Annotated in this window: 50 protein-coding genes (1 of these 50 running past the window's edge); 34 read left to right on the top strand and 16 right to left on the bottom strand. The window is 71.3% G+C overall.

The window, feature by feature from the left end; all coding sequences use genetic code 11:
• Positions 1-42 precede the first annotated feature (42 nt).
• Positions 43-819, bottom strand: coding sequence for an MIP/aquaporin family protein (locus ACGF3I_RS16770; protein ID WP_393132573.1), 777 nt, complete (start codon positions 817-819; stop codon positions 43-45).
• Between the two features lie 315 nt (positions 820-1,134).
• On the bottom strand, positions 1,135-1,899 hold the full coding sequence (locus tag ACGF3I_RS16775) for an IclR family transcriptional regulator (RefSeq protein ID WP_393132575.1): 765 nt from the start codon (positions 1,897-1,899) through the stop codon (positions 1,135-1,137).
• Between the two features lie 286 nt (positions 1,900-2,185).
• Between ACGF3I_RS16775 and metH the strand changes: the two genes are divergently transcribed.
• The 4 genes from metH (at position 2,186) to ACGF3I_RS16795 (ending at position 10,281) form a co-directional block, all read left to right on the top strand.
• A complete protein-coding gene (metH, locus tag ACGF3I_RS16780; RefSeq protein ID WP_393132577.1) occupies positions 2,186-5,695 on the top strand; it encodes a methionine synthase in 3,510 nt (1,169 codons plus the stop codon).
• A gap of 129 nt (positions 5,696-5,824) precedes the next feature.
• Positions 5,825-6,526, top strand: coding sequence for an HAD family hydrolase (locus ACGF3I_RS16785; RefSeq protein ID WP_393132579.1), 702 nt, complete (start codon positions 5,825-5,827; stop codon positions 6,524-6,526).
• A 488-nt stretch (positions 6,527-7,014) separates the two neighbouring features.
• Positions 7,015-8,616, top strand: coding sequence for an ABC transporter substrate-binding protein (locus ACGF3I_RS16790; protein ID WP_393132581.1), 1,602 nt, complete (start codon positions 7,015-7,017; stop codon positions 8,614-8,616).
• A gap of 72 nt (positions 8,617-8,688) precedes the next feature.
• Positions 8,689-10,281 carry an ABC transporter substrate-binding protein gene (locus tag ACGF3I_RS16795; RefSeq protein WP_393132583.1) on the top strand — a complete coding sequence of 531 codons (1,593 nt, stop codon included), beginning with the start codon at positions 8,689-8,691 and terminating at the stop codon, positions 10,279-10,281.
• A 51-nt stretch (positions 10,282-10,332) separates the two neighbouring features.
• Here ACGF3I_RS16795 and ACGF3I_RS16800 read toward each other — a convergent pair whose 3' ends face one another.
• Positions 10,333-11,004 carry a response regulator gene (locus tag ACGF3I_RS16800; protein ID WP_393132585.1) on the bottom strand — a complete coding sequence of 224 codons (672 nt, stop codon included), beginning with the start codon at positions 11,002-11,004 and terminating at the stop codon, positions 10,333-10,335.
• A gap of 129 nt (positions 11,005-11,133) precedes the next feature.
• Positions 11,134-11,991, bottom strand: a complete 858-nt coding sequence (locus tag ACGF3I_RS16805) for a RecB family exonuclease (protein WP_393132587.1) — start codon at positions 11,989-11,991, stop codon at positions 11,134-11,136.
• Positions 11,992-12,164: 173 nt separating this feature from the next.
• Between ACGF3I_RS16805 and ACGF3I_RS16810 the strand changes: the two genes are divergently transcribed.
• From ACGF3I_RS16810 to ACGF3I_RS16820, 3 genes are all read left to right on the top strand, one after another.
• Positions 12,165-13,454, top strand: a complete 1,290-nt coding sequence (locus ACGF3I_RS16810) for a site-2 protease family protein (RefSeq protein WP_393132589.1) — start codon at positions 12,165-12,167, stop codon at positions 13,452-13,454.
• A 68-nt stretch (positions 13,455-13,522) separates the two neighbouring features.
• Positions 13,523-14,410 (top strand): tRNA (adenine-N1)-methyltransferase, encoded by an 888-nt coding sequence (locus ACGF3I_RS16815; protein ID WP_393132591.1) that lies wholly within the window; start codon positions 13,523-13,525, stop codon positions 14,408-14,410.
• A 187-nt stretch (positions 14,411-14,597) separates the two neighbouring features.
• Positions 14,598-15,176, top strand: coding sequence for a hypothetical protein (locus tag ACGF3I_RS16820; protein WP_393132593.1), 579 nt, complete (start codon positions 14,598-14,600; stop codon positions 15,174-15,176).
• Between the two features lie 84 nt (positions 15,177-15,260).
• On the opposite strand, the gene ACGF3I_RS16825 is transcribed toward ACGF3I_RS16820, so the two are convergent.
• Positions 15,261-15,539 carry a ferredoxin gene (locus ACGF3I_RS16825; protein ID WP_393132595.1) on the bottom strand — a complete coding sequence of 93 codons (279 nt, stop codon included), beginning with the start codon at positions 15,537-15,539 and terminating at the stop codon, positions 15,261-15,263.
• 239 nt (positions 15,540-15,778) lie between these two features.
• On the opposite strand from ACGF3I_RS16825, the gene arc reads away from it, so the two are divergent.
• The 6 genes from arc to prcA all read left to right on the top strand — a co-directional run bounded on the left by arc (position 15,779) and on the right by prcA (position 21,864).
• The gene (gene arc / locus ACGF3I_RS16830; protein ID WP_393132597.1) at positions 15,779-17,545 is read left to right on the top strand and encodes a proteasome ATPase; all 1,767 of its coding nucleotides are present in this window, start codon (positions 15,779-15,781) and stop codon (positions 17,543-17,545) included.
• 234 nt (positions 17,546-17,779) lie between these two features.
• Entirely contained in the window at positions 17,780-19,291 is a 1,512-nt protein-coding gene (gene dop / locus ACGF3I_RS16835) for a depupylase/deamidase Dop (protein ID WP_393132599.1), read from the top strand.
• A 132-nt stretch (positions 19,292-19,423) separates the two neighbouring features.
• A complete protein-coding gene (locus ACGF3I_RS16840) occupies positions 19,424-19,642 on the top strand; it encodes a ubiquitin-like protein Pup (protein ID WP_127911314.1) in 219 nt (72 codons plus the stop codon).
• Between the two features lie 5 nt (positions 19,643-19,647).
• Positions 19,648-20,253: an endonuclease VII domain-containing protein gene (locus tag ACGF3I_RS16845; RefSeq protein WP_393132601.1), complete on the top strand. Its 606-nt coding sequence runs from the start codon at positions 19,648-19,650 to the stop codon at positions 20,251-20,253.
• On the top strand, positions 20,205-21,050 hold the full coding sequence (gene prcB, locus ACGF3I_RS16850; protein ID WP_393132603.1) for a proteasome subunit beta: 846 nt from the start codon (positions 20,205-20,207) through the stop codon (positions 21,048-21,050). The genes ACGF3I_RS16845 and prcB overlap by 49 nt, the downstream gene beginning before the upstream one ends.
• A gap of 55 nt (positions 21,051-21,105) precedes the next feature.
• Positions 21,106-21,864: a proteasome subunit alpha gene (gene prcA / locus ACGF3I_RS16855; RefSeq protein WP_393132605.1), complete on the top strand. Its 759-nt coding sequence runs from the start codon at positions 21,106-21,108 to the stop codon at positions 21,862-21,864.
• A 35-nt stretch (positions 21,865-21,899) separates the two neighbouring features.
• Here prcA and ACGF3I_RS16860 read toward each other — a convergent pair whose 3' ends face one another.
• Entirely contained in the window at positions 21,900-22,982 is a 1,083-nt protein-coding gene (locus tag ACGF3I_RS16860) for a LacI family DNA-binding transcriptional regulator (protein WP_393132607.1), read from the bottom strand.
• A gap of 103 nt (positions 22,983-23,085) precedes the next feature.
• Between ACGF3I_RS16860 and ACGF3I_RS16865 the strand changes: the two genes are divergently transcribed.
• From ACGF3I_RS16865 to ACGF3I_RS16925, 13 genes are all read left to right on the top strand, one after another.
• Complete coding sequence (locus tag ACGF3I_RS16865) at positions 23,086-24,345, top strand: MFS transporter (protein ID WP_393132609.1); 1,260 nt, start codon at positions 23,086-23,088, stop codon at positions 24,343-24,345.
• Between the two features lie 9 nt (positions 24,346-24,354).
• A complete protein-coding gene (gene pafA / locus ACGF3I_RS16870; RefSeq protein ID WP_188271644.1) occupies positions 24,355-25,716 on the top strand; it encodes a Pup--protein ligase in 1,362 nt (453 codons plus the stop codon).
• A gap of 222 nt (positions 25,717-25,938) precedes the next feature.
• Positions 25,939-26,952, top strand: coding sequence for an FKBP-type peptidyl-prolyl cis-trans isomerase (locus ACGF3I_RS16875; RefSeq protein WP_393132611.1), 1,014 nt, complete (start codon positions 25,939-25,941; stop codon positions 26,950-26,952).
• A gap of 40 nt (positions 26,953-26,992) precedes the next feature.
• Positions 26,993-27,364, top strand: a complete 372-nt coding sequence (locus ACGF3I_RS16880) for an FKBP-type peptidyl-prolyl cis-trans isomerase (RefSeq protein WP_393132613.1) — start codon at positions 26,993-26,995, stop codon at positions 27,362-27,364.
• A 147-nt stretch (positions 27,365-27,511) separates the two neighbouring features.
• The gene (locus ACGF3I_RS16885) at positions 27,512-28,462 is read left to right on the top strand and encodes a helix-turn-helix transcriptional regulator (protein ID WP_393132615.1); all 951 of its coding nucleotides are present in this window, start codon (positions 27,512-27,514) and stop codon (positions 28,460-28,462) included.
• Between the two features lie 16 nt (positions 28,463-28,478).
• Positions 28,479-29,453 (top strand): helix-turn-helix transcriptional regulator, encoded by a 975-nt coding sequence (locus ACGF3I_RS16890; protein WP_393132617.1) that lies wholly within the window; start codon positions 28,479-28,481, stop codon positions 29,451-29,453.
• A 15-nt stretch (positions 29,454-29,468) separates the two neighbouring features.
• The gene (locus ACGF3I_RS16895; RefSeq protein ID WP_393132619.1) at positions 29,469-29,723 is read left to right on the top strand and encodes a hypothetical protein; all 255 of its coding nucleotides are present in this window, start codon (positions 29,469-29,471) and stop codon (positions 29,721-29,723) included.
• 11 nt (positions 29,724-29,734) lie between these two features.
• A complete protein-coding gene (locus ACGF3I_RS16900; RefSeq protein WP_393132621.1) occupies positions 29,735-29,932 on the top strand; it encodes a hypothetical protein in 198 nt (65 codons plus the stop codon).
• A gap of 212 nt (positions 29,933-30,144) precedes the next feature.
• Positions 30,145-30,429, top strand: a complete 285-nt coding sequence (gene tatA / locus ACGF3I_RS16905; protein ID WP_393132623.1) for a Sec-independent protein translocase subunit TatA — start codon at positions 30,145-30,147, stop codon at positions 30,427-30,429.
• Between the two features lie 71 nt (positions 30,430-30,500).
• Positions 30,501-31,454 carry a twin-arginine translocase subunit TatC gene (gene tatC / locus ACGF3I_RS16910; protein ID WP_393132625.1) on the top strand — a complete coding sequence of 318 codons (954 nt, stop codon included), beginning with the start codon at positions 30,501-30,503 and terminating at the stop codon, positions 31,452-31,454.
• A 37-nt stretch (positions 31,455-31,491) separates the two neighbouring features.
• On the top strand, positions 31,492-32,421 hold the full coding sequence (locus tag ACGF3I_RS16915) for a diacylglycerol kinase (RefSeq protein ID WP_393132627.1): 930 nt from the start codon (positions 31,492-31,494) through the stop codon (positions 32,419-32,421).
• 45 nt (positions 32,422-32,466) lie between these two features.
• Complete coding sequence (locus ACGF3I_RS16920; RefSeq protein WP_393132629.1) at positions 32,467-35,295, top strand: DEAD/DEAH box helicase; 2,829 nt, start codon at positions 32,467-32,469, stop codon at positions 35,293-35,295.
• A 270-nt stretch (positions 35,296-35,565) separates the two neighbouring features.
• Positions 35,566-36,936 carry a cytochrome P450 gene (locus tag ACGF3I_RS16925; protein WP_393132631.1) on the top strand — a complete coding sequence of 457 codons (1,371 nt, stop codon included), beginning with the start codon at positions 35,566-35,568 and terminating at the stop codon, positions 36,934-36,936.
• Positions 36,937-37,036: 100 nt separating this feature from the next.
• On the opposite strand, the gene ACGF3I_RS16930 is transcribed toward ACGF3I_RS16925, so the two are convergent.
• Both ACGF3I_RS16930 and ACGF3I_RS16935 read right to left on the bottom strand, forming a co-directional pair.
• Complete coding sequence (locus tag ACGF3I_RS16930) at positions 37,037-37,747, bottom strand: response regulator (protein WP_393132633.1); 711 nt, start codon at positions 37,745-37,747, stop codon at positions 37,037-37,039.
• Positions 37,744-39,054 carry a sensor histidine kinase gene (locus ACGF3I_RS16935; protein WP_393132635.1) on the bottom strand — a complete coding sequence of 437 codons (1,311 nt, stop codon included), beginning with the start codon at positions 39,052-39,054 and terminating at the stop codon, positions 37,744-37,746. The genes ACGF3I_RS16930 and ACGF3I_RS16935 overlap by 4 nt, the downstream gene beginning before the upstream one ends.
• Before the next feature lie 190 nt (positions 39,055-39,244).
• On the opposite strand from ACGF3I_RS16935, the gene ACGF3I_RS16940 reads away from it, so the two are divergent.
• A complete protein-coding gene (locus tag ACGF3I_RS16940; RefSeq protein ID WP_393132637.1) occupies positions 39,245-41,527 on the top strand; it encodes an MMPL family transporter in 2,283 nt (760 codons plus the stop codon).
• A gap of 76 nt (positions 41,528-41,603) precedes the next feature.
• On the opposite strand, the gene ACGF3I_RS16945 is transcribed toward ACGF3I_RS16940, so the two are convergent.
• The 3 genes from ACGF3I_RS16945 to ACGF3I_RS16955 all read right to left on the bottom strand — a co-directional run bounded on the left by ACGF3I_RS16945 (position 41,604) and on the right by ACGF3I_RS16955 (position 44,694).
• Positions 41,604-42,578 carry a hypothetical protein gene (locus ACGF3I_RS16945; protein ID WP_393132639.1) on the bottom strand — a complete coding sequence of 325 codons (975 nt, stop codon included), beginning with the start codon at positions 42,576-42,578 and terminating at the stop codon, positions 41,604-41,606.
• 294 nt (positions 42,579-42,872) lie between these two features.
• On the bottom strand, positions 42,873-43,718 hold the full coding sequence (locus ACGF3I_RS16950; protein WP_393132641.1) for a siderophore-interacting protein: 846 nt from the start codon (positions 43,716-43,718) through the stop codon (positions 42,873-42,875).
• 67 nt (positions 43,719-43,785) lie between these two features.
• Positions 43,786-44,694, bottom strand: a complete 909-nt coding sequence (locus tag ACGF3I_RS16955; RefSeq protein ID WP_393132774.1) for a 5'-3' exonuclease H3TH domain-containing protein — start codon at positions 44,692-44,694, stop codon at positions 43,786-43,788.
• A 290-nt stretch (positions 44,695-44,984) separates the two neighbouring features.
• Here ACGF3I_RS16955 and ACGF3I_RS16960 point away from each other — a divergent pair, with 290 nt between their 5' ends.
• From ACGF3I_RS16960 to ACGF3I_RS16975, 4 genes are all read left to right on the top strand, one after another.
• Positions 44,985-46,088, top strand: a complete 1,104-nt coding sequence (locus ACGF3I_RS16960; RefSeq protein WP_393132776.1) for a glycine betaine/L-proline ABC transporter ATP-binding protein — start codon at positions 44,985-44,987, stop codon at positions 46,086-46,088.
• Entirely contained in the window at positions 46,081-47,883 is a 1,803-nt protein-coding gene (locus ACGF3I_RS16965) for an ABC transporter permease/substrate binding protein (RefSeq protein WP_393132643.1), read from the top strand. Before ACGF3I_RS16960 ends, ACGF3I_RS16965 begins: the two co-directional genes overlap by 8 nt.
• 223 nt (positions 47,884-48,106) lie before the next feature.
• Positions 48,107-48,661 (top strand): helix-turn-helix domain-containing protein, encoded by a 555-nt coding sequence (locus ACGF3I_RS16970; protein WP_393132645.1) that lies wholly within the window; start codon positions 48,107-48,109, stop codon positions 48,659-48,661.
• On the top strand, positions 48,661-49,458 hold the full coding sequence (locus tag ACGF3I_RS16975; RefSeq protein ID WP_393132647.1) for a helical backbone metal receptor: 798 nt from the start codon (positions 48,661-48,663) through the stop codon (positions 49,456-49,458). Before ACGF3I_RS16970 ends, ACGF3I_RS16975 begins: the two co-directional genes overlap by 1 nt.
• A 50-nt stretch (positions 49,459-49,508) precedes the next feature.
• On the opposite strand, the gene ACGF3I_RS16980 is transcribed toward ACGF3I_RS16975, so the two are convergent.
• A complete protein-coding gene (locus ACGF3I_RS16980) occupies positions 49,509-50,624 on the bottom strand; it encodes a TDT family transporter (RefSeq protein WP_393132649.1) in 1,116 nt (371 codons plus the stop codon).
• 70 nt (positions 50,625-50,694) lie between these two features.
• Here ACGF3I_RS16980 and ACGF3I_RS16985 point away from each other — a divergent pair, with 70 nt between their 5' ends.
• A complete protein-coding gene (locus tag ACGF3I_RS16985) occupies positions 50,695-51,624 on the top strand; it encodes a LysR family transcriptional regulator (protein WP_393132651.1) in 930 nt (309 codons plus the stop codon).
• A gap of 7 nt (positions 51,625-51,631) precedes the next feature.
• Here ACGF3I_RS16985 and ACGF3I_RS16990 read toward each other — a convergent pair whose 3' ends face one another.
• The 4 genes from ACGF3I_RS16990 to ACGF3I_RS17005 all read right to left on the bottom strand — a co-directional run bounded on the left by ACGF3I_RS16990 (position 51,632) and on the right by ACGF3I_RS17005 (position 55,710).
• On the bottom strand, positions 51,632-52,312 hold the full coding sequence (locus ACGF3I_RS16990; RefSeq protein ID WP_393132653.1) for a GNAT family N-acetyltransferase: 681 nt from the start codon (positions 52,310-52,312) through the stop codon (positions 51,632-51,634).
• A 309-nt stretch (positions 52,313-52,621) separates the two neighbouring features.
• Entirely contained in the window at positions 52,622-53,308 is a 687-nt protein-coding gene (locus ACGF3I_RS16995) for a gamma-glutamyl-gamma-aminobutyrate hydrolase family protein (protein ID WP_393132655.1), read from the bottom strand.
• Positions 53,309-53,335: 27 nt separating this feature from the next.
• Complete coding sequence (gene eat / locus ACGF3I_RS17000) at positions 53,336-54,787, bottom strand: ethanolamine permease (protein WP_393132657.1); 1,452 nt, start codon at positions 54,785-54,787, stop codon at positions 53,336-53,338.
• A gap of 170 nt (positions 54,788-54,957) precedes the next feature.
• Positions 54,958-55,710 carry a FadR/GntR family transcriptional regulator gene (locus ACGF3I_RS17005; protein WP_393132659.1) on the bottom strand — a complete coding sequence of 251 codons (753 nt, stop codon included), beginning with the start codon at positions 55,708-55,710 and terminating at the stop codon, positions 54,958-54,960.
• 77 nt (positions 55,711-55,787) lie between these two features.
• Here ACGF3I_RS17005 and ACGF3I_RS17010 point away from each other — a divergent pair, with 77 nt between their 5' ends.
• Both ACGF3I_RS17010 and ACGF3I_RS17015 read left to right on the top strand, forming a co-directional pair.
• Positions 55,788-57,152, top strand: a complete 1,365-nt coding sequence (locus ACGF3I_RS17010; protein ID WP_393132661.1) for a glutamine synthetase family protein — start codon at positions 55,788-55,790, stop codon at positions 57,150-57,152.
• Positions 57,153-57,160: 8 nt separating this feature from the next.
• Positions 57,161-57,671, top strand: the 5' end (the start) of a protein-coding gene (locus ACGF3I_RS17015; RefSeq protein WP_393132663.1) for an aldehyde dehydrogenase family protein. The gene runs 860 nt beyond the window's last position; the window shows 511 of its 1,371 coding nt (coding positions 1-511); the start codon lies at positions 57,161-57,163; the stop codon falls past the right edge of the window.

A 57,671-nucleotide genomic window follows, 5' to 3' on the forward strand; every position in this document is an offset into this window, starting at 1 on the left:
GGTGCTCCTGGGAAGTCCGAAGGGGTTTCTCGACGTGTCTCGTCAGGCGAAGGCGATGTTGTAGATGCCACCGGCGATCGCGCCGCCGACCAGCGGTCCGACGACCGGGATCCACGCGTAGCTCCAGTCCGAGCCGCCCTTGTTGGGCAGCGGGATCAGGGAGTGCACGATGCGCGGGCCGAGGTCGCGGACCGGGTTGATGGCGTAGCCCGTCGGACCACCGATCGAGAGGCCGATGCCGACCACGACGAGCGAGGTGATCAGGACACCGATGACGCCGAGTCCCTTGCCGTCGCCGTTCAGGCCCTGGGTCAGGATGGCCAGCACCAGCACGATGGTGGCGATGACCTCGGTGACCACGTTCTGGACCACGTTGCGGATCTCGGGACCGGTGGAGAACACGCCGAGCACGGGCCCGGCCTCGCTCTCGCGGGCCTCGACCGCCTTGCCGTCACCGATGATCTCGGGGTCGGTCAGATGGGCGTGGAACTGGCCGTAGTAGGCCAGCCACACGAGCACCGCGCCGAGCATGGCGCCGAGGATCTGTCCGCCGAGGTACACGGGGACATCGCTCCACTTGGTGCCGCCCTCTATCGCGAGACCCAGGGTCACCGCGGGGTTGAGGTGGGCACCGGAGAGCGGTGCGGAGATGTACGCGCCGGTCAGGACCGCGAAACCCCACCCGAAGGTGATCGCGAGCCAGCCCGCGTTACGGGCCTTCGAACGCTTCAGCGTGACGGCGGCGCAGACGCCGCCGCCGAGCAGGATGAGTACGGCGGTACCGATGATCTCGCCGATGAAGATGTCGTGGCTGGACACCCGCGACTCCTTTGTCCTTCGTCCAGGGGGAAACCCCAACAGGCAGAACACCGGGTCTCCCCGGTGATCCGCGCCCTCAAGGTTGAGAGCTGCCGGCCCTTGGCGTTGTCACACTCTAACTCGTATTGCCGGTAGGTGTTCGACAATGCCGACCGCTGCACGGCAGTTTTGTCCCCGGGTCACGGCACGTCAAGACTTCTGTGACCGGAATCCCTGATCGTTACCAGGTGGTACGAACCGCCAAACCCGGACCCGGCCGCACGGGCAAGATCATGCACTGGTATGGGCCTACGGGGCCGGGCGCCAGGGGTGGCCTCAGAAGCGGCCGGCGCCCAGGTCGCGCGAGACGGCGCGGGCGCAGTCGCGCACCGCGGCCACGAGCTCGGGCCGCACCTCGCCGTCGGCGCAGACGCGCTCCACGGCGCCGGTGACGCCCACCGCGCCGACCGGCATCCGGCGGCGGTCGTGGATCGGGGCGGCCACCGAGGCCACCCCGTCCCAGGTCTCCTCGACGTCCGAGCCCCAGCCGCGCGCGCGGGTCAGGTCGAGCAGCTCCTCGAAGCCCTCGGGCGCGGTGACCGTGCGCGGCGTGAACGCCTCGTGCACGTTCTCCACGGCTTCGGTGTGCGCGACCGGGTCGTACGCGGAGAGCACCTTGCCGAGCGCCGTGGAGTGCAGCGGCTGCATGGCACCCACCTCCAGCACCTGGCGGCTGTCGTCGGGCCGGAACACGTGGTGCATGATCAGCACGCCCTGCTGGTGGAGCACGCCCACGTACACGCTCTCGCCGCTGGAGCGCGCCAGGTCGTCCGTCCACACCAGGGCGCGGGCCCGCAGCTCGTGGACGTCGAGATAGCTGTTGCCCAGGCGCAGCAGCTCGGCGCCCAGCTGGTAGCGGCCCGAGGCCTGGTCCTGTTCCACGAAGCCCTCGGCCTGCAGGGTGCGCAGGATGCCGTGCGCGGTGCCCTTGGCCAGGCCCAGTGAGGACGCCACCTCGGACAGGCCCAGGCGCCGCTCGCCCCCGGCGAGCAGCCGCAGCATGGCCGCCGCCCGTTCGAGCGACTGGATGTTGCGCGCCATCGCGCTCCCTCCCTTTCGGGCACTGCTGAACCGGCTCCGCCGCCGAGCGGCCGGCTCCCACATCTACTGGTTCGACAATGCTGAACACTATCGGCCGTTGCCGACCTCGTGTCACCGTGGCCGCATCCCTGTGCCCACTTCAGGACAGCGAGCCGCCCCGCGCACCACCCGTCCGCCCGCTGATACGCCCGCGCGCGGCCGGGGGCCGCCCGGTTAGGCTGGCCGCGTGCGCCCTCCCACCGGACGGCGCAAAGCCGACAGCCGTCGCACTCCAGGGAGCACATCCATGGCCTCGTTGCCGACCCCTTCCGCTGACAGCCGGACCCGTATCGACGCCCTCCGTGAGGCGCTCGCCACCCGGGTGGTGGTGGCCGACGGTGCGATGGGAACCATGCTGCAGGCGCAGGACCCCACCCTGGAGGACTTCCAGGACCTCGAAGGCTGCAACGAGGTCCTCAACGTGACCCGGCCCGACATCGTGCGCAGCGTGCACGAGGCCTACTTCGCGGTCGGCGTGGACTGTGTGGAGACCAACACCTTCGGCGCCAACCACACGGCGATGAGCGAGTACGACATCCCCGAGCGGGTCTTCGAGCTGTCGGAGTCCGGCGCGCGGATCGCCCGCGAGGTCGCCGACGAGTTCACCGCCTCCACCGGACAGCAGCGCTGGGTGCTGGGCTCCATCGGTCCCGGCACCAAGCTGCCGACCCTCGGCCACATCGACTACGCCACGCTGCGCGACGGCTTCCAGGCCAACGCCGAGGGCCTGATCGCGGGCGGCGCGGACGCCCTGATCGTCGAGACCACCCAGGACCTGCTCCAGACCAAGTCCGCCATCCTCGGCGCCCGCCGCGCCATGGAGGCGGCCGGGGCCGACCTGCCCCTGGTGGTCTCGCTCGCCTTCGAGACGACCGGCACCATGCTGCTGGGCTCCGAGATCGGGGCCGCGCTGACCGCTCTGGAACCGCTCGGCGTCGACATGATCGGCCTGAACTGCTCGACCGGTCCCGCCGAGATGAGCGAGCACCTGCGCTACCTCACCCGGCACTCCCGCATCCCGCTCCTGTGCATGCCGAACGCGGGCCTGCCCGTCCTGACCAAGGACGGTGCCCACTTCCCGCTCGGCCCCGAGGGCCTCGCGGACGCGCAGGAGAACTTCGTCCGCGACTACGGGCTCTCCCTGGTGGGTGGCTGCTGCGGTACGACACCGGAGCACCTGCGCCAGGTCGTGGAGCGGGTGCGCGGCGCCGCCCCGGGCGAGCGCCACCCGCGCCCCGAGCCGGGTGCGGCCTCGCTCTACCAGACCGTGCCGTTCCGCCAGGACACCGCGTACATGGCGATCGGGGAGCGGACGAACGCGAACGGGTCGAAGAAGTTCCGGGAGGCGATGCTGGAGGGCCGCTGGGACGACTGTGTGGAGATGGCCCGGGACCAGATCCGCGAGGGCGCCCACATGCTCGACCTGTGCGTCGACTACGTGGGCCGTGACGGCGTGGCCGATATGGCGGAGCTGGCGGGTCGTTTCGCGACCGCGTCGACGCTGCCGATCGTGCTGGATTCGACCGAACTGCCGGTGTTGCGGGCGGGGTTGGAGAAGCTGGGTGGCCGGGCGGTCATCAACTCGGTCAACTACGAGGACGGCGACGGGCCCGAGTCGCGGTTCGTGAAGGTGACCGAACTGGCGGTGGAGCACGGCGCCGCGCTGATCGCGCTCACCATCGACGAGGAGGGCCAGGCCCGCACCGTCGAGACCAAGGTGGCCATCGCCGAGCGCCTCATCGCCGATCTGACGGGGAACTGGGGGGTGCACGAGTCGGACATCCTCATCGACACCCTCACCTTCACCATCTGCACGGGTCAGGAGGAGTCCCGCAAGGACGGTGTCGCCACGATCGAGGCGATCCGTGAGCTCAAGCGCCGTCATCCCGAGGTGCAGACCACGCTGGGCCTGTCCAACATCTCCTTCGGCCTCAACCCGGCCGCCCGTGTCGTGCTCAACTCCGTGTTCCTGGACGAGTGCGTGAAGGCCGGCCTGGATTCGGCGATCGTGCACGCCTCGAAGATCCTGCCGATCGCGCGCCTGGAGGAGGAGCAGGTCAAGGTCGCCCTCGACCTGATCTACGACCGGCGCGCGGAGGGCTACGACCCGTTGCAGCGGCTGATGGAGCTGTTCGAGGGCGTCAACATGAAGTCGATGAAGGCGGGCAAGGCCGAGGAACTGCTCGCGCTGCCGCTGGATGAGCGCCTCCAGCGCCGCATCATCGACGGCGAGAAGAACGGTCTTGAGGCCGACCTGGATGAGGCCCTCCAGGACACCCCCGCGCTCGACATCGTCAACAACACCCTGCTCGCCGGCATGAAGGTGGTCGGGGAGCTGTTCGGTTCGGGGCAGATGCAGCTGCCGTTCGTGCTGCAGTCGGCCGAGGTGATGAAGGCGGCCGTGGCGCATCTGGAGCCGCACATGGAGAAGTCGGACGCGGAGGGCAAGGGCACGATCGTCCTGGCCACGGTGCGCGGTGACGTCCACGACATCGGCAAGAACCTTGTCGACATCATCCTGTCCAACAACGGCTACAACGTCGTCAACCTCGGCATCAAGCAGCCCGTCTCCGCGATCCTGGAGGCCGCCGAGGAGCACCGCGCCGACGTCATCGGGATGTCCGGTCTGCTGGTGAAGTCGACGGTGATCATGAAGGAGAACCTGGAGGAGCTCAACCAGCGCAAGCTGGCGGCCGAGTACCCCGTCATCCTCGGCGGCGCGGCCCTCACCCGCGCCTACGTCGAACAGGACCTCCACGAGATCTACGAGGGCGAAGTCCGCTACGCCCGCGACGCCTTCGAAGGCCTGCGCCTCATGGACGCGCTGATTGGCGTCAAGCGCGGTGTGCCCGGCGCCGTCCTGCCCGAGCTCAAGCAGCGCCGCGTTCCCAAGCGGGAGACCCCGCTCCTGGAGGTGGAGGAGCCCGAGGGCTCGGTCCGTTCGGACGTGGCCACCGACAACCCGGTGCCGGCCCCGCCGTTCTGGGGCACCCGCGTCGTCAAGGGCATCCCGCTCAAGGAGTACGCCTCCTGGCTGGACGAGGGCGCGCTGTTCAAGGGCCAGTGGGGCTTGAAGGAGGCCCGCGCGGGCGGGCCCACGTACGAGGAGCTGGTGGAGCACGAGGGCCGCCCGCACCTGCGCGGCTGGCTCGACAAGCTGCACACCGAGGGCCTCCTGGAGGCGGCCGTGGTCCACGGCTACTTCCCGTGCGTGTCCAAGGGCGACGACCTCATCCTGCTGAACGAGGACGGCTCCGAGCGCACCCGCTTCACCTTCCCGCGCCAGCGCCGGGGCCGCAGGCTGTGCCTCGCGGACTTCTTCCGCCCGGAGGAGTCCGGCGAGACGGACGTCGTGGGGCTCCAGGTCGTCACGGTCGGCTCCCGCATCGGCGAGGAGACCGCCAAGCTCTTCGAGGCCAACGCCTACCGCGACTACCTCGAACTGCACGGCCTGTCCGTCCAGTTGGCGGAGGCGCTCGCCGAGTACTGGCACGCCCGGGTGCGCTCCGAGCTCGGCTTCGCCGGCGAGGACCCCTCGGACGTGGCGGACATGTTCGCGCTGAAGTACCGCGGCGCGCGCTTCTCGCTCGGCTACGGGGCCTGCCCCGACCTGGAGGACCGCGCCAAGATCGCCGAGCTGCTCGGACCGGAGCGGATCGGGGTGCACCTCTCCGAGGAGTTCCAGCTCCACCCCGAGCAGTCCACCGACGCCATCGTCATCCACCACCCGGAAGCCAAGTACTTCAACGCCCGATGACCGGCCGCCCCCGGTAATTCAGCGCACGTTCAGCGGCCCGGACGTACACTGGTCGGCCCAGTCAAGGCCGGTCGCTTCTCCCCACTGGGGAAGGCGGCCGGCCTTCTCGTCCCTCCAGGAGGTGTGCCGATGACCAGTACGGTCCCCGCAGCCATGACACGAACGGCGGAAGGCTCCGCCCTCCAGGCCGTCCTGCTCGACATGGACGGCACCCTCGTCGACACCGAGGGCTTCTGGTGGGACGCCGAGCGGGAGGCCTTCGCGGCCCTCGGGCACGTCCTGGACGAGTCGTGGCGCGACATCGTGGTGGGCGGACCCATGACGCGCAGCGCGGGCTTCCTCATCGAGGCCACCGGCGCCGACATCACCCTCCCCGAGCTGACCGTGCTGCTCAACGACCACTTCGAGGCGCGGATCTCCCGCGGGGTGCCGCTGATGCCGGGCGCGGCCCGGCTGCTCGGCGAACTCGCCGCCCACGGCATCCCGACCGCCCTGGTCTCGGCCTCCCACCGGCGCATCATCGACAAAGTCCTGCACTCGCTCGGCCCGTCCCACTTCGCCCTGACCGTGGCCGGCGACGAGGTGGCCCGCACCAAGCCGCACCCCGACCCGTATCTGATCGCGGCCCGCGGCCTCGGCGCCGACCCGGCCAGATGCGCCGTCGTGGAGGACACCGCCACCGGGGTCGCCGCCGCCGAGGCGGCGGGCTGCCGGGTGGTCGCGGTGCCTTCGGTCGCCGCCATCGAGCCGGCCGACGGCCGCGTCGTGGTCGGCTCCCTCGAAGAGGTCGATCTCGCTTTTCTGCGCACGCTGATCACGCGTCTGAACTGACCTGTTCACCCAGCGTGCGTCGTTGAATACGGAAGAACTCATCGCAGCCGCACGTGCCTTTTCCGTGACCTCTCCCGCGCCGAATTCACGCCCTGTCAAAGGGTGTCCCGTCGTGACGTTCATCACCTGCCGGACCCTCGACAGGCGCCCTCCCGGGCCGCTCCGGGCCCCGTGGGGGCACCTTTGTGTCCCGTTTGGTGAGCCGGTGTACGAAACATTCCGGCGCCTCGATATCGGTGCGCCGCCGGGGGGCGGACGGATTGATTCCCCGTACACCAGAGCCAGTTCCAGCTTTTCGCACGGCGCGCACTAATCTCGTCCGAGAACTTCGCCGCACCCTCATCTGCCCCGTCGCACACCCAGCGGACAGGAGCGCAGGTCCGATCGCACAAACCCGGCCCGATCGCCCCGCCCCGAACGGGCGGACGCGGCGGAGTGTCCCGTACACAGCTGTACCCCAAAGTGCCGGACAAGGGAGATCGTCCAGGATGAACCGCAAGACTTTGGTGCTGCCGGCCGTAGTGGCCCTGCTCGCGCCCGTACTCGCCGCCTGCGGTGGTTCGGAGAGCGGGGGAGACGGCGGCAAGACCATCGTCGTGGGCACCACGGACCAGTTCGTGGCGACCAAGGACGCCCCGGCCCCCCTCGATCCGGCCCACGCGTACGAGACCGGCATCTGGAACGTCATGCGGCAGACCACGCAGTCGCTGGTCCACGTTCCGCGCGGCGGCGGCCTGCCCGTGCCCGACGCGGCCTCCGCCTGCAACTTCACCGACAAGGAGAACGAGAGCTACCGCTGCACCCTGCGCAGCGGCCTGGAGTTCTCCGACGGCACCAAGGTGACCGCCGACGACGTGAAGTACTCGATCCAGCGCGTGCTCGACATCAAGGACGACAACGGCCCCGCCGGTCTCCTGGACAACATCGACACGATGGAGACCAAGGGCGACGCCGAGATCGTCTTCCATCTGAAGACGCCGGACGCCACCTTCCCGTACAAGCTGGCCACGCCCGCCGCCGGCATCGTGCCGAAGGACAAGTACCAGGCGAAGAAGCTCCGCGACGGCTTCGACATGGACGGCTCCGGCCCCTACACGGTCAAGACCGACCGCAAGGGCGACCAGGTCGAGAAGTTCACCTTCACCAAGAACCCGAACTACCAGGGTGATGTGAAGCTCGCGAACGACAAGGTCGAACTGCGCTCCTTCCCGACCGCCGAGGCCATGGGCACCGCGCTCGCCAAGGGCGACATCGACATGATGGCGCGCGCCATGACGCCGGGCCAGATCCAGCAGATGCAGGTCAGCCCGAGCAAGGACATCAACCTGGTCGAGATGCCCGGCCTGGAGATCCGCTACCTGGCCTTCAACACCGACGACCCGTCGGTGAAGAACAAGGCCGTGCGCGAAGCGATGGCGCAGGCCATCGACCGCAACCAGCTCGTGAGCAAGGTCTACGGCCAGACCGCCGAGCCGCTGTACTCGCTGATCCCGACGTCGATCGCCGGCCACACCAACTCCTTCTTCAACAAGTACGGCGAGGCCAGCAAGGCCAAGGCGCAGTCCATCCTGAAGAGCGCCAACATCTCGACCCCGGTCAAGCTCACCCTCAACTACACCAAGGACCACTACGGTTCGATCACCGAGGAGGAGTTCAAGAACCTGTCGGCGCAGCTCAACGCGACCGGCCTGTTCAGCACCACGATCCAGGGCACCGAGTGGTCGAAGTTCCGCCCGGCGCAGAAGAAGGGCGACTACGCGGTCTACGGCCTCGGCTGGTTCCCCGACTTCCCGGACCCGGACAACTTCGTGGCGCCGTTCTTCGGCAAGGACAACTTCCTCAACACGCCCTACGTCAGCAACGACATCCGCAACACGCTGATCCCGCAGTCGCGGGTGGCGGCCGACCGCAACCAGGCCGCCAAGCCCTTCGAGCAGATCCAGGACATCGTCGCCGGCGACGTCCCGGTGATCCCGCTGTGGCAGGGCAAGCAGTACGTGGCGGCCCGCACCGACATCACCGGCACCGAATGGGCCATCAACTCCTCCTCCGACCTCCAGCTCTGGGAGCTCGGGCGGGGCAAGAAGTAACACCCGGCCCGGCCGCGCCCCACCGCGCGCCGGGCGGACCTTTCCGCGAGCAGGACTGTGAGGCACGTGCGCGTGAAGATACGGAACCGATGGCTGACGGCCCCGCTCGCGGCGGGGGTGGCGGCCGGTCTCGTCGGTGGCTGCGGGACGGAGCAAGGCGGCGGCGCCGCCTCCGGGGACAGCGGTTCGGTGGTGATGGGGATGTCCGACGACATCCTCGCCACCGACCCGGCCTCCGGCTACGACCCCGGTTCCTGGCTGCTGTTCAACAACGTCTTCCAGTCCCTGCTCAGCTTCCCCAAGGGCAGCTCGACCCCGCAGCCCGAGGCCGCCCAGGCCTGCTCCTTCGACCGGGGCGGCTCCACGGTCTACCGCTGCACCCTGCGCCCCGGCCTCACCTTCAGCAACGGCGACAAGCTGACCTCCGAGGACGTCAAGTACTCCTTCGAGCGCGTACTGAAGATCAACGACGACAACGGCCCGGCGCCGATGCTCGCCACCCTCGCCAAGGTCGACACCCCCAACGCCTCGACGGTGGTCTTCCACCTGAAGGTCCCGGACGCGACCTTCCCCAGCAAGATCGCCTCCGGTGCCGGCTCGATCGTCGACCACACGGAGTACCCGGCCGACCGGCTGCGCACCGACGGCAAGGCGGTCGGCTCCGGCGTCTACAAGCTGGACTCCTTCGGCGAGAAGCAGGCCGTCTTCTCGGTCAACTCCTCCTACCGCGGCACGGTCGAGGCCAAGAACTCCGGACTCACCCTGAAGCTGTTCCACGGCGACCAGAAGGCCCTGGCCGCGGCCCTGAACAAGGGCAGCGTCGACCTCGCCTACCGGGGCCTCACGGCCAAGGACACCGCCGACCTCCAGACCTCGCCGACCGCCGACAAGAAGGGCATCAACGTCGTCGAGGGCAGCAGCGCCGAGGTCCAGGACCTCGTCTTCAACATGAAGGACCCGGTCGCCGGCAAGCTCGGCGTGCGCAAGGCGATCGCCTACCTCGTGGACCGCGAGGCCCTGGTGCGCGACGTCTACTCCTCCACCGCCAGCCCGTTGTACTCGGTCATCCCGAGCGGCATCACCGCGCACAGCACCGCCTTCTTCGACCAGTACGGAGGCAGCCCGCAGCCCGCCAAGGCGAAGGCGGCGCTGCACTCGGCGGGCATCAACGGCAAGGTCAAGCTGACCCTGTGGTCCACGCCGAGCCGCTACGGACCGGCCACCGACGACGAGTTGAGGGCGATCGCCGGCCAGCTGAACGTGAGCGGCCTGTTCGACGCCGAGGTCAAGTCGGTCGAGATCAAGCAGTACGAGAAGGACATCGCGGCCGGCAAGTACGGCGTCTACGTGAAGGGCTGGGTGCCGGACTACCCGGACCCGGACAACTTCACCCTGCCGTTCTTCGGCAAGGGCAACGTGCTGTCCAACAACTACGCGAACAAGCAGATCACCGACGAGATCCTCCCCGCCACCGCGGGCACCGCGGACCGTGCCGCCACGGAAGGCCAGTTCGCGAAGCTCCAGGACATCGTCGCCGACGAGATCCCCCTCCTGCCGCTGTGGCAGGGCAAGCAGTACGCGGTGGCCCGCACCGGCATCACCGGCCTGGAGTGGACCCTGGACGCCTCGACGGTGTTCCGCTTCTGGGAGATCAAGAAGGGCTGACCACGGCGTCCGGGGGCCGGGCCCCCGGACACCTCCGGGTGTCGCCCCGCGCTACTGCGCGCCGGGCCGCACCAGCCCGCTCTCGTACGCGTAGACCGCCGCCTGCACCCGGTCCCGGAGCCCCAGCTTCGTCAGGACGTGCCCCACGTGCGTCTTGACCGTCGTCTCGCTGACGAACAGGTCCGCCGCGATCTCCGCGTTGGAGAGCCCGCGCGCCACCAGCTTCAGGACCTCGACCTCACGGTCGGTCAGCGTGTGCAGCGTGTCCGGCACCGCCTCCTCGCCGGACGGCAGATGGTCCGCGTACTTGTCGAGCAGGCGGCGCGTGATGGACGGCGCGAGCATCGCCTCGCCCGCCGCCACGACCCGGATCGCCTGCACCAGCTCATGGGCGGGCGCGTCCTTGAGGAGGAAGCCGCTGGCCCCCGCCTTGAGCGCCTCCACCACGTACTCGTCGAGGTCGAACGTCGTCAGCACCAGCACCTTCGCGGGGCCGTCCTTGCCGGGCCCGCTGATCTGGCGGGTGGCCTCCACCCCGTCCATCCGCGGCATCCGGATGTCCATGAGGACCACATCGGGCTGGAGCGCCCGCACCTGGTCGAGGGCCTGCAGACCGTCACCGGCCTCGCCGACCACCGCGATGTCCTGCTCGGCCTCCAGGATCATCCGGAAGCCGGTGCGCAGCAGCGGCTGGTCGTCGACCAGTAGGACGCGGATCGCCACGGGTACTCCTCATCAGGATTGCTGGACCCGGCCCATTCTGCCCTGCGCACCGAGGGCCGGTGCGGGCGGGCGCGGGCCGGGGCCGCCGCCCCGCCGTGCGGCACCCGGCAGCCGGGACGCCGCCGCTCCTCAGACTGCCGACTCCGGCACCGCGACGACGGACAGCGGGTACACCGGGGGAGTCCCGCCGAATTCCGGACAGACCGCCTGGTGGTCGCACCAGCCGCACAGCTTGGTGGGCCGGGGCCGCCAGTCGCCCGTCTCGGTGGCGAGCCGGATCGCCTCCCACAGCGCGAGCAGCTTCCGCTCCACCTGGAGGAGGTCCGCCTCCACCGGGTCGTACGTCAGCACATCGCCGCTGCCCAGGTACACCAGCTGAAGGCGGCGCGGCACGACCTGTTTCAGCCGCCACACCACCAGCGCGTAGAACTTCATCTGGAACAGCGCGCTCTCCGCGTACTCCGGCCGCGGCGCCTTGCCCGTCTTGTAGTCGACGATGCGGACCTCGCCGGTGGGCGCCACGTCCACCCGGTCGATGACTCCGCGCAGACGCAGCCCCGAATCCAGCTCGGTCTCGACGAAGAACTCCCGCTCCACCGGTTCGAGCCGCGTCGGATCCTCCAGCGAGAACCACCGCTCCACGAGCCGCTCGGCCTCACCCAGCCAGCGTGCCAGCCGCTCGCCCTCGGTGTCCTCGGCGAACAGCTCGGTCAGCTCGGGCTTCGCTTCGAGCAGCCGGTCCCACTGCCCGGGGATCATCGACTTGGCGCGCGGCGCGGTGCGCTCGGCGGCCGGATCGTCGAAGAGCCGCTCCAGCACGGCGTGCACCAGCGTGCCCCGGGTGGCGGCCTCGCTCGGCTTCTCGGGCAGGCGGTCGATCACCCGGAACCGGTACAGCAGGGGGCACTGCATGAAGTCGTTCGCCCGCGACGGCGACAGCGACGTGGGCTGCTGTGCGGCCGCGGCCCCACCGGTGCTCGTACTCATGACACAGACCCTACGACCCGCCACTGACAGCGAGCGGAATACCATCGACTACAGGCGCCCTCACCCTGCATGATCGAGACATCGCATGCAGCGAACACGCGGCGGACCCAGGAGTCCGGCCGGGGCTCCGGGGCAGGTTACCGGAGCAGGCACAGCACCGACGAAGGGAACCCGTGGAAGACAGCGGCGAGAGCGGCGAGCGCGGACGGCCGCAGTCCGGCGCGGAGGGCAAGGACCCCGGTGGACACGGCCCCGGGGACGGGAACCGGGACAGGGGCGGACGGGGCAACGGCAAGCAGGCCAGGCCCGGCCCCGGCGGCGGCATCCTGATGGGCCGTCCGTTCGGCGTGCCCGTCTACGTCGCCCCCAGCTGGTTCCTGGTCGCGGCCCTCATCACCTGGGTCTTCGGCGGCCAGCTCGACCGCGTCCTGCCCGAGCTCGGCGCCGCCCGCTACCTCGTCGCCCTCTTCTTCGCCGTCGCCTTCTACGCCTCCGTCCTCGTCCACGAACTCGCCCACACGGTGGCCGCGCTCCGCTTCAGGCTGCCGGTGCGCCGCATCCAGCTCCAGTTCTTCGGCGGGGTCTCCGAGATCGAGAAGGAGACCGAGACGCCGGGCCGCGAGTTCGTCCTCGCCTTCGTGGGACCGCTGCTCTCGCTCGTCCTGTCCGGCGTCTTCTACCTCGGCATGAAGGCCGTCGAGCCCGGCACCGTGCCCGGCGTCCTGCTGGCCGGCCTGATGATCTCCAACCTCATCGTGGCCGGATTCAACCTGCTGCCGGGCCTGCCCCTGGACGGCGGCCGGATGCTCCGGGCCGTCGTCTGGAAGATCACCGGCCGGCCCATGAGCGGCACCGTCGCCGCCGCCTGGGTCGGCCGCGCGCTCGCCGTCACCGTCCTCATCGGCCTCCCGCTGCTCACCCAGACCGGCGTCCTCGGCAACTCGCCCGACGAGGTCAGCGGCATGGACACGGTGACCGACGCCCTGCTCGCCGCCATCCTCGCCGCGATCATCTGGACCGGCGCCGGCAACAGCCTGCGCATGGCCCGGCTGCGCGAGCACCTCCCCGAGCTGTGCGCCCGCACCCTGACCCGGCGCGCGGTGCCCGTCGAGTCGACCACGCCGCTGTCCGAGGCGCTGCGCCGCGCCAACGAGGCGGGCGCCCGCGCGCTGGTCGTCGTGGACGGCCACGGCGATCCCACCGCCCTGGTCCGCGAGGCCGCCATCGTCGGCGTGCCCGAACACCGCCGCCCCTGGGTCGCGGTGAGCGGCCTCGCCCAGGACCTCACGGACGGCATGCGCGTGCCCGCCGAACTCGCCGGCGAGCCCCTGCTCGACCTGCTCAGGGCGACCCCCGCCACCGAGTACCTGGTGGTCGAGGAGACCGGGGAGATCTACGGCGTGCTCTCCGCGGCCGACGTGGAGAAGGCCTTCGTCGCGGCCATGGCCAGGCCCGGGTCGTAACGCCGGCCCCGGCCCGGGGCCCTCCCGCCGTGGCGTTCGGGACCTGGAACGGCCGGTACTCTGGTCGTATGTCCGAACCGACCGGTGCCGCCCGCCGTCGCGGGCCCTTCAAGGTCGGGGACCAGGTCCAGCTCACCGACCCCAAGGGACGCCACTACACCTTCACGCTCGAAGCCGGGAAGAATTTCCACACCCACAAGGGTTCCTTCCCGCACGACGAGCTGATCGGTGCTCCCGAGGGCAGTGTTGTCCGTACCACGGGAAACGTCGCCTACCTCGCGCTGCGCCCCCTGCTCCCCGACTTCGTCCTGTCCATGCCCCGCGGCGCCGCCGTGGTCTACCCCAAGGACGCGGGGCAGATCCTGGCCTTCGCCGACATCTTCGCCGGCGCCCGCGTCGTCGAGGCCGGGGTCGGCTCGGGCTCGCTGAGCGCCTTCCTGCTGCGCGCCATCGGCGACCACGGCATGCTGCACTCCTACGAGCGCCGCGAGGACTTCGCCGAGATCGCCACGCAGAACGTGGAGCGCTACTTCGGCGGACCGCACCCCGCCTGGCAGCTCACCGTCGGCGACCTCCAGGACAACCTGACGGACACCGACGTCGACCGCGTCATCCTGGACATGCTCGCCCCCTGGGAATGCCTGGACGCCGTGTCCAAGGCGCTCGTGCCCGGCGGCATCCTGTGCTGCTACGTGGCCACCACCACGCAGCTGTCGCGCACCGTCGAGTCCATCCGCGAGATCGGCTGCTTCGCCGAGCCGCAGCCCTGGGAATCGATGATCCGCAACTGGCACGTCGAGGGCCTGGCCGTCCGCCCCGACCACCGGATGATCGGCCACACCGGCTTCCTGGTGACCGCCCGCCGCCTCGCGGACGGCGTGGAGCCGCCCATGCGCCGCCGCCGCCCCGCCAAGGGCGCGTACGGCGACGACTACGAGGGCCCCAACAAGGACTGACCACGTCCTGAAGCTGGGCCTCGTACAACGAACCGGCGCCGCCGCCGAGTTCCCGGACCGACACGGGAACTCGGCGGCGGCGCCTTTACGTTGAGCCTGTCGCCCCAGTGTTCCGCCCGCCTGTGACGTGTGGCACGATGCTGGCCACCCCCACCTCCCGCACCGCCCCTCACAGGAGACCTCCCGCGTGCAGAATGCCGCCGTCCCTGAGCTCGCGCACACCCACGCCCGCCCCCTGCACTGGCTCGCCACCGCCACCGCGATGGCCGCCGTGGTCGCCCTCGCGGGCCTCCTGACGCCGGACGCGGCGAAGGCCTCGCAGGCCCCCGGTGAACAGGGCGCGCCCCTCACGACGGCAGCCGCCCCCGACGCGGCCGCGGCCGCCTTCCCCCTCGACTGCGGGCCGCTCGGCACGGTGGTGGCGCAGCGGGCATCGGGCGACCTCGACGGCGACGGCACCCCCGAGACCGTCGCGGTGGTGCACTGCGACGCGGGCGGCGGCACCCCGCCCAGCGGCGTCTACGTCCTGACGCCCGGAGCGGTCAAGGGCGCGCCCCCGCGCGTGGTGGCCACGCTGGTGGATCCGAAGGACCGGCAGAGCGCCACCGGCCTCGCGGTGCGCGACGGCGTGGTGGCGGCGACGGTGCTGGGCTACTCCTCCGACGACGTCCCGCGCTTCGCCCCCGATGTGCGCCAGGACGTCAAGTGGCGCTGGCGGGGCGGGAAGTTCATCCGCTCGACGGGCGCCGCCGCGATGGGCGCCTGAGAGCCGGCCGCCGTCGCGGCCGGCCGTCCGGGCCCGCCGGAGGCCCGGATGCCACCGTTCCGGCGACCGGCGGTCACTGCGCGCTCACTGCGCGTCGGGCCCGTACACCTCGACGCTGTCCGAAACCCGACGTACGTGAATGCAGTCGCCCGGGCACTCCTTGGCGGAGTCCACGACGTCCTGGAGCAGGGGCAGCGGCACCGGCGTGGAGGCGCCGGGGGACTGCAGCAACTCGTCGTCGGAGCTCTTCACATAGGCCAGCCCGTCGATGTCGAGCTCGAAGACCTCGGGGGCGTACTGGACGCAGATGCCGTCGCCGGTGCACAGGTCCTGGTCGATCCAGACTTCGAGAGCCTCGTTCATGTGCCTGCCGTTCCTGCGCGAGTGAATCAATCGGTGCCAGCCCTGACGGGTGTTGGCCCATCGACGATAACAACCGCCCGCTTTCCGATGTTGCTGGGTGGGTATCCCCCTGACGTGAGGGAGAGCGCAAGGGTGAAGATCGGACACACCCCAGAGTCTTTGTGATCTAGGGGTTTCAATCACCACCGGCCCAGGTAGGGTCAGGAAGCGTCCAGCTCCCCTTGGAGGAGGTGAGGACCGTGGCAGCCCACGACGACGACATCAACCGCGGCATCCGGCCCGGGCGGGGGTCTGAGGACCCAGCCGGCCAGGTTGCCTATCTAGAGCAGGAAATCGCCGTCCTGCGACGCAAGCTCGCCGACTCGCCGCGTCATACGAGGATTCTCGAAGAGCGGATCGTCGAGTTGCAGACCAGCCTGGCGGGCGTGTCCGCACAGAACGAGCGGCTCGCCAACACCCTGCGCGAGGCCCGCGACCAGATCGTGGCCCTCAAGGAGGAGGTCGACCGGCTCGCACAGCCGCCGGCCGGCTTCGGTGTCTTCCTGCAGTCCAACGAGGACGGCACCGTCGACATCTTCACCGGGGGCCGCAAGCTCCGGGTGAACGTCAGCCCCAGCGTCGAACCCGACGAACTGCGGCGCGGCCAGGAAGTCATGCTCAACGAGGCGCTCAACGTGGTCGAGGCCATGGAGTTCGAGCGCGCCGGGGACATCGTCACCCTCAAGGAGATCCTGGAGGACGGCGAGCGCGCCCTGGTGATCGGGCACACCGACGAGGAACGGGTGGTGAGGCTCGCCGAGCCGCTCCTGGACATCACCATCCGCCCCGGCGATGCGCTCCTGCTGGAACCCAGGTCCGGCTACGTCTACGAAGTGGTCCCCAAGAGCGAGGTCGAGGAACTCGTCCTCGAAGAGGTCCCCGACGTCGACTACGACAAGATCGGCGGTCTGGGCAACCAGATCGAGCTGATCCGCGACGCGGTCGAACTCCCCTACCTCTACCCGGACCTCTTCAAGGAGCACGAACTGCGGCCGCCCAAGGGCATCCTGCTCTACGGGCCGCCGGGATGCGGCAAGACGCTGATCGCGAAGGCGGTCGCCAACTCCCTTGCCAAGAAGGTCGCCGAGGTGACCGGACAGCCCGCGGGGAAGAGCTACTTCCTCAACATCAAGGGCCCCGAGCTCCTCAACAAGTACGTCGGTGAGACCGAGCGGCACATCCGCCTGGTCTTCCAGCGCGCACGGGAGAAGGCGAGCGAGGGCACCCCCGTCATCGTCTTCTTCGACGAGATGGAATCCCTCTTCCGCACCCGCGGATCCGGTGTCAGCTCGGACGTGGAGAACACCATCGTCCCGCAGCTGCTCGCCGAGATCGACGGTGTGGAGGGCCTGGAGAACGTCATCGTCATCGGCGCCTCCAACCGCGAGGACATGATCGACCCCGCCATCCTGCGGCCCGGCCGGCTCGACGTGAAGATCAAGATCGAGCGTCCGGACGCGGAGGCGGCGAAGGACATCTTCGCCAAGTACCTCAGGTCCTCGCTGCCGCTGCACGCCGACGACCTCGCCGAACACGGCGGGGACGCGGACGGCACCACCCACGCGATGATCCAGTCCGTGGTGGAGCAGATGTACGCGGAGTCCGAGGAGAACCGCTTCCTGGAAGTCACGTACGCCAACGGCGACAAGGAAGTCCTGTACTTCAAGGACTTCAACTCCGGCGCCATGATCCAGAACATCGTGGACCGGGCGAAGAAGATGGCCATCAAGGCATTCCTCGACCAGAACCAGAAGGGCCTTCGGATCTCCCACCTCCTCCAGGCATGCGTGGACGAGTTCAAGGAGAACGAGGACCTGCCGAACACCACCAACCCGGACGACTGGGCCAGGATTTCCGGAAAGAAGGGCGAGCGGATCGTATTCATCCGCACCCTGGTGACCGGAAAGCAGGGCGCGGACACCGGACGTTCCATCGACACGGTGGCCAACACCGGTCAGTACCTGTAAAAGGCAGGCCGGCTGCGGATGCCCGGGCGGGCATCCGCAGCCGACTGCTTTTCAGGCCATCAGCAGCCGACAGCAATTGACGGAATCGATCTCCCCACCAGGGCAATGGCGTTCTAGTCTCTTCCGTACCGCCGAGTCGCGCAGTGCGGGGACGGGCACCGCACACGCATCGGAGAACCAGCGGTACTTGAGCGCCGCTCCCGCGGGGGAGCGCCGCCGGGCAAGGAGGGCCGCATGACCGTACGGCGAGTAATGGGCATCGAGACGGAGTACGGCATCTCCGTCCCCGGCCACCCCAACGCCAATGCCATGCTCACCTCGTCCCAGATCGTCAACGCCTACGCGGCGGCGATGCACCGGGCGCGCCGCGCCCGCTGGGACTTCGAGGAGGAGAACCCGCTGCGGGACGCCCGCGGCTTCGACCTCGCCCGCGAGGCCGCCGACTCCAGCCAGCTCACCGACGAGGACATCGGCCTCGCCAACGTCATCCTCACCAACGGGGCGCGCCTCTACGTCGACCACGCCCACCCCGAGTACAGCTCGCCGGAGGTCACCAACCCGCTCGACGCCGTCCTGTGGGACAAGGCGGGCGAGCGCATCATGGCCGAGGCCGCCGAGCGCGCGGCCCAGCTGCCCGGCGCCCAGCCGATCCACCTGTACAAGAACAACACCGACAACAAGGGCGCCTCGTACGGCACGCACGAGAACTACCTGATGAAGCGGGAGACCGCGTTCTCGGACATCGTGCGCCACCTGACGCCGTTCTTCGTCTCGCGCCAGGTCATCACGGGCGCCGGCCGGGTCGGCATCGGTCAGGACGGCCGCGAACACGGCTTCCAGATCAGCCAGCGGGCCGACTACTTCGAGGTCGAGGTCGGCCTGGAGACGACCCTCAAGCGCCCGATCATCAACACCCGCGACGAGCCGCACGCCGACGCGGAGAAATACCGCCGCCTGCACGTCATCATCGGCGACGCCAACCTCTCGGAGATCTCCACCTACCTCAAGCTGGGGACGACCTCGCTGGTCCTCTCCATGATCGAGGAAGGCTTCATCAACGTCGACCTGGCCGTGGACCAGCCGGTGCGCACCCTGCACCAGGTCTCGCACGACCCCGCGCTGCACCACCTCGTCACGCTGCGCAGCGGCCGCAGCCTGACCGCGGTGCAGCTCCAGATGGAGTACTTCGAGCTGGCCCGCAAGTACGTCGAGGAGCGCTTCGGGGCGGACGCCGACGAGCAGACCAAGGACGTCCTGGCCCGCTGGGAGGACGTCCTGAACCGCCTGGAGAACGACCCGATGAGCCTGTCGGGGGAGCTCGACTGGATCGCCAAACGCGAACTGATGGAGGGCTACCGGCGCCGGGACGGCCTGGACTGGGACGCGGCGCGGCTGCACCTGGTGGACCTCCAGTACGCCGACGTACGGCCCGAGAAGGGCCTCTACAACCGCTTGGTGGCCCGCGGCAAGATGAAGCGCCTGCTGGACGACCAGGGCGTCCTGAGGGCCCAGACGGAGCCTCCGGAGGACACCAGGGCGTACTTCCGGGGCCGCTGCCTCGAGCAGTACGCGGACGACGTCGCGGCGGCCTCCTGGGACTCGGTCATCTTCGACCTGCCGGGCCGTGACTCGCTCCAGCGGGTGCCAACCCTGGAGCCCCTACGCGGAACGCGTAACCACGTGAAGGCGCTGCTCGACCGGTGCCGCACGGCCGAAGATCTGGTGCGGGTGCTCTCGGGGGGCTGAAAGCCCCGAGGTGTGGGAAACACAGAGGTAGGCCCACGCGTTCCACCGAGTGCGGGGCCGACGTCGGACCCGGCTTGTAGGGTCTGATCAAGGACTCTGATCAAGGACATCGAACCGAGCGGGGTGAGGTAGATGGCGACCAAGGACACCGGCGGCGGCCAGCAGAAGGCGACGCGCTCCACCGAGGAGACCGAGGAGCAGACGCAGGACGCGCAGGCCTCGGAGGACCTCAAGGAACGGCAGGAGAAGCTGTCGGACGACGTGGACTCGGTGCTGGACGAGATCGACGACGTACTTGAGGAAAACGCAGAGGACTTCGTGCGCTCATTTGTGCAAAAAGGTGGTCAATAGGCGTTATGTCCGATTCAGTCGATGTGAAGAAATGCACCGGCTGCAAGCGGACCCTTTCTCTCGACTCTTTCGCTGCCGACAGGAACAGGCGCGACGGCCTTCAGGTCAGGTGTCGGGAATGCGTGGCGGAGTACGGGGCTGCGCATTACCGACGCCGACGTGAGGCCGAAGGCAAGAGTGTGCGCGAGAAGGTGGACGTCCCGCCGGGCTGCAAAGAGTGCCGCTCCTGCGGCGAAGTGAAGCCTCACAGTGAGTGGCACCGCAATGTGACCGCTTCTGATGGCCTCTCCACGCGCTGCAAGGCGTGCAGGGCCATCGAGGGTCGTGCGGGGCACCTCAAGCGCCAGTACGGCATCACCGAAGACGACCGTGACCGGATGATCGCCGTGCAGAAGGGCCTCTGCGTCATCTGCCTCTCCGTCCCCGCCGTTCATGTGGATCACTGCCACAAGACGGGTAGGGTCCGAGGCGTACTCTGCTTCAACTGCAATTCGGCCATCGGCAAGTTGGGAGACGATCCCGACACCGTCCGTCGCGCTGCCGCCTACTTGGAAGGAAACTCGTGGAAGCCAACACTCGTGGCACCGGGCGTCTACCAGCTGCCTTCCTGACGCCCGGCTCCTCCTCATTCATGGACTTCCTGTCCGACCACTCGCCCGAGATGCTGCCCGGCAAGCGCGTCCTGCCGCCCGTGCAGGGGCACGTCGAGGCGCCGCACGGCACGACGATCGTGGCCGCGACGTTCCCCGGCGGGGTCGTCCTGGCCGGTGACCGGCGGGCCACGATGGGCAACATGATCGCCCAGCGCGACATCGAGAAGGTCTTCCCGGCCGACGAGTACTCGGCGGTCGGCATCGCCGGCACCGCCGGCCTCGCGGTGGAGATGGTCAAGCTCTTCCAGCTGGAGCTGGAGCACTTCGAGAAGGTCGAAGGCACCACGCTCTCCCTGGAGGGCAAGGCCAACCGGCTCTCCACGATGATCCGTGGCAACCTGGGCATGGCCATGCAGGGCCTGGCCGTGGTCCCGCTCTTCGCGGGCTACGACGTGGACCGCGACAAGGGCCGCATCTTCTCCTACGACGTCACCGGCGGCCGCTCCGAGGAGCACGGTTTCGCCGCCACCGGATCCGGCTCCATCTTCGCCCGGGGCTCCATGAAGAAGCTCTACCGCGACGACCTGACGGAGCAGGAGACGACCACGCTCGTCATCCAGGCGCTCTACGACGCCGCCGACGACGACTCGGCGACCGGCGGCCCCGACATGGCGCGCCGGATCTTCCCGATCGTCACCGTCATCACGGAGGACGGCTTCCGCAGGCTCACCGAGGCGGAGTCCTCCGAGCTCGCCCGCTCGGTCCTGGCGCGGCGGCTGGAGCAGCCCGACGGCCCCCGGGCCGCCCTCCTCTGAGGCCCGCGCAGCCCCTGAGATGACCCAGCCACTGACAGAAAGGGACGGTTAGCCGGTGTCGACCCCGTTCTATGTCTCACCCCAGCAGGCCATGGCCGACCGTGCGGAGTACGCCCGCAAGGGCATCGCCCGCGGCCGCAGCCTGGTCGTGATCCAGTACGCCGACGGCATCGTCTTCGTCGGCGAGAACCCGTCCCGCGCGCTGCACAAGTTCAGCGAGATCTACGACCGGATCGGTTTCGCGGCGGCCGGCAAGTACAACGAGTACGAGAATCTCCGCATCGGCGGCGTCCGCTACGCCGATCTGCGCGGATACACCTACGACCGCGACGATGTGACGGCCCGTGGGCTCGCCAACGTCTACGCCCAGACGCTCGGCACCATCTTCTCCAGCGTCGGCGAGAAGCCGTACGAGGTGGAGCTGGTCGTCGCCGAGGTCGGCAGCACCCCCGAAGAGGACCAGATCTACCGGCTGCCGCACGACGGCTCGATCGTGGACGAGCACGGCTCGGTCGCGGTCGGCGGCAACTCCGAGCAGATCAGCACCTTCCTGGACCAGCGCCACCAGGACGGCATGTCGCTCGCGGAGGCGCTGATGCTGGCGGTGCAGGCCCTGTCCAACCAGACCAACGGCGCCGACCGGGAGATCCCCGCCGAGCGCCTTGAGGTCGCGGTCCTCGACCGGACGCGGCCCCAGAAGCGGAAGTTCAAGCGCATCGTGGGCCGCCAGCTCTCCCGGCTGCTCCAGGCCGACGTGGCCAAGACCGAGCCCACCGAGGCCCCTTCGGACCTGGAGGAGACGGAGGACGAGTAGTCCCGCCCCGCTTCCGCCGCGCCCCGGTTCCGCCCTCAGGCGGGCCGGGGCGCGGCCGTTGAGCCCCGCACGGCGAGCGCCACCGGCAGGTCCCCCCGCTCCACGGGGCGCCCCTCAAGGACGGCCAGCAGGGCCGCCATGCCGCGGGCGCCCACCTGCTCGGCGGGCAGCGCGAGCGTGGTCAGCTCGGGTTCGAGGGCGGTCGCGAGCGTCAGCCCGTCGAAGCCGGTGACCGAGACGTCGTCCGGTACGCGCAGCCCGAGCCGGTGCGCGGCCTTGCAGGCGCCCGCGGCCAGGAAGTCGTCGTCGCAGACCAGGGCGGTCGGCCGGGCGCCGGCGTCCAGCGCGCGCTCCGCGCCCTGCCGGCCGCCGTCCACGCTGAGCGGGGCGCGGACCGTGGTCAGCTCGGCGTCCGCCACCTCGTCGAGCGCCGCGGCCAGCGCGCGGGCGCGCACGACGAACGTCCAGGAGTCCACGTCGGCGGCGATGTGGGTGAAGCGGCGGTGGCCGAGGGCGAGCAGATGCTCCGTCAGACGCCGTACGCCGCCGGCGATGTCGAGGTTCACGTGGGCCGCGGGCCCCGGCTCGGCCGGATCGCTGTCCAGCATCACCAGGGGCAGGTCGGTGCCGCGGATGGTGGCCAGCGCGTCCGCCGCCATCGAGGAGGCGATGACGCCGTCGAGCGCGGTGCGCGCGGAGTCGAAGGGGTCGCGGGCCGGGCCGATGCCCTCGGGGGAGGGGTAGAGCACCACGCCGAAGCCGTGCTCGGCGGCGACCTTCGCCGCGCCCGCGTAGACCTGCGCGAAGAACTCGCTGGTCATGGCAGGCACCACCAGGAGCGCCGTACGGGTGCGGCCGAGCCGCAGGCTGCGGGCCGCGAGGTTGGGGCGGTAGCCGAGTTCCCGCGCGGCCTCGCGCACCAGGCCCGCGGTCCGCTCGGAGACCCTGCCCCGCCATTTGTCGCCGAGCACCAGGGACACGGTGGCCTGGGACACTCCGGCGGCGCCCGCCACGTCCCGGCTGGTGGGCGGCCGGGCCCCGGCGAGCGCGGCCCGGGCGGCCCGGACCCCCGCGCGGGCCGGGACCGGTGCGGGTTCCGGGGCGTCCGGGCTGGTCACGGGTCCTCCAGGGCGGTGGGCGGGCGGGCGCGGGGTGGACCCGCGGACTTGCCACATGGTACGTATGACCTCGGACGTTATACGTAACACTTGAGGAGTGGCCATGGCGGCCGGATACGCGGAGATCCTTCGGACCCGGCACGCCGGGCGGCTGCTCGCGGGCACGCTCACCGGGCGGCTGCCCAACGCCACCGCCGCCATCGCGGTCGTCTTCTTCGTCCGCGCCGAGGGCGGCAGCTACTCGCTCGCCGGCGCCCTGACCGCCGTGTACGGCGTGGCCACGGCCGTCGGCCAGCCGCTGCTCGGGCGGGCGGTGGACCTGTACGGCCAGCCGCGCGTGATGCTGCCCGCGGCCCTGCTGTCCGCGCTGGGCATGAGCGTGCTGGCCGTCGTGGGCATCGAGCCGGTGGCGGTGGCCCACGCGGCGGTCCTGGTGGCGGGGCTCGCCACCCCGCCCCTGGAGGGCGGGCTGCGGGCGCTGTGGCCCGGCGTCCTGGAGCGCGAGGACCAGGTGCACACCGCGTACGCCATGGACGCGATAGCCCAGGAGGTCATGTTCACGGTCGGCCCGCTGCTCGTCACTGTCCTCATCGCCCTGTGGTCGCCCGCCGCCGCCCTGGTACTGATCAACGCGCTCGGGGTGCTCGGCGCGCTCAGCGTGGTGCTGTCCCGGCCGTCCAGGGCCTGGCGTTCGGCGCCCCGCGAGGCGCACTGGCTGGGCGCGCTGCGCTCACCCGGGCTGCTCGCGCTGCTCGGCTCGTTCTTCTTCGTCGGTCTCGCGCTCGGCGCCATCATCGTGGCCGCGTCCGCCTACGCCGACGACCACGGCAGCGGCACCGTCTACGGCTGGCTCATGGCGGCCAACGGGCTGGGCGCCCTGGTGGGCGGTCTCGTCTACGGGGCCCGTCGGTGGAGCGGCGCACCGGAGAAGCGGCTGCGCGTCCTGGTCGGGCTCCTCGCCGTCGGCTATCTGCCACTGACGCTGGTGCCGGGTGTGCCCGCGATGGCCGCGCTCACCGTCGTCTCCGGGCTCTTCCTCGCGCCGTCCATCGCCTGCGCGTTCATCGTCGTGGACCGCCACGCCCCGCGCGGCACCGTCACCGAGGCGTTCTCCTGGCTGGTGACGGCCTTCGGCGTGGGCACCGCGCTGGGCACGGCCGCGGCCGGACCCGCGGTCGAACTCGGCGGAACGGGCGCCGGTTTCGCGGTCGCCGGCGGTGGTGGAATCGCGGCGCTGGCCGTGCTGCTCCTGACGCAAAGGGTGCTTGCGGCTCCCGGCCCGCGGCGCGCCGCGGCGGCAGTTGAGGAAAATGATCAAAACCGTGCCGTCGAACCCGGTTTCAGCTCAGGCCATCAGGCGTAATGTTCACTCATGGACCGCCGCATTTTCGGGCTGGAGAACGAGTACGGCGTCACGTGCACGTTCAGGGGACAGCGCCGACTGTCTCCTGACGAAGTGGCGCGCTACCTCTTCCGCCGTGTTGTGTCATGGGGCCGCAGCAGCAACGTCTTTCTGCGGAACGGCGCCCGCCTCTACCTCGACGTGGGATCGCATCCGGAATACGCAACTCCCGAATGCGACAACGTGACCGAACTGGTCACCCACGACAAAGCCGGCGAGCGCATTCTCGAAGGCCTGCTCGTCGACGCCGAACGCCGCCTGCACGAGGAGGGAATCGCGGGCGACGTCTATCTCTTCAAGAACAACACCGACTCGGCGGGAAACTCCTACGGCTGCCACGAGAACTATCTGGTCGCCCGGCACGGAGAGTTCTCCCGGCTCGCGGACATCCTCATCCCGTTCCTCGTCACCCGCCAGCTGATCTGCGGCGCGGGAAAGGTGCTGCAGACCCCGCGCGGCGCGGTGTACTGCGTCAGCCAGCGCGCCGAGCACATCTGGGAGGGCGTCAGCTCCGCCACCACCCGCTCGCGTCCCATCATCAACACCAGGGACGAGCCGCACGCCGACGCCGAGCGCTACCGGCGCCTGCACGTCATCGTCGGCGACTCGAACATGTCCGAGACGACCATGCTCCTCAAGGTCGGCGCCACCGACCTCGTGCTGCGCATGATCGAGGCCGGCACCGTCATGCGCGACCTCACCCTGGAGAACCCGATCCGGGCCATCCGCGAGGTCTCCCACGACATCACGGGCCAGCGCAAGGTGCGCCTGGCCAGCGGCCGCGAGGCCTCCGCCCTCGAAGTGCAGCGCGAGTACTACGAGAAGGCCGTCGACTTCGTGGAGCGCCGGGGCATCCGCACCGGCACCGTCGACCAGGTCCTCGAACTGTGGGGCCGCACCCTCGACGCCATCGAGGCCGAGGACCTCGACCGGATCGGCACCGAGATCGACTGGGTCATGAAGTACCAGCTCATCGAGCGGTACCGGGCCAAGAACAACATGACCATGTCGCACCCCCGGGTCGCGCAGATAGACCTCGCCTACCACGACATCCACCGCCGGCGGGGCCTGTACTACCTCCTGGAGCGCAAGGGCCAGGCGGCCAGGATCTGCAACGACCTGAAGATCTTCGAGGGCAAGTCGGTGCCCCCGCAGACCACCAGGGCCCGGCTGCGCGGCGACTTCATCCGCCGCGCCCAGGAGCAGCGCAGGGACTTCACGGTCGACTGGGTGCATCTGAAGCTCAACGACCAGGCGCAGCGCACCGTGTTGTGCAAGGACCCGTTCCGTTCGGTGGACGACCGGGTGGAGAAGTTGATCGCCGGTATGTGAGGCGGCGTCAGCCGTGCTGAGCGGGGGGGGGGGGGGGGGGGGGGGGGGGGGGGGGGGCGCCGGGCGGCCCGCGGGGGGGGGGGGGGGGGGGGGGGGGGGGGGGGGGGGGGGGGGGGGGCCGGCCCCGCCCCCCCCCCCCCCGGGCATGCCGGACCCTTGTGGTGCAGGAGTGGGGCCGTAGAGTGGCGGCTCCGACCGTTCCAGCTACCCCCGAGGACCACTGTGCGACGCCGACTTGCTGCCGCGCTCATCGTGCCGGCCTTGATGCTCACCGCGGCCTGCGGAGGAGGTGACGACGACGCAGCGAAGAAGAAGGACCCGTCCGCTTCTCCCTCCGGCTCGGCGTCGCAGGCCCCGGCCCCCAAGCCGGTGTCCGACGCTTCGCCGATGCCCACCGTCGCGGGTGACGCGGGCAAGAAGCCCACGATCACCATTCCCAAGGGCGACCCGAGCGGCAAGTTCGTCGTCAAGACGCTGACCGCCGGCACCGGCGCCGAGGTCAAGAAGGACGACCTCGCGGTGACCAAGTTCACCGGGAAGATCTGGAAGAGCGGCAAGGAGCTCGCCGGCTCCTACGACCAGGGCGGCGCGCCCCAGGTCATCCCGGCCGGCTCGCAGACGTACATCCCGGCGTTCAGCGAGGCGGTGCTCGGCCAGAAGGTCGGCGCCCGTGTCCTGGTCGTCGCCCCGCCGGCCGCCGCGTTCGGCGCGGCGGGCAAGCAGGAGCTCGGCGTCTCCGGCTCCGACAACCTCGTCTTCGTCCTCGACGTCGACAGCGTGATGCCGAAGAAGGTGGACGGCACCCAGGCGTCGATCCCCTCCGACCTGCCGCAGATCAAGGCGGACAAGGAGGAGGCCGCCACGATCACGGTCCCGAAGAACGACCCGCCCAAGAAGCTGGTCGACCAGGTCCTCATCGAGGGCAAGGGCCCCGAGGTCAAGAGCGGCCAGACCGTCTACATGCAGTACAGCGGCGCCACCTGGAAGCCCAACGAGGGCGCGGCGCAGGCGAAGCTCTTCGACACCTCGTGGAAGACGGGCGCCCCGTTCGCCACGGCCATCGGCCAGGGCCAGGTCATCGAGGGCTGGGACAAGGGGCTCGTCGGCAAGAAGGTCGGCAGCCGCGTGCTGCTCGTCATCCCGCCGGAGCAGGGCTACAAGGACAAGGCCCAGGGCGCGGACATCCCGGCGAACTCCACCCTGGTCTTCGTCGTGGACATCCTCGGCGCAGTGTAAGACTGTCCCGGTTGCCCATAGCGATAAGTAGGAGCATGACGTGAGCATCGACAAGCCCGAGATCGACTTCCCCGAGGGTCAGCCGCCGACGGACCTGGAGATCAAGGAGATCTGGGAGGGCGACGGCGCCGTCGCCAAGGCCGGGGACAAGGTCAAGGTCCACTACGTGGGCGTGGCCTTCTCCACCGGCGAGGAGTTCGACGCCTCCTGGAACCGCGGCGCCCCGCTGCAGTTCCAGCTCGGCGTCGGCCAGGTCATCGCCGGCTGGGACCAGGGCATCCAGGGCATGAAGGTCGGCGGCCGTCGCCGTCTGACCATCCCCGCCCACCTCGCCTACGGCGACCGCGGCGCCGGCAGTGCCATCGCCCCCGGCGAGACGCTGATCTTCGTCTGCGACCTGGTCTCCGTCTGAGACGCACCGCGACCGGTCCCGAGCGATCGGACCTGATCGGACCGAGGGTCCATGCCTGCGGGCATGGGCCCTCGGCTTTTGCCCCGGCAGCGCGGAGCGGTACGGTCAACGGTCGTAGCGCACAACGAGAGAGGGCGTAGGGCATCGATGGCGATTGCCAAGGCGGAGCGGCTGATGAATCTGGCGCTGTGTCTGCTCGGGACACGGCGCGCACTCAGCAAGCGGGAGCTGCGCGAGTCCATCGAGGCCTACCTGGAGGCCGGTTCCGACGACTCCTTCAACCGGATGTTCGAACGGGACAAGGAGGACCTGCGCGAGCTCGGCCTGGTCATCGAGACCGTCGAGAACCTGGACGGTGAGACCGGCTATCTCGCCCGCCGGGACAGCAACCGGCTGCCCCCCGTCCAGCTGGACGCCGAGGAGGCCGCAGCGCTCGGCCTCGCCGCCCGTGTCTGGCAGCAGGCCCGGCTCGCGGGAGCGGCCAGCGGCGCGCTCCAGAAGCTGCGCGCCGCCGGTATGCCGGAAGCCGACAATCCGTATGAGCACAGCGCGATCGAACCGCGCATCCCGGTCCATGAGACGGCCTTCGAGCCGCTGATGCTGGCCTGCCGCGACCGGCGCCCGGTCGTCTTCGACTACCGCAAGGTCACCGCCGTACGCCCCGAGACCCGCCAGGTCGAGCCCTGGGGCCTGGAATGCTGGCGGGGCCACTGGTACCTGGCCGGCTGGGACCGCGAGCGCGGCGCCGAGCGGGTGTTCCGGCTCAGCCGCATCAGCGGCAAGGTCCGCTCCCGCGCCGGCGCCTTCACCGCGCCGGTGCCCGACGTGGTGACCGTCCGTGAGACCGTCGAGACCTGGGCGGGGGAGACCGCCACCCGCTCGGCCCGGATCCGGCTGCGCTCCGGCGCCGGCTACCCGCTGCGTTCGCGGGCCACCTCCACCCGGGAACTCGCCGACGGCTGGGACGAGTTGGAGATTCCGTACGGGCACGGGCTCGACGCCCACCTGGTGGAGTTCGGGCCCGACGTGGTCGTGCTGGAACCGGCCGATCTGCGGGCCGATGTGATCGAGCGGCTGCGCGCCGTGGCCAAGGCCTGAGGGGGACCGTACGACCATGGCTGCCAACGCCATCGACCAGACGCGGCGGATGCTGTCGCTGGTGACCTATCTGCGCGAGCGCCCCGGCGCCCATGTCGCGGACGTCGCCCGCGCCTTCGGCATCACCGAGGACGAACTGATCTCCGACCTGGACGTGCTGCCCATGTGCGGCACGAGCTTCCGCGGCGGCGACCTCCTGGACATCGACACCGACGGCGACCGCATCTGGTGGCACAACCCGGACGACGTCGCGGCGCCGCTGCGGCTCGCCGCCGACGAGGCGACCGCGCTGCTGGTGGCGGCCCGGGCCGTCTCCACCCTGCCGGGCCTGCGCGAAGGCGACCGGCAGGCACTGCTGCGCGCCACCGCCAAGCTGGAGGCCGCGGCCGGCGAGGCGGCGGGCGCCAGCTCCCGGCTGTCGGTCACCTTCGAATCCGAGGGCGGAGTGTTCGCCGAGGTCGACCGGGCCATCTCCGAGCGCCGCCGGCTCTGGGTCAGGTACTACTCGCCGGCCCGCGACGAGCTGACCGAGCGCGAGGTCGACCCGATCCGGCTCTTCGCCGTCGGCCACACCTACATGGAGGCGTGGTGCCGCCTCTCCGAGGCCCGGCGCACCTTCCGGCTCGACCGCGTCGCCGAGATCCGCCTCCTCGACGAGGCGTCGGCGCCGCCCGAGCTGGAGCTGCGCGACCTGTCCGAGGGGCTCGTCCAGCCCTCGGCCGAGGACCCCGAGGTCGTCGTCGAGGTGGGCCCCGGCGGGCGCTGGGTCGCCGAGTACTACCCGCACGACAGCGCCGAGGAGCTGCCCGACGGCGGTCTGCGGATCACCCTGCGCACCCCCGACCCGGCCTCGCTGCGCCGCCTCGCGCTGCGGCTCGGGCAGGACGGCCGGATCGTCGCGCCCGACGACCTCGCCGAGAGCGCCCGGCGCGTGGCGCGCGAGGCGCTGGCCGGCTATGAGGAACCGCCCGTGCCCGACCACCAGCGCTGAGGAGAATTGCGGAACATGTCGGTACTGCCCGGTATTTCCCGTCCGGTCGTCCCGGTCCTCTTCAAGGCGGCCTGCCCGCAGTGCCGTGCCCGCTTCGAGCTCGGGGCGCCCGCGCTGCGGCTCGCCATCGGCGCCAGCCGCCGCACCACCTTCTACTCGTTCACCTGTCCCGAGTGCGGTTCGGCCGTCCGCAAGCCCGCCGGAGAGCGCATCATCGAGCTCCTCACCGGCGGCGGCGTCAGCACCCTCCGCCTCCACTCCACCGTCTAGGGTCCGCATCCATGTTCTGGCCGATGACCGCCATCGCCCTCGGTTTCCTCGGGATCGCCGTGCTCGGCGTCCTCGCCGTCAAGGTCTTCGTCGAGGCGCAGCGGCTCGGCCGTCAAGTGGCCGAGACCACACGGCGGATCAACCGGGCCGCCGACGACCTGGAACGCGCGGCCGTGGACCTCGCGGGTGCCGGGGAAACGCATCGATGACCGGTGCGCTCTGATGTCGCCCGATTCGGGGCGGTACGCTGCACAAAGCGGCCCTGGTAGCGAGGCCCGGTCCGCAAACGGGAGTACGCACGGGGATTGCCCGGCGTTCACCCCTGCGCGTTACGATCGCTGCACGTAAGACGGTCGGACACCAGTCCGGCCGGCAACCGGCAGCCCCCACCCCTGCAGCCTCGGTGAGAAGGTAAACGCTTATGTTCGGAAGGCTCGGCGCCCCCGAGATCATTCTCATCCTCATCGTCGTCGTCCTCCTGTTCGGCGCGAAGAAGCTCCCGGACATGGCGCGGTCGCTCGGCAAGTCGGCCCGCATCCTCAAGAGCGAGGCCAAGGCCATGAAGTCCGAGGGCCAGCAGCCCGCCCCGGCCGACCCGCCGGTCCCGGGCGAGCAGCCCCCGGCCCAGCGCACGATCCAGTCGGCGCCCGGCGATGTGAGCAGCGCCCGTCCGGTGAACGAGCCGACGGACACCACGCAGCGCTGACACCGGGCCGACAGCAGGCGCTGCTCACCTCTGTGACCAAAGTGACCTGCCGCACGAGATGAGGACGTGGGTTGCTCAAGTCTGCCCGCAAACAACAGAGGGACCCCGAGGGCCGGATGCCGCTCTCGGACCACCTTCGCGAGCTGCGCAACCGGCTCGCGAAATCGGTGTTCGCGATCCTGGTCTGCGCGATCGTGGCGGCGTTCTACTACAAGGACATCGCCGGTCTGATCACCAAGCCGATCACGCAGTCGGTCGGCTGCCCGTCCGACTTCCACGAGCTGACCAGCAAGAACAAGGACACCTGCGGCAACATCACGATGTCCGGCCTGATGGGGCCGTTCACGCTGATGATCAAGGTGTCGATGGTGGCGGGCATCGTCGCGGCCAGCCCGGTCTGGCTCTACCAGCTGTGGGCGTTCGTGGCGCCGGGCCTGCACAAGCACGAGCGGCGCTACTCGCTGAGCTTCGTCGCGGCCGGCGTCCCGCTCTTCGTGGCCGGCGGCTGGTTCTCGTACCACGTGCTGCCCGCGGCGGCCGAGGTGCTCCTCGGCTTCACGCCCTCGGGCGTCACCAACCTGCTGCCGCTCAACGAGATCATCGACCTCGTCACGCGCATGATCATCGTCTTCGGCCTCTCCTTCGAGCTGCCGCTCTTCCTCGTCATGCTCAACTTCAGCGGCATTCTCACCGGCCGCCGGATGCTGGGCTGGTGGCGCGGAATGATCATGGGTGTCACGGTCTTCGCGGCCTTCGCCACCCCGACCGTCGACCCGGTCTCGATGCTCTCGCTCGCCACCCCGATCGTCGGCCTCTACTTCGTCGCCGTGATCATCTCGATGCTGAACGACAAGCGGCGCCGCGAGCGGGCCGCATCCGGCCCCGCCGACGACGAGGCCTCCGACCTGGACCTCACCCCCGAGGACATCGGCACCGTCGAGCCCGTGACCTCGCCGGCCACGCTGCCCGAGCAGTCCGACGGCGGACGCTCCAGCAGGCTGGGCGGCTACGACGACGTCACCTGACCTTGACCGTGGCGCCGGAGCTTGTAGGGTCCGGCGGGTGACCAGCGAGATCACCCTCTTCGTCAATCCCACCGCTGGACGCGGCCGGGGCGCGCACGCCGCGCAGCCGGCCGCTTCCGCGTTGCGGGACGCCGGCTTCTCCGTGCGCACCGTCCTCGGCGAGGACGCCGACGACGCGCTGCGCCGCGCCCGCGAGGCCGTCGGCGCCGGTACCGGGGCGCTCGTCACCGTCGGCGGCGACGGCATGGTCAACCTCGCCCTCCAGGCCGTCGCCGGAACCACCACGCCCCTCGGCGTGATCGCCGCCGGCACCGGCAACGACTTCGCCCGCGCCCTCGGCCTGCCCCTGCGCGATCCGGCGCGCGCGGGACGGCACGCGGCCGAGGCCCTCGGCGGCGGCCACCTCACGGACATCGACCTCGGCCGCACCGGCGACCGCTGGTTCGCCACCGTCCTCGCCTCCGGTTTCGATTCCAAGGTCAACGACCGCGGCAACCGGATGCGGTGGGGCGGACGCTTCAAGTACGACCTCGCCATGCTCGCCGAACTGGCCGCCTTCCGGCCCGTCCCGTACAAGATCACGCTGGACGACGGCGAGACCCGCGAGATCGAGGCGACCCTCGTCGCGGTCGGCAACGCGTCCTCCTACGGAGGCGGCATGCGCATCTGCGCGGACGCCGACCTGACCGACGGGCTCTTCGACGTCACCGTGGTCGGGAACTGCTCGCGCACGACCCTGCTCAAGGTCTTCCCGCGCGTCTACCGGGGCACCCACCTCGGCCACCCCGCGGTCACCACCCACCGCGTCGCCTCGATCACGCTGGCCGCCGACGGCATCACCGGCTACGCGGACGGGGAGCGGCTGGGCCCGCTCCCGCTCACCGCGGAGTGTGTACGGGGTGCGGTACGGGTATTGACACCGGTACCGGCGCCCGGCCGGAAGGCCGCGGAACCCGGCCTCCAATAAAGATCGCGACCTCTGTCAGAGGCGGCGGGTAGGCTCGAAGACAAGATGACAGAGGACCTCTCACCAGCCGAAGCGTACGCAGCTGCCCGGCTCCGCGCCGTCGAGCAGGCCACCGCGCTCGCACCCTTCCGTGACCTGTACGACTTCGATCTGGACCCGTTCCAGATCGAGGCCTGCCAGGCCCTCGAAGCCGGAAAGGGCGTGCTCGTCGCGGCCCCCACCGGCTCCGGCAAGACGATCGTCGGCGAGTTCGCCGTGCACCTGGCCCTGCGGCAGGGCCGCAAGTGCTTCTACACCACCCCCATCAAGGCGCTGTCCAACCAGAAGTACGCCGACCTGCAGCGGCGCTACGGCGCCGACAAGGTGGGCCTGCTGACCGGGGACAACAGCGTCAACGCGGACGCGCCGGTGGTCGTGATGACCACCGAGGTGCTCCGCAACATGCTGTACGCGGGCTCCCAGGCGCTGCTGGGCCTCGGATACGTCGTGATGGACGAGGTGCACTACCTCTCCGACCGCTTCCGCGGCGCCGTGTGGGAAGAGGTGATCATCCACCTCCCCGAGTCCGTCACGCTGGTCTCGCTGTCCGCGACGGTCTCCAACGCGGAGGAGTTCGGCGACTGGCTCGACACCGTCCGCGGCGACACCGAGGTGATCGTCTCCGAGCACCGGCCGGTGCCGCTGTGGCAGCACGTGATGGCCGGGCGCCGGATGTACGACCTCTTCGAGGAGGAGTCCGACCACGGCGGCCGCGGCGTCGCCCGGCGCGAGGTCAACCCCGACCTGCTGCGCATGGCGCGGATGGAGAACCAGAAGACGTACAACCCGCGCGACCGCCGGCGCGGCAAGATGGTGCGCGAGGCCGACCGCGAGCGCGAGCGCCGCCAGCGCTCCCGGATCTGGACGCCGGGGCGCCCTGAGGTCATCGAACGGCTCGACGCCGAGGGCCTGTTGCCCGCCATCACCTTCATCTTCAGCCGCGCCGCCTGCGAAGCGGCCGTCCAGCAGTGCATGTACGCGGGACTGCGGCTCAACGACGAGGAAGCGCGCCAGAAGGTGCGCGAGATCGTCGAGGAGCGCACCGCCTCCATCCCCGGCGAGGACCTGCACGTCCTCGGCTACTACGAGTGGCTCGAAGGCCTGGAGCGCGGCATCGCGGCCCACCACGCGGGCATGCTGCCCACCTTCAAGGAGGTCGTGGAGGAGCTGTTCGTACGGGGCCTGGTGAAGGCGGTGTTCGCCACCGAGACCCTCGCGCTCGGCATCAACATGCCCGCGCGCTCGGTGGTGCTGGAGAAACTCGTCAAGTGGAACGGCGAGCAGCACGCCGACATCACTCCCGGCGAGTACACCCAGCTCACCGGCCGGGCCGGCCGCCGCGGCATCGACGTCGAGGGCCACGCCGTGGTCCTGTGGCAGCGCGGCATGGACCCGGGCGCCCTGGCCGGCCTCGCCGGCACGCGGACGTATCCGCTGCGCTCCAGCTTCAGGCCGTCGTACAACATGGCGGTCAACCTGGTCCAGCAGTTCGGCCGGCACCGCTCGCGCGAACTCCTGGAGACCTCCTTCGCGCAGTTCCAGGCCGACAAGTCGGTGGTGGGCATCTCGCGCCAGGTCCAGCGCAACGAGGAGGGCCTCGACGGCTACCGCGAGGGCATGCACTGCCACCTCGGGGACTTCGAGGAGTACGCGCGGATGCGGCGCGACCTGAAGGACCGCGAGACCGAGCTGGCCAAGCACGGCGCGGCCCAGCGCCGCGCGGCCGCCGCGGCGTCCCTGGAGAAGCTGAGGCCGGGCGACATCATCCAGGTGCCGACGGGCAAGTTCGCGGGCCTCGCCCTCGTGCTCGACCCCGGCATCCCCGCGGGCCGCACCAACGGCCACCGCGGCTTCGAGCAGCACGACGGGCCGCGCCCGCTGGTGCTCACCGCCGAACGGCAGGTCAAGCGGCTCGCCGCGATGGACTTCCCGGTGCCGGTGGAGGCCCTGGAGCGGATGCGCGTGCCCAAGTCCTTCAACGCGCGCTCGCCGCAGTCGCGCCGGGACCTGGCGTCCGCGCTGCGCACCAAGGCCGGGCACATCGTGCCCGAACGGCACCGCAAGGCCCGCTCGGAAGCGGCCGACGACCGCGAGATCACCCGCCTGCGCGCCGCCCTGCGCGCCCACCCCTGCCACGGCTGCGACGAGCGTGAGGACCACGCCCGCTGGGCCGAGCGCTACTACCGCCTGCGGCGCGACACCCAGCAGCTGGAGCGGCGCATCGAGGGCCGCACCAACACCATCGCGCGCACCTTCGACCGCATCGTGGCGCTGCTCACCGAACTCGACTACCTGCGCGACGACGAGGTCACCGAGCACGGCAAGCGCCTGGCCCGGCTGTACGGCGAGCTCGACCTGCTGGCCAGTGAGTGTCTGCGCGCGGGCGTCTGGGAGGGTCTGAGCCCGGCCGAACTCGCCGCGTGCGTCTCGGCGTTGGTGTACGAGGCGCGCCAGTCGGACGACGCGGTGGCGCCCAAGACGCCGTCAGGCAACGCCAAGGCGGCGCTCGCCGAGATGGTGCGGATCTGGGGCCGGCTCGACGCCCTCGAAGAGGACCACAAGATCAACCAGGCGGAGGGCGTGGGCCAGCGCGAGCCCGACCTCGGCTTCGCCTGGGCCGCCTTCCAGTGGGCCAGCGACAGGGGCCTCGACGAGGTGCTGCGCGAGGCCGACATGCCGGCGGGCGACTTCGTCCGCTGGTGCAAGCAGGTCATCGACGTCCTCGGGCAGATCGCGGCGGCGGCGCCGCGCGAGAACAGCACGGTCGCGAAGAACGCCCGCAAGGCGGTGGACGCGCTGCTCAGGGGCGTGGTGGCGTACAGCTCGGTCACCTAGGCGAGCCTCCGGACCACGGAGCGGCCCCTGCCGCGGCGCGAGCCGGGCGGGGGCCGCTCCGTATGCCAACTCCCCCGACGGGGCCGGGCGTTACTGCGCCGAGCGGTGCGGCTCCGTCCCTGTGGAAAACGGCGTGACCCGCACGGGGGACGGGGCGGGGACGCGGTTGTCCACAGGGGTGGCGGGGGCCGGGCGGGTCGGGTTGCATGGACGCAGACGCCGCTGATCCACATCAGCGCATCGAGGCGTCGGCACCGAGGGGGAGACGGGATGACGACCACCGGCACGACCGCGAACGCAGGGGCAAGTACCGCGCCACGACGGGTGGTTGCCGGGCCGCGGGGATGGCCGTTCCTGGGGAGCCTGCCCCGGTTCGGCAAGGACCCGCTGTCCTTCTTCGAACAGCTGCGGAACCGGGGCGACTTGGTGCACTGGAGATTCGGCCGGACGACCTCGTTGTTCGTCGCCGACCCCGAGTGCATCGGTGAATTACTCGCCCACACGGAGCACACCTTCGACCAGCCGGACCTCGGTGTCGCCTTCCGTACGCTGCTGGGCAACGGGGTCGTGGTCGCCAAGGGCAAGGACTGGCGCCGCAAGAGGTCCCTGGTCCAGCCCTCGGTGCGGCCCAGCCAAGTGCGGTCGTACGCGGCGACGATGGCGGCCTGCGCGGTGGCCCTGGCCGACAGCTGGACGGAGGGGCAGCGCATCGACGTGAAGCGCGAGATGTCCGCGCTCACCCAGCGGATCGCGGTGCGCACCATCTTCGGCGTGGACACGGCCGCGGACGCCGACGCGATCGGCCGGGCCATGGAGGTCGCCCAGCACGAGATCGGCGCCGAGTTCAGCGGGATCGGAGCACTGCTGCCGGACTGGGTGCCGACCCCCGGCCGCGCCCGCATCAAGAAGGCCACCGCGGTCATCGACGCGGAGGTCGGCCGGATCGTGGCCCGCCACCGCGCGGGCGACACGGACCGGCCGGACCTGTTGAGCCGGCTGCTCGCGGCACAGGACGAGAGCGGAACGCGCCTGACCGACCGCGAGATACGCGACGAGACGGTCACGCTCTACATAGGCGGCCACGAGACCACGAGCAGCACCCTCGTGTGGGCATGGCACCTGCTGTCCGCCAACCCGCGGGTGCGCGAGGCCCTGACCGACGAGCTGGACCGCGTCCTGGGCGACCGCACGCCCGGCTTCGACGACTACGCCCAGCTCACCTACACCCAGGCGGTCGTGAAGGAGACGCTCCGCCTGTACCCGACGATCTGGCTGCTCACCGGAGTCGCGAAGCAGGGCGCGAGCCTGGGTGGCCGCACCATCCCGCCCGGCACCCGCATCTGGACGAGCCAGTGGGCGACGCACCGCGACCCCCGCTGGTTCCGCGACCCGCACGAGTTCCGCCCCGAGCGCTGGATGGACGGCGCCGAGGAGATACCCGAGTACGCCTGGTTCCCCTTCGGCGGCGGCCCCCGAGCCTGCCTGGGCACCCGCTTCGCCCTGGTGGAATCCGCCCTGATCCTGGCCGCCCTCTCCCACCACCACACCCTGACCGTCCACCCCCGAACCCTCACCCCACTCCCGGGCCTGACCCTGCAGGCGGCGGGGGAGGTGGAAGGGACGGTGCGGAGGCGGAAGTGATGGGCGGGGGTTGCTTCGGCAAGGCGAGGCCGAGGCGGGCCCCGGGCCACCGGTCATGGCGGAGCCGGTGCGAGCCGATTGTGGGGGCCCGCGTCGGCGGTCATGTGGTGGGGGCGGGTGCGGGGGAGCCGGGAGTTACCAGGCCTGATTCGTAGGCGGCGATCACTGCTTGGGCGCGGTCGCGCACCGCGAGCTTGTCGAAGATGCTGGTGATGTAGTTCTTGACCGTGGACACGCTGATGTCCAGGTCCTGGGAGATGGCCGCGTTGTCGAGGCCGGTCGCCATCAGGCGCCACACCTCCACCTCGCGGGGGGTGAGTTCGGCGGTGGGGGTGAAGGACGGGCGGGGTTCGCGGGGGGTGGTGACATAGGTGGAGATCAGGCGGGTCAGCAGGCGCGGGGCCACCACCGCCTCACCGGCGTGCACCGTGTGGATCGCCGCGCTCAGGTCCTCGGGAGAGCTGTCCTTGGGCAGGAACCCGTACGCCCCGGCGCGCAGTGCGCCCACCACGTACTCGTCCAGATCGAAGGTGCTCAGGGCCAGGACGCGGCAGCCGGGCACGGCGGAGGCGAGTGCGGCGGTGGCGGCGACGCCGTCCAGCACGGGCATCCGGATGTCCATGACCACGACGTCGGGGCGCAGTTGGCCGGCCAGGGTGACGGCCTGCGCGCCGTTCTCGGCCTCGCCCACCACCTCGAACGCCGGGTCGGGGGAGAGGATCAGGGACAGTCCGCGGCGGACCAGCGGCTGGTCGTCGGCGATCAGGACGCGGATCGCCCGCGGGGTCGTCCCGCTGTCGGGGCCGGTCATCGCAGCGCTCCCTCGGGTGCGTGCTGGACGGCCGCACCGGCCGCCTCGTCCTCGGTCAGGGGCAGTTCGGCCAGCACGGCGAAGCCGCCGCAGGGGTGCGGGCCCGTGGTGAGCGTGCCGCCGTGCAGGGCGACGCGCTCGCGCATGCCGACCAGGCCGTAGCCGCCCGGGCTCGGCGTCGCGGGTTCCAGGGGCGGGCGGCCCCCGCCGTCGTCGCGTACCTCGACGACGACCCGGTCCTGACGGTACGTCAGGTCGAGTGTGGCCCGAGCCGTGGGGCCCGCGTATTTGCGGGCGTTGGTGAGCGCCTCCTGCGCGATCCTGAACACCGTCAGGTCCAGGGTCGGCGGCAGGTGGCGCGGCTCGCCGGTGACCGTGAACTCCGTTGGCAGCCCTGCCTGTTGAGAATCATCGACCAGGCGCGGAAGGTCGTCGGTGCCGGGCTGTGGCCGGCAGGGCGCGTCCTCCGGTTCATCGCCGGCCCGCAGGACGTCGAGGAGCTGGCGCATCTCGCTCAGCGCGAGGCGGCCGGAGGACTCCAGGGTGACCAGGGCGTCCCGGGCGACGTCGGGCCGGGACAGGTTGGCCCGGGCGCCGCCCGCCATCAACTGCATCGTGGTGATGTGGTGGGCCACGATGTCGTGCAACTCCCGGGCGATGCGCCGGCGTTCGTCGGCCACGGCGCGGTCGGCCAGAAGCTGTCGGTTGGCGGCCACCTCACGCTGCCAGCGGCCCACGGCGAGGGCGATGGCGACGACGATCGAGGGGGACAGAACCGAGGAGAGGGTCGCCTGCCAGGGCGGGATCTGTCCGTTGCTCTGGCACAGCAGGTTCAGTGAAATCGTCGCGATCGTCGCGGCAGCCGTCACCCGGCCCGAACACGCCCTCGCGACGGAGTACAGGGCCAGGACGAGGACCGCGCCGAAGTGGATGGAGAGATGGAGGGCGAGCGAGGCGGCGGAGTCGAGCGCGAGGGTGCCGGCGAGGGCCAGGACCGGGTGGGTGCGCCGCACGAGCAGGGGCACGGCCGCCAGGGCGACGAGGAGGAACCCCACCACGCTCGCCCCGCCCCGCCCCTCGGCGTCGCTGACGAACACATAGCTGAGCAGGTTGATGGCACAGGCTCCGCCGGTGAGCAGCGCCTCGTTGCGGCTCCAGGCACCCTCGCCCCCCGCGTCCCCGGAACCGGAACGGCCCACCCCCGGTTCCGCCCCGCTGCCGCTGCCGCTGCCGCTGCCGCTGCCGCTGCCGCTGCCGCTGCCGCTGCCGCTGACCATCGATCTGCCGGACCTGCTCGACCCGCCCATGCGCATCCCTCGCCCCCGAACTCTCGACCTCCTGTTCCCCCGCACCAGCCTCGCACAGCCCGCCGGGGTGCGGGACCGGCCGTGGGGGGAGGGGGGACCAGGACCGTGGTCCTGGGGTGGACGGGGGTTGGGAGTCAGGGCCCGGGGCGGGATCATCCCTGGCCAGGACGCTGAAGGGGGCCTCGCGGTGATGGGCTTGGAGCCTGCCGGGAACCCCCGGTCGCTCCGTACGCACCACCGTCCGCCGGAGGACATCGTGATCCGCGCCCTGACCGGATTCTCCACCCGACATCCCTGGAAGGTGATCGCCCTGTGGGCGGTGCTCGGGGTCGCCCTGAGCGCCCTGACACCGACCCTGTTCGGCCGCGTCACCCAGAGCCAGGCGGGCGACTTCCTGCCCCGCGAGTACGACTCGGCCGCCGCGCTGCACATAGCCGAGGAGCGGTTCGGGGTGAACCCCGGCGCCACCACGGTGACCGTCCTGGTGGCCAGAGCGGACGGAAAGCCCCTCCAGGCCGCGGACCGCGCGCGGATCAAGGACGAGGCGGCCGGGCTGGGCGGGCGCCGGGTCACGATGCCGCGCAAGGACGACACCCCGTCGTTCATGGTCCCCGACCGCTCGCAGACGCCCCGGGTCACCCCCGCGATGACCGCGCCCGACCGCAGCTTCGAGCTGCTCGGCGTCGAACTGACCGGCAACCCCTCGGACCCGGGGGTGCAGGACGTCTTCCGGGCGTTCCGCGACGATGCCAGGGAGCGGTTCGCCGAGGCAGGGATGCGTACCGGATTCACCGGCTCCCTCGCCAACATCGTCGACACGACCGACGAGCACGAACTGGCCACGAAGATCGGCGGCGCACTGGTCACCGCGCTGATCGTGCTGCTCAACGTCCTGGTGTTCCGCAGCGTCCTCGCCGCCCTGCTGCCGCTGCTCGCCGTCGCGATGATCGGGTTCGTGGCCGCGGGAGCCGTCGCGGGGGCCGCGATGCTCACCGGACTCAAGCTCGACGCGAGCACTCCGGCGCTGCTCAACGTGGTCCTGCTCGGCATCGGCATCGACTACCTGCTGTTCCTGCTGTTCCGCTTCCGCGAACACCTGAGGGAGCGTCCCGAGCAGCCGGCCCGCGAGGCCGCAGCGCAGGTCTGCGCCCGGGTGGGCAGCGCCATCACTTCGGCCGCACTGACGATCGTCGCCGCGTTCGCCACGCTCGGCCTCGCCACCTTCGGACAGTTCCGCTCGCTCGGCCCGGCCATCGCAGCCGCCGTCCTGGTGATGCTCGTCGGCAGCCTCACGCTCATGCCGGCGCTGCTCGCGGCCGCCGGACGCAAGATGTTCTGGCCCTCGAAGAAGGCACTGCGCCGCGAGCCGCGCGAGGGCCGGGCCGCCCGGCTCGGCGTCCTGGTCGCGCGGCGGCCCGTGCTGATGCTGGCCGCCTCGCTCGCCCTGCTGGCCGCGCTCGCCGCCGGACTGACCGGCATCCGCATGGACTACGGCCAGGGCGGCCCCGACAACAAGACGGCCGCCGCGGCCACCGCCACCGAGATCTCCCGGGCGCTGCCGGCCGGCGTGTCCGACCCGACGAGCGTCTTCGTCCTCGCCAAGGACGGCGGCACCCTCACCACCAGCCGGCTCGACGGCCTCTCCCAGGCGCTCACCCGGGTCACGGGCGTGGGCAAGGTCGCCCCGACCGTCCTCAACCAGGACCACCACGCCGCCCGCATCGACCTCTACCCGACCGCAGACCCGCAGAGCCAGCAGGCCCGCGACCTGGCCTCGGGGCCCATCCGGGACGCGGTCGCCCGCCACACGCCCGACGGCACGACGGCCCATGTGGGCGGAACGGCCGCGATCTTCGCCGACATCGCGACCGCCGTCGACCACGACCTCAAGGTGGTGTTCCCGGTCGCCGCCGCGCTGATCGCCCTGATCCTGCTGCTGCTCCTGCGCAGCCTGCTCGCCCCGGTCGTCCTGATGCTCTCCGTCGGGCTCGGCTTCGCGGCGACCCTCGGCGCGGCCACCCTGCTCTTCCAGCACGGCCTGGGCGAGCCGGGCGTCAACTTCACCCTGCCGCTGGTGCTGTTCCTGTTCGTGGTGGCCCTCGGCACCGACTACAACATCCTGATCACCGACCGCGTCCGCGAGGAGATGCGGCGGCCGGGTCCGGCCCGCGCCGCCGTGGCCCGCGCGGTGCGGCACACGACGCCGGCCATCGCCTCGGCCGGTGTGGTCCTCGCCGGGTCCTTCGCGACTCTGGCCACCTCGCCGGGCAACGAGCAGATGGCCTTCGCGATGGCGCTGGGCATCCTGCTCTCCGCGCTCGTCCTGTCCCTGGTCCTCGTGCCCGCGGTCGCGGCCCTGCTCGGGCGGGCCCTGTGGTGGCCGCTGCGCCCGGGAGCGTCCGCGGACGCCGGCCACGGTGACCCCGCGCAGGCGCGGCCGGCCCGCGAGGCGGAGCGGGTCCGCGCGTACTGAGCGGACGGACGCGCCGGGCCCGCCGCGTGAGCGCCGGGCCCGGCGCGTGAGCGCGGGACCGCCAACGGGCTTGCCGCTAGCGGGGGTTGCCGTTCGCCGCGAGACGGTCGCTCATCTCCTGGTTGGCGCGCTCGGAGTGGGCGTTCTCCGGGTCGTGCCGCAGCCGCAGGTAGTCGTAGAGCACCTGGACGCACTCGTCCCGGGTCGCGTAGGAGGCGTCCGGGACGAGGTCCAGGCTCTTGGTGACCTCCATCAGCCGCCCGTCGGACGCCGTGTACAGCGGGTGCCAGATCAGTTTGACCGCCGGGTGCAGCGCCATCACCAGGCGGAGCTGGGGCACTTCCTGGGCGATCAGCACACTGTCCGGGTTGTAGGCGCGCAGGAAGATGTGGACCGGGCCGCGGGCGCGGTCCACGAACGCCTTGGACAGGACGTTCCACATCGGCGTCTTCAGCTTCCAGTCCTTGGTCAGCCGCATCTTGTCGATGATCCCGCCGAACGGTGTGGCCTCCAGCGGGGTGTGGCCCTTGGAGCGGGCGTACACGCTGGTGTCGATGCCGCCGGACCACAGCGCCATCGTCGGCCGGTCGATCTCCAGATAGTCCCCGATGAGCTGGACCAGCTCCTGGTACCAGGTGTTGGACGCGCGGTGGTCGCGCTGCGCCTGGCGCTCGGTGAACCGGCTCATCGCCTCGTCGTTGAGCTGCCCCTGCTCCGCGAGGCCGCCGAGCACCAGTTGCCAGGCCGCGTCCGTCACGCTGTTGGGGAACCCGGCCTCCGCCATCATGTCGCGGAAGGTGCTCCACTCGCCGTGCCCCGTCGGGTCGACGGCGTTCTTCCGCGCCTCGGCGTTGGCGTCGGACCCCGGGGTCTCCTGGCGCTGGATCCAGTGCGCCACGGCCGCGTTGCCCGCCGTCCCCTGGTACGTGGTGACCCCGGCGCGGTGCGGCGCGTGCCCGCCCGCCGAGTCCGCGGACTCGCCCCGTGCCGCCTCCCGGCGCGGCACCGCCGTGGTCGTCGCCGCCACCGGCGGTGTCCCTGTCTCTCGCACGCGCCCGGCCTCCAGTTCGCGGTCCCGCTCCGAGCGGCCGAGGTTAGGGGGCGGGGGCCCGGGCCGCGAGGACTGAAAGGGCAGACCTGAGGGCAGTCGGGCCGACGTCCCCCCGGTGCGGGCCGCGCAACGCCTCCGCCGCCCCTGCCGCACAACGCCCCCGGCACGGATCGCGCCACGGTGCCCCCCCCGGCCGCGAATCGCCCAACGGCGAACCCCCCGGCCGCGGATCGCGCAACGGCGAACCCCCCGGCGCCGCGCGGCGCCGGGGGGTTCGGGGTGCGGGGGAGCGGATCAGGCGGCCGGGGCCTCCTGCTCGCGCTCCACCTGCTCGTTCCACTCGCGCTTGACCGCGCGCCAGGCGTCGTCGTCCTGGCCCAGCCGCCAGTAGCCGGAGATGGACAGGCGCTCGCGCGGCACCTGGCGCTCCACGCGCAGCAGGGCTCGCAGCTCCTTCACGAAGCCCGCCTCGCCGTGCACGAAGGCCTGCACGTCGCCGACCGGGAACTCCAACTCCTTGACAGCGGCGACCAGTTGGGAGCCGACCGGCGCGTCCCCGCGGTGCAGCCACGTCACCGTGCCGCCGTCGGGAGTGCTGATCTTCTGCTCCTCCTCGGGGCCCGCCACCTCCACGAAGGCGTGCACCACGGCGCCCGCCGGCATGCGCTCCATGGCCGCCGCGATCGCGGGCAGCGCGCTCTCGTCCCCCGCGAGCAGGTGCCAGCCGGCCGCCGCGTCCGGGGCGTACCCGCCGCCGGGGCCCAGGAAGCGGACGGTCTCGCCCGCCTGGACGCGGGTGGCCCAGGGCCCGGCGAGGCCCTCGTCGCCGTGCACCACGAAGTCCACCGACAGCTCGGCGCGCTCGGCGTCCCAGGCGCGCACCGTGTAGGCGCGGGTGCTGGGCCACTGCTCGCGCGGGAACTCGGCGCGGATCCGCTCCATGTCGAAGGGCTCCGGGTAGCTCACGCCCGGCGCCGGGAACAGCAGCTTGACGTAGTGGTCGGTGTACTCGCCGATGTCGAGGCCGGCCAGCGACCCGCCACCGAGTACGACGCGCACCATGTGCGGGGTGAGGCGCTCGGTGCGCACCACCTGCGCCTCGTTGATCTTCGGTGCCTTGCGAGACGGGCGTTCTGCCACTGTGCGCTCCCCTGATTCACCATTAGTTAGGTTTACCTAACTTAACACCCCCGGCCGTCTGCCGTCCTCAGTGGCCCAGCGTCGTCAGCAACCGGCCGGTCGCCCCGGCCAGGCCCCATCGCTTCACCAGGTCCTCCAGGGCGGCCGGGTCGCGCGGTGCGGTGGGCAGCGTGGCGTCGAAGGGCGGCAGTGCCACGTCCATCGCGACCCGCACCACCTTCGGCGCCACGTCGAGGTAGTCGGCGGCCTCCAGGATCCCCCTGCGCTTGGCCGGGGTCAGCCGGGAGAAGCGGTCGGCGGCGGCCGAGCGGACGCCCGCGAGGTCCCCGTACTCGTTGATCAGTTGGGCCGCCGTCTTCTCGCCGATGCCCTTCACGCCGGGCAGCCCGTCGCTGGCGTCACCGCGCAGGGCCGCGAAGTCGGCGTACTGGTCGGGCCGCACCCCGTACTTCGTACGGATCATCGCGGCATCGACCAGGTCGCAGTCGCCGACGCCCTTGCGCGGGTAGAGCACCCGCACGCCGCGCTCGTCGTCGACCAGCTGGAACAGGTCGCGGTCGCCGGTGACGATGTCGACGGGGCCGGGCGCGAGGCCGGACAGGGTGCCGATCACGTCGTCCGCCTCGTAACCGGCGACGCCGACGCGGGCGATGCCCAGCGCGTCCAGCACGGCGTCGATCACCGGGACCTGGGGGGCGAGGGTGTCCGGGGTCTCCTCCTCGTCCACCTGCCCGGCCGGGGTCTCCTCGGCGACCCGGTGCGCCTTGTAGGAGGGGATCAGATCGACCCGCCACTGCGGTCGCCAGTCCGCGTCCATGCAGGCCACCAGGTCGTCCGGGCGGTGGTCGTGCACCAGGCGCGAGATGAAGTCGAGCAGGCCGCGCACCGCGTTGACCGGGGTGCCGTCCGGCGCCCGCACCGTGTCGGGCACGCCGAAATAGGCGCGGTAGTAGAGGGACGAGGTGTCGAGGAGCATCAGGCGTCGCGTCACACCCCGATGATGCCGCACCCCACCGACAGCCACCCCCACCAACAGCCACCCCCGCCGGTAGCCCCCTCGCCAACAGTCGCCACCCGCCGTCAGCCGCTGCGCCGCCGGGCGCGGACCGGCCTGCCTGCCTCGTGAACAAGTGAACTGGGTCACTGTTGTGTTTGCCCCCGGGCGGTGAGGGCAGGCGCGTCGCCGGAGCGGACCCAAGTATGGATTTCAACCATTTCTCGGGCTGCGGACCGAATCCGCGCCGCTCCACGGCCCGCCCGCGGGGGATGCGGGCCGTTTTCAGTTCTACCCGTGAGGTGTATGTGTCCAGGCTGCAAGCCGAGCAGCTCTACAAGGTGTTCGGCAGACGACCCGAGGAAGCCGTCAGCAGGCTCGAAGGCGGCGCCGACCGCGACGAGCTGCGGGCGGACGGGACGACCGCGGCGGTGATCGACGCCTCGTTCACGGTGGAACCCGGTCAGATCTTCGTGGTCATGGGGCTCTCCGGCTCCGGCAAGTCCACCCTGCTGCGCATGCTCAACGGGCTCCTCGAACCCACCTCGGGCCGCGTCCTGTTCGACGGCCAGGACCTGACCGCCCTGCCCGCCAAGGAGCTGCGCGCGGTCCGCTCCAGCAAGATCAGCATGGTCTTCCAGCACTTCGCGCTCTTCCCGCACCGCAGCGTCCTGGAGAACGCCGCGTACGGCCTTGAGGTCCAGGGTGTGCCCCGTGCCGAACGGGAGAAACGTGCCGCCGAGGCACTGGAGCTGACCGGCCTGGGCGGCTGGGGCGACTCCTGGCCCGACGAACTCTCCGGCGGCATGCAGCAGCGCGTGGGCCTGGCCCGCGCCCTGGCAACCGACGCCGACCTGCTGCTCATGGACGAGTCGTTCAGCGCGCTCGACCCGCTGATCCGGCGCGACATGCAGGACCAGCTCCTCGAACTGCAGAAGCGCCTCAAGAAGACGATCGTCTTCATCACGCACGACCTCAACGAGGCCATGCGGCTCGGCGACGGCATCGCCGTCATGCGCGACGGCCGGATAGTCCAGCTCGGCACCGCCGAGGACATCCTGCTCACCCCGGCCAACGACTACGTGGCGTCCTTCATCCAGGACGTCGACCGCTCCCGGGTGCTCACCGCGCTGTCCGTGATGACCACCCCGCACCGCCCCGACGCGGGCGACTGCGACTGCGAGACGGTGCTCCCCGAGACGCCCGTCGCCGACGTGTGCGCGGTCGCCGCCCGCGTCCCGCACCCGGTCGCCGTCAAGGACGCCGACGGCACCCTGCGCGGCGTCGTGCCGCAGGAGCGGCTCATCGCCTTCCTGGGGGACGACAAGCAGGGCCCGGCCGTCTGCTCGATGAAGGAGGTGGCGGCGCATGCCTAGGCTCCCGCTCGGCGACTGGGTCGACAGCGCGGTCGACTTCCTCCAGCGCCATCTGTCCTGGCTGTTCGACGCCATCACCCAGGTCGTCAACGGCATGTACGACGGCATCAACACGGTGCTCGACGCGCCGCAGCCACTGCTCTTCGCGGGCATCCTCGCCGTCGTCGCCTGGTGGCTGCGCGGCCTGGTCGCCGGCCTCCTCACCTTCGCCGGCTTCGCGCTGATCGACTCGATCCAGCTGTGGGACGACACCATGTCGACGCTGTCGCTGGTGCTCGTCGCCGCCATCGTGACGCTGGTCGTGGCGATCCCGCTCGGCATCTGGGCGGCCCGCTCCAAGGCGGTCAGCGCCGTCCTGCGTCCGGTCCTCGACTTCATGCAGACCATGCCGGCGATGGTCTACCTGATCCCCGGCATCATCTTCTTCGGCGTCGGCGTGGTGCCCGGCATCATCGCCACCATCGTCTTCTCGCTGCCCCCCGGCGTGCGCATGACCGAACTCGGCATCCGCCAGGTCGACGGTGAACTCGTCGAGGCGGCCGAGGCGTTCGGCACCACGCCGCGCAACACGCTGCTGCGCGTCCAGCTGCCGCTGGCGCTGCCCACCATCATGGCGGGCATCAACCAGGTCATCATGCTCAGCCTGTCGATGGTCGTCATCGCCGGCATGGCGGGCGGCGGCGGCCTCGGCGGCGCCGTCTACCGCGCCATCGGCAACGTCGACATCGGCCTCGGCTTCGAGGCCGGCATCTCCATCGTCGTCCTCGCGATGTACCTGGACCGGATGACCGGCGCGCTCAGCCGTCAGGTCTCCCCGCTCGGCCGGCGCGCGCTGGCCAAGGCGAAGGCGGCGGCCGGCGGCCTGAAGATCTGGAACTACCGCCCCCAGCCCGTCGTCGCGATCGTCGGCGTGGTCGTCCTCGCCGTCGTCGCGGGCGGCATGAACCTGTTCGGCTCCTCCGGTGCGGCCTCCGCCACCGGCGCCAAGGACGTGGGCAAGGGCAAGAAGATCTCCCTCGGCTACATCCCGTGGGACGAGGGCGTCGCCTCCACCTTCCTGTGGAAGGAACTCCTGGAACGCCGCGGCTTCACCGTGGACGCCCGCCAGTACGAGGCCGGCGCGCTCTACACCGGCATGGCCGGCGGCCAGATCGACTTCGAGACCGACTCCTGGCTGCCCACCACGCACGCCCAGTACTGGGCCAAGTACAAGGACAAGCTGGAGGACATGGGCTCCTGGTACGGGCCCACCTCCCTGGAGCTCTCGGTGCCGTCCTACGTCAAGGACGTCAACACCCTCGACGACCTCAAGGGCAAGGGCTCCGAGTTCCAGAACCGCATCGTCGGCATCGAGCCGAGCGCGGGCGAGACCGGCATCCTCAAGGACAAGATCCTCAAGGAGTACGGCCTGGACGGCGAGTACAAGGTCGTGGACGGCTCCACGCCCGGCATGCTGGCCGAGCTGAAGCGCGCCTACGCCAAGAAGGAGCCCATCGTGGTTCCGCTGTGGTCGCCGCACTGGGCGTACAACACGTACGACCTGAAGAAGCTCAAGGACCCCAAGGGCGTCTGGGGCAAGGGCGACGGGGTGCACACCCTGGCCCGCAAGGGCTTCGCCTCCGACAACGCCGAGGTCGGCACCTGGCTGAAGAACTTCAAGATGGACGAGAAGCAGCTCACCAGCCTTGAAGCCAAGATCCAGTCCACCGGCAAGGGCAAGGAGCAGGACGCGGTGCGCGCCTGGCTGAAGGAGAACCCCGGTCTGGCCGACCGGTGGACCCCGGTCGCCTCGTAGCCGCCCGCCGGGTCACCCCCTCCCACCTCCCCCTTCCGCAGCCGCGGCCGGTCCTCCGGCCGCGGCTGCGGAGCATCGCGATCCGGCCCGATGTGCCGCGGAACCCTTGGTGATCTTGGCGGGACGGTCCCCTCGGGGCCCGAAGCTGCGTAGGGTGACGTGCACACAGCCGGTGCGGACGCGGGCCGAGGACAATCGAGGGAAAGAGGAGGGAGCCCGGGAGATGGACGAGAAGGAAACTCTTCGGGTGGGAGTGGCGGTGCGGCGCCTGCGCCGCAGCCTGGGCCTCACCCTCGCCGTGGTCGCCGAGCGCAGCGGACTCTCGGTGCCCTTCCTCAGCCAGGTCGAGAACGAACGCGCCCGCCCCAGTGCCCGCTCCCTGCAGCGCGTGGCGGACGCCCTGGACACCACGGTCGCCGAGCTGTACGACGCCGCCGACTGCGCCCGGACCGTGGACGTCGTACGGGCCGAGCCCGACGGCGGCGGCCACGGTGTGCGCGCCCTGCTGCGCGGCCACCACCAACTGCACGCCATGGAGTTCACCGGCGAGCAGGACACCGGACGCGAATTCCAGCACCGCAACGACGAGTTGATGTACGTGGCGGACGGCGCGGCCGAGGTCGAGGCCGAGGGCCGGGCCTACCGCCTGGAGCGCGGGGACACCCTGTGCCTGTCCGGCGGGGTGCGCCACCGCTGGCGCGCGGCCCTGCCCGGCACCCGGATCCTGGTCGTGGCGGTCGCCGACCACATCGAGGCCATCGAGGAGACCCGCCACTGATGCGGGTGGTCTCCCTCGTCCCGTCCTTGACGGAGGCGGTCGCGGCCACCGGCCCCGGTCTCCTGGTGGGGGTCACCGACTGGTGCACCCACCCGGCCGGGCTCGCCGCGGAGCGGATCGGCGGCACCAAGAACCCGGACGTCGCCCGCGTCGTGGCCCTCGCCCCCGACCTGGTGATCGCCAACGAGGAGGAGAACCGGCCCGAGGACCTGGCCGCGCTCGCCGCCGCCGGGCTCGACGTCCTGGTCACCGAGGTCCGCACCGTGGACCAGGCCTTCGCAGAGCTGGAGCGTGTCCTGGTGGCGGGGTGCGGCCTGGCCCGGCCCGCCTGGCTGGACGCGGCCGAGGAGGCGTGGGCCGCGGTGCGCCCGGGACCCGAGCGCCGGGCCGTCGTGCCGATCTGGCGCAGGCCCTGGATGGTGCTCGGCCGTGACACCTTCGCGGGCGACCTGCTCGCGCGCCTCGGTGTGCACAACGTCCACGCCGGACACGCCGAGCGCTACCCCCGTATCGCCATCGAAGAGCTGAACGCCTCGGGCGCCGATCTGGTGGTGCTGCCCGACGAGCCCTACCGCTTCGGCCCCGACGACGGCCCCGAGGCCTTCCCCGGTCTGCCCGCCGCGCTCGTCGACGGTCGCCATCTCACCTGGTACGGCCCGTCGTTGGCCACGGCGCCGACGGCACTCGGCACGGCGCTGGGCATCGACGTCCGACCCTCGATGCCGAGTGCCCGACACCTGACCCACGGCGTCGGGCACCAGGCACCTGACGTCGGACACCCGGCGCCTGACAGGTGACAGCTGACGTCTGACAGCCGACGTCCGACGTCCCATGCCCGCCCCCCGGTCTACTTCTTCACCGGCGCCGCGAGCAGCTTCCCGTTCACCAGGCCCCGTACGGTGTGGAAGCCCGCCACCAGCCAGGCCGTCACCAGCAGGGCGTACAGGGCCACCGCCAGCCAGTCGAAGGCGTGCAGACCGGTGTGCCGGGCCAGGCCCTCGGCGCCCGTGACACAGGTGCCGACCGGGAAGGTGAAGGCCCACCAGGTCATCGCGAAGCCCATCCCGCGCCGGGCCGCCCGCACGGCCATGGCGAGCGCGAGTGCCAGCCACATCAGGGCGAAGCCCATCACCGGCACCCCGTACAGGACGGCGAAGGCGCTCATGCCGCTGGCGTAGGGGGCGCCGATCGAGCCGGCGGCCACGTCGGCCAGCTTGTTCACGGCGGTGGTCGACTGGCCGAGGGGGCCGAGCACCAGGAACAGGGTGGGGGTGAGGAACAGGGGCAGGGCGCCGCGGTGGATCAGGCGCGAGAACACCACGGGCAGGATGACCAGGGTCGCCAGCAGGCTCATGCCGAACATCGCGTACGAGGCGAGCAGCATCGCCTCGCGCGCCTGGCCCGCGGGCAGATGGGGCACCAGCAGCGGGCCGAGCGTCGCCGACACCATGGGCGCGACCACAGGCAGCAGCCAGACGGGGGAGGCGCTGCCGGGCGCCACGTCGTGCCGCACGACCATCAGGTACGGCACCGCGACCGCGGCCACCAGACCGGTCAGCGTGCCGAGTCCGTACAGCACCCACGCCAGCGGGACGGCCGCGCTCTCGCCGATCAGATCCGCGCCCACCGAGAGCGAGCCGATGCCCACGGCCAGGAACGCCATCGACAGACAGCCGTAGAAGGGTGCGACCGTGGGGTCGAGCAGATGGCCGCGGGCCTGGTCGCGGTGGTGCAGCCAGTGCCCGGCGCGGGCCACGAGCAGCCCCGCTAGCAGGGCCAGCGACAGGGCCCAGAGCACCGGGAGGCCCGGGATGTGGAAGGGCAGGCCCGCACCCGCGTTGGGGATGATCGCGGTGCCCATGACCGCGGCGTACCAGTTGGGGCCGAGATGGCGCAGAACGGGGCGCCGGGGGGTGGCGGCGGTGGGGCGGGTGCGGGGGCGCGCTTGCGCGAGGGTGGCCATGGACCCAGCTTCGGCCCGGTGGTCCGGCCCCGCCACGCCCGTCGGAGCTATGAGCCCATAAGCTGGGTTTATGAGTACGAACGGGTCCGAGAACACCACGCCGCTGGCCCATCGGGTGCCCGACCTCGGCGCCCTTGAGCTGCTGCTGGCGGTGGCCCGGCACGGCAGCCTGGGCCGGGCCGCCCGCGACCTCGGCATCACCCAGCCGGCCGCAAGCAGCCGGGTCCGCTCGATGGAGCGCCTGCTCGGCGTCGCGCTCGTGGACCGTTCCCCGCGCGGCTCCCGCCTCACCGCCGAGGGCGTGCTCGTGACGGACTGGGCGCGGCGGGTGGTGGAGGCGGCCGAAGTGTTCGACGCGGGGGCCCAGGCGCTGCGAGGGCGCCGGGACTCGCGGCTGCGGGTCGCCGCCAGCATGACGATCGCCGAGTACCTGCTGCCCGGCTGGCTGATCGCGCTGCGGTCGGAGCGCCCCGGTACCGCGGTCTCGCTCAGCGCCGGGAACTCGTCGGTGGTCGCCGAGCGGCTCCTGGCGGACGAGGCCGACCTCGGCTTCGTCGAGGGGCTCGGGGTGCCGGCCGGTCTGGACTCGGCGGTCATCGGCCACGACCGGCTCGTCGTGGTCGCGGCCCCCGGGCACCCCTGGGCCCGCAGACGCCATGCCGTGCCGCCGCGGGAGCTGGCCGCGACCCCGCTCATCCTGCGCGAACGCGGCTCGGGCACCCGCCAGGTCCTGGACGCGGCACTGGCCGCGGACGGCGGGCTCGCCGACCCCCTCATAGAGCTCGCCTCCACCACCGCGGTCAAGGCGGCCGTCGTCAGCGGGGCCGGGCCCTCGGTGCTCAGCGAACTCGCGCTCGGCGAGGAGCTGGCGGCCCGGCGGCTGGTGCGGATCCCGGTCGAGGGCGTACGGCTGCGCCGTGACCTGCGCGCCGTGTGGCGCCAGGGCCCGCTGCCCGCGGGGCCCGCCCGCGACCTGCTGTCCCTCGCCCGCCCGTCCTGACGATCCGTCAGGCAGGCACCAGGTGGGGGCTGTTGGCGCTCTCGGCGCGCGTGAGGCGCTGCTCGATGGTGTGCCGCACCAGCGGCCACTCCTCATCGAGCACCGAGTAGAACGCGGTGCCCCGCACCAGTCCGTCGAGCCCGCGGGTGTGCACCCGGCGCACCCCTTCGGACACCGCCCCGAGCCGCTCGATGGCGGCCCGCGAACGGGTGTTGCGGGCGTCGGCGCGCAGCGAGATGCGGCGCACCCGCCACACCTCGAAGGCGTGCCGGAACATCAGGAGCTTGGCCTCGGTGTTGATGCCGGTGCCCTGGGCGTGTGCGGAGAGCCAGGTGCCGCCGATCTCGGCCGCGTCCGGGACGGCGTCTGCGGCGCCGGTCAGCGGGCCGCGCGGCGCCGGAGGCCACACCACGGGCCCGTCCCAGTAGTCGAGTTCGCAGAACCGGGTCGAGCCGACGACCAGGCCGTCGGCCGCCCGTACGGTCGCGAAGGCCAGGCTGCGCCCGGCCTCCTGGTCGGCCAGGGCGCTCTGGATGTAGGCGTACGCCGCGTCCGGCCCGTGCGGCACGGGCGTGAAGGCGTAGGAGGTCCGGTCGGCCGCCGCGGCCGCGGCCAGGGCCGGGGCGTGGCAGGGGGCGAGCGGTTCGAGCCGTACGGAACGGCCCGACAGGATGACGGGTGCGGGCACGGGGCCTTCGGTCCTTCGGGGCGCGGCGGAGCTGCCCCGCGGGAGGGCGGGGCGAGCGGGGACACGGAGGAACACATCGTCAGGATGCGTCCGTGAAATGGCCGGGGAAGGAACGGGTGCGCGAAGAGGAACGAGCGGCCAGGTGAAGGCGAGGAGTCTCGGAGAATCCGCCTGATGAGGGGCGGCGAGAGGAAGATACCCGGCTGATCCCCCGATCGTCACCCCCTCGCGGGGGCGCGGGTTCCCGGGCGTGTCGTACGGCCCGGGAGGGGGCCGGAGCCGGGGCCTGCCGTCGGGGGTTCCGGGGTCTCAGCGGGCCGACGCCGCCCGCACCAGGCCCTCCATCACACGGGTGTCGCCGCCCATCTCGGGATGCCACTGCACGCCCAGGACCCAGGCGGGGCCGGGCAGCTCGGCCGCCTCGACGGTGCCGTCCGCCGCGTACGCCGAGGCGATGAGGCCGTCGCCGAGCCGGTCGAGGCACTGGTGGTGGTAGGTCGGCACATCGGCGGCCTCCGGCACGAGTGAGGCGTACAGGGTGCCCGGTACCGGCTTGACGGTGTGCTCGCCGAGCACGCCCCGGCCGCCGGTGTGACCCTCCAGGTGCTGGACGATGGTGCCGCCCAGGGCCACGTTGAGGAGTTGCAGGCCCCGGCAGATGCCGAGCAGCGGGGTGCCGGTGGCCAGGGCCGCGTCGATCAGGGCCAGTTCCCAGGCGTCCCGCTCGCGGGCGGGCGGCCCGGTGCGGGGCGACGGCTCGGCCCCGTACCTGCTGGGCTCCACGTCCGCGCCGCCCGCGAGGACGAGGGCGTCGAGGCGGCTCACGACGGCGGCCGCGGCCGCCGGGTCGTCGTCGGGCGGCAGCATCGCGGCGAGTCCGCCGGACGCCCGCACGAGCCGGGGGTATCCGGCCGGCAGCAGGGCCGCGGGGAGGTCCCACACGCCCCAGCGGGCGGGCTCCAGATACGTACTGATGCCGATCAGCGGCTTGGACACGACGGCTCTCTCCGTTCGGTGGGCGGGTCAGTCCCGGGCGAGTTCGGCCTCGGCGGCGGCCAGGGCGGCGAACTCCTCCTCGGGGGCGTGGGCGACCAGGTGGTGGCGACTGTAGAAGGCGAAGTAGGCCAGCGCGATCGCGTAGACGCCCAGCGCGATGAAGGCCGCGTCCTTGTCCACCAGGAAGGTGGCCGCCAGCGCGAACAGGGCGAGCACGAAGGCGACCGAGGAGGTCAGGACGCCGCCGGGTGTGCGATAGGGCCGTGCCAGGCCCGGCTCGCGGCGGCGCAGGACGATGTGCGAGAGGGCCATGAGGGCGTAGGAGATGGTCGCGCCGAAGACCGCCACGTTCAGCATCCGGCCGCCGTTGCCGCTCCAGGCGGCCAGGGTGAAGCCGATGGCGCCCGGGATCAGCAGGCCGAGGTAGGGCGATTTGCGGCGGCTGGTCAGGGACAGGAAGCGGGGCAGGTATCCGGCCCGGGAGAGGGCGAAGAGCTGACGCGAACCCGCGAAGATCAGTGAGAAGAACGAGGCCACCAGGCCCGCGAGTCCCGCGTAGTTGACGAAGCGGCTCAGGGCGGTCGGCCCGCCGTCGCCCTGGAGTGCGACCACCAGGGGGTTGCCCGCGTCCTTGATGGCGGCCGAGCCGTGCGCACCGGTGGCGGCGAGGAAGGTCAGCACGGCGAGCAGGACGAGGACCGAGAGCGAGATGGTCAGCGCCCGCGGCATGGACCGCACCGGGTCCTTGGCCTCCTCGGCCGCGAGCGGCACTCCCTCGACGCCGAGGAAGAACCACATGCCGAACGGGAGCGCGGCCCAGATGCCGAGCACTCCGAACGGCAGCCACGAGCCGGAGCCGAACGCCGAGGCGTCCACCGGGACGTCGTCGAGGCGGGCGGCGTCGAAGTGGGTGAACGCGCCGGCGGCGAACACCAGCAGGGCCGCCACCGCGATCGCGGTCACCACCAGGCTGAAGCGCAGTGCCTCGCCCACGCCCCACAGGTGGATGCCGATGAAGACGGCGAAGCAGGCGAGGAGCACGGGCCAGCGGGAGGTGAGCCCGAACAGGCCGAGGGAGGCGACGTAGTCACCGATGAAGAGCGAGATCGCGGCGGGCGCCAGGATGTACTCGATGAGGATCGCGGTGCCGGTCAGAAACCCGCCCCAGGTGCCGAGCGCCCGGCGGGCGAAGCCGTAACCGCCGCCCGCCGTGGGCAGGATGGCCGACAGCTCGGCCAGCGAGAACACCAGACAGGCGTACATGAGGCCCATCAGGACGGTGGCGGCGGCGAGCCCGCCGAAGCCGCCCTTGGACAGGCCGATGTTCCAGCCGGAGTAGTCGCCGGAGACCACGTAGGCGACGCCCAGGCCGGTGAGCAGCAGCCAGCCGGCGCTGCCGCGCCGCAGGGTGCGCCGGTGCAGATAGTCGTCCTCGGCCGGGGCGGAGGACGCGGTGCGCAGATCGGTGCCGTCGGCCATGAGCCGCTCCAGATGATCGTCACGGGGAGATCCGGGGGAGTCCGGTCAAAGGTATGGCTGCATACCTTTGCCGGAGGGCAGGGAGTTGCGCAAGGGGTGTGCGCGAAACCGCGGGTGCGGGGGAGGGAGGAAAGAGGGAGGCGGACCCGGGCCGTGGCGCACGGACCGGCTCAGGTGAGGAAGCCGCGCAGCAGCGCCGCCGTACCGCCGCAGTGCTCCCGCATCACTTCGCGCGCGCCGTCGGCGTCCCCGTCCAGGACCGCCTCGACCAGCGCCGTGTGCTGGTGCTGGGAGTGCTCCAGGTTGCGCACCAGGAGCGGGATGCAGTCCAGGAGGTCGTTCACGGTCGCCCGCACCGCCGCGTACTGGGCGGTGAGCGAGGGGGATCCGGACAGCTCGGCCAGGGTGAGGTGGAGCAGCGTGTCCTGGCGGCGGTAGTCGGTGAGCTCGGCGTCGTGCGTCGCGGCGAGCGCGGCGCGCAGCCGCCCGGCGCCCTCCTCGCTCAGGCCGTTCGCCGCGCACAGGCCGGCCGCCCCCACTTCGAGCACCTCGCGAAAGCGCAGGACGTCCTCCACGTCCACCGACGCGACGCGCCGGCGCAGCTCGTCCTCGCCGCCCCCGTCCGGGCGGGGCAGTACGAACGTGCCGCCGTAGCGTCCGCGTCTGCTCTCCACCAGGCCCTGCTCCTGGAGCACCTTGAGCACCTCGCGCAGGGTGACCCGGCTGATGCCCATCCGCTCCGCCAACTCCCGTTCGGAGGGCAGTCGTTCACCGGCGGGGACGAGGCCGAGACGCAGCAGCTGGAGGATCTGCTCCAGCGCTTCCTCGAAGCCGTTGCCGGCCCGTACGGTCCGCAGGACGGGGACGAACGTGTCCGGCGCGCGCACCTCCGGGCGGTCCGCCGAGTCGATCTTCTTCGCCACGTCGTGGTTTCCCCTTCCCAATCAATGGTCCTACCCCATACCTTATGGCTCTCGGCTGACCCAAGGAGGAGCTTCCCGTGGCAGACCGCACACCCCCGCTCGCGATCGAGGAGCTGCGCGCCCTCGTCGCGAGCGGTGAGATCGACACTGTCGTCCTCGCCTTCCCCGATATGCAAGGGCGGCTGCAGGGCAAGCGCTTCGCCGCCGGGTTCTTCCTCGACGAGGTCCTGGCCCACGGCACCGAGGGCTGCAACTACCTGCTCGCCGTCGACACCGAGATGAACACGGTCGAGGGCTACGCCATGTCGTCCTGGGAGCGCGGCTACGGCGACTTCGCCATGCGTCCCGACGCGGCCACGCTGCGCCGCGTCCCGTGGAACGAGGGCACCGCGATGCTCATCGCCGACCTCGCCTGGAACGACGGTGCCCCGGTCGTCGCCGCGCCCCGCCAGATCCTGCGCCGCCAGCTGGAGCGCCTCGCGGAGCTCGGCTACACCGCCCAGGTCGGCACCGAGCTCGAGTTCATCGTCTTCCGGGACAGCTACGAGCAGGCCTGGGACGCCGGGTACAAGGGGCTCACCCCGGCCAACCAGTACAACATCGACTACTCGGTGCTCGGCACCGGCCGCATCGAGCCGCTCCTGCGCCGCATCCGCAACGAGATGCAGGCGGCCGGTCTGACCGTCGAGTCGGCCAAGGGCGAGTGCAACCCCGGCCAGCACGAGATCGTCTTCCGCTACGACGAGGCCCTGGTCACCTGCGACCAGCACGCCGTCTACAAGACCGGCGCCAAGGAGATCGCGGCCCAGGAGGGCGTCTCGCTCACCTTCATGGCCAAGTACGACCAGCGCGAGGGCAACTCCTGCCACATCCACCTCTCGCTCACCGACGCCGACGGCCACAACGTGATGGCGGGCGACGGGCCCGGCGCCATGTCGCCCGTGATGCGCCACTTCCTGGCCGGACAGCTCGCCGCGCTGCGCGACTTCTCCCTCCTGTACGCGCCCAACATCAACTCCTACAAGCGCTTCCAGCCGGGCTCCTTCGCGCCCACCGCCGTCGCCTGGGGCCACGACAACCGCACCTGCGCGCTCAGGGTCGTCGGCCACGGCGCGGGCACCCGCTTCGAGAACCGCCTGCCCGGCGGCGACGTCAACCCGCACCTGGCCGTCGCCGGCCTCGTCGCGGCCGGCCTGTACGGCATCGAGAACGAGCTGGAGCTGCCCGAGGCCTGCACCTCCAACGCCTACGCCGGCGACTACGCGCACGTCCCGACCACCCTGCGCGAGGCCGCCGAACTGTGGGAGAACAGCCCCATCGCCAAGGCCGCGTTCGGGGACGAGGTCGTCGCGCACTACCGCAACATGGCGCGGGTCGAACTCGACGCGTTCGACGCCGCGGTGACCGACTGGGAGCTCCGCCGCTCCTTCGAACGCCTGTGAGGAACGAGTTGTCCACTGCGTACGAGCTTCAGGTGCTCAACCCGGCCACCGAGGAGGTGATCGCGACCGTCCCCGGCACCACCCCCGCCGAGGTGGACGCCGCGGTCCAGCGGGCCGCTGCCGCCCAGCGCGGCTGGGCCGCCGCGGCCCCCGCCGACCGGGCCCGGCTGCTGCGCCGCTTCGCGGCCGTCGTCGACGAGCACATCGAGGAACTGGCCGGGCTGGAGGTCCGCGAGGCCGGGCACACCATCGGCAACGCCCGCTGGGAGGCGGGCAACGTCCGCGATCTGCTGGACTTCTCGGCCGGGGGAGTGGAGCGCCTGAGTGGCCGTCAGATCCCGGTCGCGGGCGGGCTCGACATCACCCTGCTCGAACCGCTCGGCGTGATCGGCGTCATCGCCCCCTGGAACTTCCCCATGCCGATCGCCGCCTGGGGCGCCGCCCCCGCCCTCGCGGCCGGCAACGCGGTGCTCCTCAAGCCCGCCGAGACCACCCCGCTCACCGCGCTGCGCCTGGCCG

It is taken from the genome of Streptomyces sp. NPDC048111 (assembly GCF_043202815.1).
In the GTDB taxonomy this organism is placed as follows: Bacteria; Actinomycetota; Actinomycetes; order Streptomycetales; family Streptomycetaceae; genus Streptomyces.

Coding starts and splice junctions, on each gene's coding strand:
- ACGF3I_RS16775 (WP_393132575.1), bottom strand. CDS start 1,899: ATGGCGCGCAACATCCAGTCGCTCGAACGGGCGGCGGCCATGCTGCGG.
- metH (WP_393132577.1), top strand. CDS start 2,186: ATGGCCTCGTTGCCGACCCCTTCCGCTGACAGCCGGACCCGTATCGAC.
- ACGF3I_RS16785 (WP_393132579.1), top strand. CDS start 5,825: ATGACCAGTACGGTCCCCGCAGCCATGACACGAACGGCGGAAGGCTCC.
- ACGF3I_RS16790 (WP_393132581.1), top strand. CDS start 7,015: ATGAACCGCAAGACTTTGGTGCTGCCGGCCGTAGTGGCCCTGCTCGCG.
- ACGF3I_RS16805 (WP_393132587.1), bottom strand. CDS start 11,991: ATGAGTACGAGCACCGGTGGGGCCGCGGCCGCACAGCAGCCCACGTCG.
- ACGF3I_RS16815 (WP_393132591.1), top strand. CDS start 13,523: ATGTCCGAACCGACCGGTGCCGCCCGCCGTCGCGGGCCCTTCAAGGTC.
- ACGF3I_RS16825 (WP_393132595.1), bottom strand. CDS start 15,539: ATGAACGAGGCTCTCGAAGTCTGGATCGACCAGGACCTGTGCACCGGC.
- dop (WP_393132599.1), top strand. CDS start 17,780: ATGACCGTACGGCGAGTAATGGGCATCGAGACGGAGTACGGCATCTCC.
- ACGF3I_RS16840 (WP_127911314.1), top strand. CDS start 19,424: ATGGCGACCAAGGACACCGGCGGCGGCCAGCAGAAGGCGACGCGCTCC.
- ACGF3I_RS16845 (WP_393132601.1), top strand. CDS start 19,648: ATGTCCGATTCAGTCGATGTGAAGAAATGCACCGGCTGCAAGCGGACC.
- ACGF3I_RS16865 (WP_393132609.1), top strand. CDS start 23,086: ATGGCGGCCGGATACGCGGAGATCCTTCGGACCCGGCACGCCGGGCGG.
- pafA (WP_188271644.1), top strand. CDS start 24,355: ATGGACCGCCGCATTTTCGGGCTGGAGAACGAGTACGGCGTCACGTGC.
- ACGF3I_RS16885 (WP_393132615.1), top strand. CDS start 27,512: ATGGCGATTGCCAAGGCGGAGCGGCTGATGAATCTGGCGCTGTGTCTG.
- ACGF3I_RS16890 (WP_393132617.1), top strand. CDS start 28,479: ATGGCTGCCAACGCCATCGACCAGACGCGGCGGATGCTGTCGCTGGTG.
- ACGF3I_RS16895 (WP_393132619.1), top strand. CDS start 29,469: ATGTCGGTACTGCCCGGTATTTCCCGTCCGGTCGTCCCGGTCCTCTTC.
- ACGF3I_RS16900 (WP_393132621.1), top strand. CDS start 29,735: ATGTTCTGGCCGATGACCGCCATCGCCCTCGGTTTCCTCGGGATCGCC.
- tatA (WP_393132623.1), top strand. CDS start 30,145: ATGTTCGGAAGGCTCGGCGCCCCCGAGATCATTCTCATCCTCATCGTC.
- ACGF3I_RS16920 (WP_393132629.1), top strand. CDS start 32,467: ATGACAGAGGACCTCTCACCAGCCGAAGCGTACGCAGCTGCCCGGCTC.
- ACGF3I_RS16925 (WP_393132631.1), top strand. CDS start 35,566: ATGACGACCACCGGCACGACCGCGAACGCAGGGGCAAGTACCGCGCCA.
- ACGF3I_RS16930 (WP_393132633.1), bottom strand. CDS start 37,747: ATGACCGGCCCCGACAGCGGGACGACCCCGCGGGCGATCCGCGTCCTG.
- ACGF3I_RS16935 (WP_393132635.1), bottom strand. CDS start 39,054: ATGGGCGGGTCGAGCAGGTCCGGCAGATCGATGGTCAGCGGCAGCGGC.
- ACGF3I_RS16940 (WP_393132637.1), top strand. CDS start 39,245: ATGGGCTTGGAGCCTGCCGGGAACCCCCGGTCGCTCCGTACGCACCAC.
- ACGF3I_RS16955 (WP_393132774.1), bottom strand. CDS start 44,694: ATGCTCCTCGACACCTCGTCCCTCTACTACCGCGCCTATTTCGGCGTG.
- ACGF3I_RS16960 (WP_393132776.1), top strand. CDS start 44,985: ATGCGGGCCGTTTTCAGTTCTACCCGTGAGGTGTATGTGTCCAGGCTG.
- ACGF3I_RS16965 (WP_393132643.1), top strand. CDS start 46,081: ATGCCTAGGCTCCCGCTCGGCGACTGGGTCGACAGCGCGGTCGACTTC.
- ACGF3I_RS16970 (WP_393132645.1), top strand. CDS start 48,107: ATGGACGAGAAGGAAACTCTTCGGGTGGGAGTGGCGGTGCGGCGCCTG.
- ACGF3I_RS16975 (WP_393132647.1), top strand. CDS start 48,661: ATGCGGGTGGTCTCCCTCGTCCCGTCCTTGACGGAGGCGGTCGCGGCC.
- ACGF3I_RS16980 (WP_393132649.1), bottom strand. CDS start 50,624: ATGGCCACCCTCGCGCAAGCGCGCCCCCGCACCCGCCCCACCGCCGCC.
- ACGF3I_RS16985 (WP_393132651.1), top strand. CDS start 50,695: ATGAGTACGAACGGGTCCGAGAACACCACGCCGCTGGCCCATCGGGTG.
- eat (WP_393132657.1), bottom strand. CDS start 54,787: ATGGCCGACGGCACCGATCTGCGCACCGCGTCCTCCGCCCCGGCCGAG.